The organism is Streptomyces sp. NPDC088733, assembly GCF_044751185.1.
Classification (GTDB): Bacteria; Actinomycetota; Actinomycetes; order Streptomycetales; family Streptomycetaceae; genus Actinacidiphila.
Map to the genome: position 1 here is coordinate 56,277 of NZ_JBIVLH010000007.1, position 54,677 is coordinate 110,953.

Genomic DNA, 54,677 nt, shown 5'->3' on the forward strand with positions numbered 1-54,677 from the left:
CGTCGGGCAGCGGGAAGCGCTCGGCCCCGGGGTAGAACTTCTCCTTCCGGGGGCGGTCCGCCCAGTCGGGCACGAAGTCGGCGGGCTCCATCGCGACCCGGCCGCGCCGCATCACCGCGGTCGCGTACTCATGGGTGTCCCCCATGTCCGTTCCTCTCTGTCCGTGGTCTGTCTGTGGCGGCGTCGGCCGCGCCGGGTGGGCGGCTGGTTCACGGGAAGGGGTGCGGGGCGAGGTTGAGTTCCTCGTCCCGCAGGACGTGGCCGGTGAGGCCTGCGGTGTGCGGGGCGGTGCGCAGCCGGGGCATGTGCAGTGCGCGCTGGCGGTGCCAGCCGAAGTCGATGGGGATCAGGCCGGGCACCAGGACGGCGGCCGTGTGCAGTCCGGCGTCGCGCTGCTCGGGCATCGTCTGGTCCACCACGACGACGTCGAAGCCGTGCGCGGTGACGGCCGCCACGGCGGCGTCGAGGTCCTCGCGCAGGTCGGCGGCGGGCGGGCGGCCGGTGGCCAGGGCGGCGACGGGGCGCGGCGGCGGTCCCGCGGGCCCGTCCCGCGGGTCCAGCAGGAAGTCCGCGTGCCGGGCCATGGAGGGCAGCCCGTACAGCAGCGGGTGGTCGTGCAGGACGTGGACGGAACCGAAGTCGGCGGCCATCGCCTCCAGCCGGTCCCGCTCGCGTTCGGTGCGCCGCTGGAGCTTGACGGCGTCGGTGGCGATCTCGGCGAGCCCCGCGGCCAGGGCCGCCTCGGGGTCCCAGGAGGCGCCCGCGCCGAAACACAAGGTGCCCGTGCCGCCGTCGGCGCGCTGGGCGACGGCGGTGACGACCGGGACCGGGAAGGTGATCCGGGTGTCGAAGAACCGGGCCCGGTAGCCGTACATCGCGAGCCGTTCGACCATGTGCCGGGTCGCAGGCCGGGTGCTGGTGGCGGGGTCGATCTCGGGCAGGGGGAGGCCGGCATACCAGGCGATGAGGAAGGCGTCGCGTTCGACGGCCTCCATGAGCCCGAACAGGACGGCCTCCTCCAGACTGCCGCCCGAGGCGCAGCCGTTGGAGCTCTCCTGGACAAAGCGGTTCTCCAGCCCTCCGGGTGCGTGGTAGTACGCGAGCACTTCCGGGACGAGCAGCGGCCGCCGGTCGCGGAGCGAGTACCCCCACACCCAGGGGTGGGGCCGGTCCGGGTCGAAGGGCCGGACCAGGTCCTGGTGCCGGTAGAAGGCGTCGGAGTACACGCCGCAGGTGCGCGGGTCCAGGGCGTCGTCGCCGAGTTCGGCCAGGGACGCGACGACGGTGGTGCGCTTGCCGCGGGCGCGCATGCCGGCGAAGCGTTCCATGCCCTCCAGCACGCCGACGCGGACGCTGCGTCCGTAACTGCCGGTGTGGCCGCCCCAGTAGGACTCGCGCAGGTAGCTGCCCGAGCGCAGGGTGAACGAGCCCACCGTGGAGGCGGTCGACGCGGAGGTGAGGTCCGGGGCGACGGAGGGGCCGAGCATGCCGGTGACGGGGTTGACGAAGGCCTCCAGCGGGAGGTCGTAGTCGTCGATGCGCCTGCCGCGGAAGCCGGCCGGGTCCGCCTTGGGGACGCTGGCCACGGTGACGGTGGCCGCCTCGGCGGTGTCGGGGACCCGGCGGTCGCAGTGCGGGCACTCCGCGTCGGGGACGAGGACGGCCCGGTTGACCTGGAGGCTCTCCAGGTCGAGGAGGTGGACGGCCCCGAACCGGCCCTGTTCCGGGGCGCGTTCACCGGCCGCCGCGGCCAGGGCGGCGACCGCGTCGACGGCGAAGGCGGTGGTGAAGGGCCACTCCCCCGTCGCCCGGGTGCCGGAGCCCAGTTCGAGGGCGTCGCGCAGGGTGCCGGGCCGCACGGCCTGCCAGCGGCGGGCCAGGCAGCGCGGGCACGGCGTCCGCGCCGCCCGCCGGTCCGCGGGAGCGGGGCCGACGAGGGCGTGGTGCCCGTAGAGATGGACGGCGGCGGCCCCCTCGGCGGGGGCTCCGTCGGCGGGGCCGGTGGCCGCGGCCTGCTCGTCGCGCAGGCCGAGCACCGCGACGCGCACCTTCGCGCCACCGCCGAGGTGGCGGCGCAGGCTGCGGGTGAACAGCGCCTCCACCGCCGGCGCGTCGGCGCCGGCGTCGGACGCTCCCCGCGGGGCGGCGGGCCGCGGCGCCGTGTCGTTACGCATCCACGGCCCCGTGCGCGAGCAGGACCCGGGCGACGTGCACGCCGCCGGCCCGCAGGTCGGCCGAACCGGTCTCCACGACAAAGGCGTCCAGGCCGTGACCGGCCAGTCGGGCGAGAACGCCCGTGCCCGGCTCCTGCTCGCGTACGGGCAGCCCGGCCTCCCCGGTGACGGCGAGGGTCATCGGGTCGAGGTCGCCCAGCAGCGGGTCGCCGGTGTCGGGGAGCGCGGCGGACGCGGACTCGCGGCCCAGCTGGACCAGTCCGAGCAGGTCGCGCAGCGCGGCGACGGCGGCCCCGCGGCGCAAGGGTCCGGCGCCGGTCGCCCAGAGCGTCCGCCCGGTGTGCGGGTCCTCCGCGCGGGCGAGCAGCACCGGCGCGGGCGCGTCGGCACCGCCGAGGTCCAGGAGTTCGGCGGCCAGGCCCAGGTTCACGGCCGACCGGCGAAGGAAGACCAGTTCGCGGTCCTCGCCCTCCCGGCCGGCCGGGAGCAGGGTGACGGCCGTGCGGCCGCGCAGCGCGAGGACCAGGGTGTGCAGCGTCAGCGCCGAGTACAGGCCGAGCGCGGCGGCCTCGGACGGGGACCCGGCGGCGGCCGAACCGGCGGACGTGGGCTGGAACATCCGGTCGTGGTTGTCGGGGCCGAAGGTGCGCACCGCGCCGGCCGGGACCAGGGCGGTGCGCCCCGAGGCCGGCGAGGTCGCGGGCAGCCAGGTGCGGACCTGCCCGGCACCGGCGCCGGTGCCCGAGGCCACGTCCAGAGTGGCGGGGGCGAGCAGCGGCCACTTCTCCCGCGCGGCCTCCAGGGCGGCGCCGCGTACAGCGCCCGCCGGCGGCACCACGTGCTCGGCGTAGGTCGCGGCGGCGAGGTGCAGGGCCCGCAGCCGGGCCCCGGCGACGTGGTGCACGTCGAAGGCGGTGATCTCGCGCGGCCCTCGGTGGCCTATGCCGAGCCGTACCGTGCCGACCTTGAGGGGCGTCTGCTCCCACGCGTCGTCGGCGAAGGCGGCGAGCACACCGGCGCGGGGGTGGGTGAGCACCGACCGGGCGTCCAAGGCGGCCATCGCCGCGTCGGCGTCGGCGTCGGGGGCGACCTCGCCGCCACCTTGACGTACCGTCAGATCGACGTCCATGTCGACGGGCGCGGGTTCCGGTCGGCCGTCCTCGTCGTCCCGGCAGAAGGGGCAGCGCGGATGCGGCAGCAGGGGCTCGGTGACGACGTCGAGGGAGTCGAGGTCCTGGAGGACGACGCGGCCCTCGGCCTCCGGCGCGAGCACACCGGTGACCTGCCGGAACACCTCGTACGCCAGGAGGTTGCCGAGCATGGCCGCGGGCGGCCCGGACACACCGGCGGTGGCGGACCGGCCGCTCTCGCCCAGGCTCGCGCCGCTCCAGAGGTCGGCCGCGGCACCGGCGTCGCCGTTGGCGCCCAGCCGCAGCGCCGCGCACGCCCAGCAGCCCGCCGTGGCCGAGGTCATGACGGGGCCGGCCACCGCCTGGCCGCCGAACGTCCAGGCGGGCAGCAGCCGTACGCCCTCGGGGACGCCCGCCTCCAGCAGACCGAGCACGGTGCGCGGGCCGCCCGTGGTGACGACCACGTCGTACCCGGCGAGGTCCGCCCACCCGGCTCCGGGCCCGAGGTCCTTGCGGGCGATCCCGACGGGGCACCCGTCGGCGGCCAGGGCGCCCGCCTCGTCGACGGCGGCGGCGAACGGGTCGTCACCCGTGGCCGCGGGTACGGCGATCGCTGCGCAGCCGTTGCGGACCAGGCTCAGCGCGCACCACTGCGCGACGTCGTCGTCGCCGAGCACCGCGACGCGGGTCTCACGGAAGCGGCGGAACCGGCCGCCCGCCTCCCCCGCATAGTGGTCGATGTAGTCGATCTGGGGGGCGAAGCGCCGCGCGACCTCGGGCGCCAGCTGGTCCAGGCCGTCGCTGCCGGGCGTGACGTCACGGGCGAAGCCCCGTCCGTACAGGGCGCCCACCAGCTCGCCGACCATGGCGCGCTGCTGGTCGCCCAGGCCGGCGCACATCTCCTCGACGCGGTGCGTGCCGTCGAGGTGGGGCACGATCAGCGACGCGAACCGGTAGGCCGATCTGCCCTGGAGATTGAAGCCTCCGTGGGCATTGTGGAATACCACCCCGGCGGGCGTCTCGGTGAAAAGAACATCACGACGGATACGGGGATACGAGTGCGCGACTTCCTCGTACGCAGCGGTCATGCCGTATTACTCCCTTGCAGGGGCGCGGTCATGGGGACACACGGATTCCCGGGCCGGTCGGGGAAACCGTCCGGAATCCGGTCAGGTCGTGCCGGGGGACATATCGGGGCCGGTGGCCTCGGAACGCATTTCGAGTGCGCCCCTGGCGAGGATGCGCAGTGAGTCGTGCATTCGGTACTGGCCTTCGGGGCCCTCTTCGAGCAGCCCCGCGCCGACGAGTGTTTCGAGGACCTGCGCCGCACCGCCGGCCAGAAAGGACTTTCCCGCGCCACCGGCCTTGGCACCGGATTCGGGACGAGCGGGGAAATGGTCTCGACCATTGGCGCGGGCCGCCGGGAGGGCGCGGCCGCCGGGCGCACCGGCCGTGAGGTCGTCGCCCCGCAGCACCGCGAGCTCCAGCCGTTGCAGCGCGGGGCCGGGGTCGACCCCGAGCTCCGTGCGCAGGTAGCGCTTGACCACCCCGTACTCGCGCAGCGCGTCCGCGCGGCGGCCCGTGCGGTGCAGGGCCGCCACCAGCTGCACCCAGAACGGCTCGTGGGCGGGGTGCGAGCGGGCCGCGGGCCACAGCTCGGCGAGCACCTGGCGGCTGCGCCCGAGGGCGACTTCGAGGTCGAAGACCCGCTCCATCGCGCGCAGCCGCTCCTCGGTGAGCCGCGGCACGACCTCGCGCTGCAGGATCTCGGAGTGGATGTTGGCCAGCAGCGGCCCCTGCCACAGGGCGAGCGCGGCCCGCAGGGTGCGCAGCTCCTGTTCCGGGTCGGCCGCGGCGTCGGCGCTGCGCAGCAGATCACGGAAGGCGATGAGGTCGAGCGTCGTGGCGTCCGCGGTGATGCGGTAGCCGCCGGGGACGGCCTCGATGAGCCGGCTCGCGACGCCGTAGCGGGCGAACAGCTGCCGCAGCCGCTGCACGCAGGTGTGCAGCGCGGACTTGGCGCCGCCGGATCGCTCCTCCCCCCACACCACGCGCTGGAGAAAGTCCGCGGACACCGTGGAATTGGGGTGTAAAAGAAGGGCGGCAAGGAGGTTGGCGGGTTTCGACGGCTGAAGTGCGATGACGTCGCCGCCGTCCGCTATCCGAACCGGCCCCAACATGAGAAACCTCGGACTGAATTCCCCGGAATCGAATGACGCACCCGGTCCGGGTCCGTCGGACGTTTCCTGCACCTGGTCGACAGATTGCCTTTTCTGCATTTCCGCCCACACTCCCCGCTGACGTCCGCGAACGTACCACCGCTCACAGACCGCTCACAAGAGGACCGCAACAGCGCCGATGGGGTTTCCGGGAAGCCGTATGCACCATTTGGCCTCATTCATCTACGCGTGTCGACCCGGATGTACGAAGTTTTAACAAAAGCGCACCCTCGACCGCACTCCAAGAAAGGACCCGTCAATAGCGCGATGACGCGAACCACCCCATGCGCTCTTGCGCCGGACATCTCGGAGCACCCCGGACACGAGTAATCACCGCGGACATCCGGTTCACCGCCCCGCCGCATGCCGAACCCGGCCCTGGACAGCGCCTCCCGCTGACGTCGTAGCAGGTCACGACCGCGATGCCGCCACGAAACCTCATCGGCGAACAGAAGTAACCGCGAGACCGATCAACCACGGTCAGGAACTCGCATATAGTGACCCGGAGTTCACGCGCCCCCGGCCCCGCCGGACGGGACGCGTGTTCTTTTGTGACATCACCTCCTTTACCCCCTTGCCCCCTTCACCTCCTTTACCTCCTTTCGCGTCCGATCCGCACCGTCCGTCCGCACGGCCCCGAGGTCACCGATCCATGACAGCGCACACCCCGCCCACCCGCCTGTGGTCCGGGCGTTCGCGCGACGCAGCAGCGCCAGAGCCGCCGCGTCCGCCGCTCCCCTACCTGGCCCGGACCGTCGCCGCCCCGGTGGTCGTCACCGGATCGGCGGGAGTCTGGCTGGTGTCCGCCGCCGACGGTGCGCGCGTGCCCGCCGCGGTCGGCGCCACGGCAGGAGTCGTCCTCCTCGCGGCGGCGGCCGTCGTGGCGGCGACGTCCTCCTGGCGCGCGCGACGTCTGGGCGAGCACCTCGCCCAAGAGGAAGCGGACACCGCCCGGTTCGCCGACGAGGTGCTGCCCGCCCTGATCGACCGGCTGACGCACGGCGACTCCGCCGCCTCCGCCCTCGCCGCGGTGGACGTGCCCCTGGACGAGGCCCGGCGCCGGACCCTGGCCCTGGTCGCCGAGGAACTGGCCACCAGCGAGTCGCGCCGCGCCGCGGCCATGTCCGCCGGATCCAACGCCGCGGGCCGCATGCAGGCACTGACCACCAGCATGCTGGCCGACCTGCGGGAGATGGAGCACCGGCACAGCGACCCGGCAGTCCTCGGCGACCTCCTCCACCTCGACCACCGCACGGCGCAGGCCGGCCGGCTCGCCGACAGCATCGCCGTGCTGGCGGGCGCGCGTTCGGGACGCCGGTGGGCCAAGCCGATCCGCATGGAGTCGATCCTGCGCGGCGCGATGGGCCGTATCAGCGGCTACCAGCGCGTGCGGCTGCACTCCAGCAGCGAGGTGGCGATCGTCGGGCACGCGGCCGAGGGCGTGATGCACGCCCTGGCCGAACTCATGGACAACGCCGCCAACTTCTCGCCGCCGACCGCCGAGGTCCACGTGTACGTCGAGGAGGTGCCCGCGGGCGCGGTCATCACCATCGAGGACAGCGGACTGGTCATGGGCGAGGTCGCGCTGCGCCGCGCCGAGGGCGCGGTCGCGGCGAACGGCTGGGACCACCTCACGGGCCTGTCCGGCACGCGCCTCGGGCTCGTGGTCGTCGGTCGGCTCGCCCGCAAGCACAGACTGAAGGTGTCGTTCCGGCCCTCGGCGCGCGGCGGCACCGGCGTCGTGGTGATGATCCCCCAGGAACTGATCACCCGTCCGCGCCCCGGCGGCACCGCGGACGCCGACTCCGCCGAGATCCTGCTCCCCGACCCGCTGCCCGTCGCGCCGCGCCCGGACCCCGAGGACCTGCCCTCGCGCGCGAATGCCGGTGAGGCAGCGCCGGAGCCCGCCACGGATACCGAAACGGCTGCCGACCCCACCGAGTTCGGGGAGAGCGGCCTGCCCAAGCGCCGCCGCGGCCGCACCCTGGCCGCCGCCCGTCACGCCGAACCGTCCGTCGTCACCCGCCGCTCCGCCCCCCGCGACGACGACACGCCGGCGGCCCGCGCCGCCCGCTTCAGCACCTTCCGGGGAGCCCTCAAGCGCAAGCCCTCCCCCGCATCAGCCCCCTCCGCGGCCCCCCACCAGCAGACCGCGACGGACCCAGAAAGCGATTCCTGATGACCGCAACCGCAGCCGGCAGCACCCACGGCAGCAGCACCAGCACCGACGAGAGACTCAACTGGCTGCTGGAGAACCTGCTCGAGCGGACACCCGGGGCCCGCCACGCCCTGGTCCTGTCCCGTGACGGACTCAAGCTGTGCCGCACCCCCGAACTCTCCGTGGACCAGGCGGACCAGCTCGCGGCGATCTCCGCCGGCATCCAAAGCCTGTCGCAGGGCGCGTCCGTCGAGTTCGGCGACGGCAGCGGCGGCGTCCGGCAGGCCATGGCCGAGTTCTACGGCGGCATCCTCTTCATCGTGGAGGCCGGGGACGGCGCCCACCTGGCCGTCGTCGCCCGCGAGGACTCCGACGTCGGCGTGATCGGCCACAACATGAGCGAACTGGTCGAGCAGCTCGGGGAGCACCTGAGCGCACCGCCCCGTGAGGCCGGCGCGGACGGCGACCTCGGATGACCCCTCGCCCGGGCCGGGACGACGATCCGGACCGGCTCTACACCCTCACCGGAGGACGCAGCCGTCCCGAGTCGGACGTGTTCGACCTGGTGACACTGGTGGTCGCCGAGTGCGATCCCGCGCCCGGGATGCAGTCGGAGCACCAGCTGATCCTGCGCGTCTGCCGGCAGCCGACGGCGGTGGTGGAACTCGCCGCCGACCTCGCGCTGCCGGTCGGCATCACCAAGGTCCTGCTCGGCGATCTGCTGGAGACCGGCAGGATCAGCGCCCGCCACCCCCGAACCGTCCGTACGGCGGCCCAACTGCCGGACCCCGAGATCCTGGAGCAGGTGCTCGTTGGACTACGCAACCTCTGACCACAGTCCGCCGTTCCGGCGGCCGCTCAGCGCCACCGCCGACAACGGGCTGAAGATCGTGATCACGGGCGGGTTCGGCGTGGGCAAGACGACCATGGTCCGCTCGGTCAGCGAGATCCGCCCGCTGAACACCGAGGAGACGATGACGCAGGCGGGCGAGGCCGTGGACGACCTCGCCGGTGTCCAGGCGAAGACCTCCACGACCGTGGCCTTCGACTTCGGGCGGATCAGCCTGGACCGCCGCAATGTGCTGTACCTGTTCGGCGCGCCCGGCCAGCAGCGCTTCTGGTTCCTGTGGGACCGGCTGTTCAGCGGCACCCTCGGGGCCGTCGTCCTGGTCGACACCCGCCGGCTGGACGACTCCTGGTACGCGATCGACCGCCTGGAGCACCACGGGACGCCCTTCGTGGTGGCCCGCAACGACTTCGGCGGCCCGCGGCACACCGAGGAGCAGGTACGGGACGCGCTGTCGCTCGCGGACGGCATCCCGCTGATCGAGTGCGACGCGCGCTCGCGCCAGTCCTCCAAGGACGTGCTGATCACGCTCGTCCGGCATCTGCACACCCTGTCCGCAGCCAGCCCGCGCGCCCGGGAGACGACCGCACCGTGACCACCGAGCCATCGACCACCGAGGACGCGTTCGCGGGCGCCGTGCCCTTCAGCGGACCGCGCTTCCACGTCGAACCCGCCCAGCTGTACCGGGAGATGCGGCGCGACCACGGCGCGGTCGCCCCCGTCCTGCTCGACGGCGACGTGCCCGCCTGGCTGGTGCTGGGCTACCGCGAGCTGCTGCACGTCACCAACGACGCGGTGCTGTTCAGCCGCGACTCGGACGTGTGGAACCAGTGGGACCGCATCCCGGACGACTGGCCGCTGCTGCCGATGATCGGCCGCAAGCAGCCGTCGATCCTCTACACGGTCGGCGAACGGCACCGGCAGCGCGCCGCGATGATGAGCCACGCCATGGAGGCGGTCGACCCGTTCGAACTGCGGCGCACCGCCGAGCGGTACGCGGACCGGCTCATCGACTCCTTCTGCGGCCGCGGCCGGGCGGACCTGCTGGGCGAGTTCGCCACGCTGCTGCCGGTGCGTGTGCTGGCCCGCCTCTACGGCTTCACCGACGAGCAGGGCCCGGCGCTGGTCAAGGCGATCAACGACCTGGTCGACAGCACCGAGGACGCCATCGCCGGGCAGACCCATGTCTTCACCGCCATGACCGGGCTGCTGGAGCTGAAGAAGGGGCGGCCCGGCCCCGACGTCGTCTCCCGCATGCTCGCCGACCGGTACGACTTCTCGGACGAGGAGATCGTGCAGGACATGATGGTGATGACCGTCGCGGGCCACCAGCCGACCGCGGACTGGATCGGCAACTCGCTGCGGCTGATGCTGACCGACGACCGCTTCGCCGCGTCGTTCTCCGGCGGCCGGCACAGCGTGGGCCAGGCGATGAACGAGGTGCTGTGGGAGGACACGCCCACGCAGAACATCGCCGGGCGGTGGGCCACGCGCGATACCCGGGTGGGCGGGCGCCAGATCCGCTCCGGCGACCTGCTGATCCTCGGCTTCGCGGCGGCCAACGCGGACCCCCAGGTGCATCTGGAGGCGGGCGGCCCGACCCACGGGAACAGCGCCTTCTTCTCCTTCGGGCACGGCGAGCACCGCTGCCCGTTCCCCGCCCAGGAGATCGCCGAGGTGATCGCCCGGACCGGGATCGAGGTGCTGCTCGACCGGCTGCCCGACATCGATCTCGCCGTCGCTCCGGAGACCCTGGTGCGGCGTGCGTCCCCCTGGCTGCGGGGAATGACCGAACTCCCCGTGCGCTTCACTCCCACTCCGGCTCTTGGAGAACGTCCATGAAATGCCCCGTCACCGGAGCGAGCGCCCTCGACGGCGCGCGCATCGTGCTCGACCCCCTGGTCCAGGATCTGGCCGCGGAGAGCGCGCTGCTGCGCGACGCGGGCCCGCTCGCGGCGGTCGAACTGCCCGGCGGCGTACCCGTGTGGGCCGTCACGCACCACGCGGAGGCGCGGGCGCTGCTCACCGACCCGCGGCTGGTGAAGGACATCGCCCACTGGGACGCGTTCACCCGCGGTGAGATACCGGCCGACTGGGCGCTGATCGGCCTGGCCAACCCGGGCCGCTCCATGCTGACGGTGGACGGCGCGGACCACCGCCGACTGCGCGCGCTGGTGGCCCAGGCGCTGACCCCCCGCCGGGTGGAGCTCATGCGCGAGCGCATCGAGGAGCTGACGGCGGGTCTGCTGGACCGGGTGGCGAAGGCCGCCGAGGACGCCGAAGTGATCGACCTCAAGGCCGAGTTCGCGTACCCGCTGCCGATGTACGTGGTGCAGGAGCTGATGGGCATCGACGAGGCGCACCTGCCGAGGCTGAAGGTGCTGTTCGAGAAGTTCTTCTCGACCCAGACCCCGCCCGAGGAGGTGCTCGCCACCCTGGGCGAGCTCGCGGAGATGATGGGCGGCACGGTCGCGGCCCGCCGCGCCGAGCCGGGCGACGACCTGACGAGCGCCCTGATCGCGGCCTCCGAGGACGGCGACCACCTCACCGACGCGGAGATCCAGAGCACCCTGCAGCTGATGATCGCCGCCGGTCACGAGACGACCATCTCGCTGATCGTGAACGCGGTGGTCAACCTGCTGACCCACCCGGACCAGCTCGCGCTCGTCCTGGCGGGCAAGGTGGCCTGGGAGGCCGTGGTGGAGGAAACGCTCCGGCACTCCACGCCGACCTCGCACGTGCTGATCCGCTTCGCCACCGAGGACGTCCCGGTCGGCGACAAGGTCATCGCCAAGGGCGAGGCACTGATCGTCTCGTACGCGGCCATCGGCGGCGACGAGGCCCAGCACGGGCCGACCGCGGGCGAGTTCGACATCACGCGGGAGCCGATCCGGCACATCGCCTTCGGCCACGGCCCGCACGTCTGCCCCGGCGCGGCTCTGTCCCGCCTGGAGGCGGGCGTGGCCCTCCCGGCCCTGTTCGCGCGCTTCCCCGGCCTGTCCCTGGCGGTCCCGGCCGCGGAGCTGCGCAACAAGCCGGTCGTGACCCAGAACGACCTGTACGAGCTGCCCGTCCGGATCGCCGGCTGACACGCCCGGCACGGCTCCCCCAGGTGCGGTGGATCGCACCTGGGGGAGAGTCGTCCCGTGGCCGGCGTGGCCGGCTCCCTCGCACGATGTGTCGACTCCCTCGTCCGAAGGCTGCGGGAGTCCCGTGCCTGGGCCACCTCCCAGCGGTGGCCGGGGCGGGGGCTTTCGGCACACATCCCGCCCGCCGGCCGGGGTCAGGCGTCCGGGGCCGCCGGGCGGCCGAGTTCGTACGGGGCGAGGATGTCGGCAACCGTCCGGTTGCGCGGCGTGGGCACGCCGAGCCGCTGTCCCAGGGAGACGACTCCGCCGCTGAGCCAGGGCACTTCGAGCCGGTTGCCGCGCTCCAGGTCGTGGGCCATGGACGAGGTCATGCCGGCCGGGAGGCTGTCGACGGCGGCCATCTGCGCGTCGGCGAACCCCTCGTCGAGGTCCACGCCCGCGGCACGTCCGACGGCGACGGCCTCGGCCATCACCTCGCGCAGCAGCTCGCGGGAGCCGGGGTTGCGGCGGATGACGCCGATCGGCTGCCGCACGGCGGTGGTCGTCGCGGACAGCCCGGTGAGGAACACGTACTTCTCCCAGACCGTCCGCGCGATGTCCGCGCCGATCTCGGCGTCGATGCCGGCCTTCACGCACGCCTGCTGGAACTCGGCCACGCCGTCCGCCGGCCGCCCTTCGTAGGCGCCGAGGACGATCCGCTGCAGCGTCCCGCGGTGCACGACGACGCCGGGCTCCTCGATGACCGCCGCGATGTAGCAGACACCGCCCCACACGGCGTCGTCCGGCAGGTGGCGGCGCAGCACCGTGTCCTTCTCCACGCCGTTCTGGAGGGAGAGCACACGGGCCCCGCGGTCGGTGAGATGGCGCAGCCCGGCCGCGACGTCCTCGGTGTCCCACAGCTTCACGGCGACCAGGACGACATCGGCCTCGTGCACGTCGGCCGGCGACTCGGCGAAGTGCCCGGCGTCGACCCGGACGTCCCCCAGCGGGCTGCGCACCAGCAGCGCCCCCCGTTCCCGTACGGCCGCCAGGTGCCGGCCGCGCGCCACGAAGGTGACCTCGTGGCCCGCCTCGGCCAACCGGGCGCCGAAGTAGCCTCCGACTCCGCCCGCTCCCACAACCACGATGCGCATGACGTGCTTTCCTTCCGGTTCAGCCGGTGTGACTCGGGTGCCCGGGCGATGCCCTGCGCAGCAGCGCGGTCGCCGGGATGAGGATTGCCGCCGTGGCGGCGGCGCAGACGAACAGGGGCGCGGGCGGCAGGACGCCGCGCAGCGCGGTCACGACGAGCGGCGTGACGAACCCGAGGTAGGCCAGGCAGTAGAACACCGCCGCGGCGCCCGCGAGGTCCCGCGGCGCGGCCCAGGCCTCCACCTGGCTGAGCCCGGCCACCAGGAGCAGCCCGTAGCAGGCCCCGAGGGCCATCGCCGCCGGGATCAGCAGGGCGGGTTCCGCCAGCCGGACGGCCGCCGCGGCGAGGAGGAACCCGAGGACGGCGGCGACGAGGCCCCAGTGCCGGGTCACATGGGACCCGCGACGGGACAGCCGGCGGGCCGGCGGCTGGACGAGCAGGCCGGTGAGGAGGGTGAGTCCGGCGATGCCGCCGCCCGCCGCGATCTCCGGGCCGTGCAGCGGCACGAGCGCGGGCAGCACGGCGAAACTCGTGGTGGGCGCGCCGAAGACGAGCGGTGCCGAGGGGGCGACTTCCCAGCGGAACTCCCGTTGCAGCAGGGCGGTCCGCAGCCGGGGGCGTGACTGCCGGGAACCGCCGGCGACGGTCGCCGCGGGACCGGGCACGGCGGGATCGGGCACGGCGGGATCGGGCGCCTTCCACACGAACGGTGTCACGGCCGCCGTCAGGCACAGGTGCACGAGATAGGGCAGTGCCTCGGGCGCCGCCAGCCACTGCGCGAGGATGCCCGCCACGAGCGGGCCGCCGCCGAATCCCGCCGACAGCGCGACGGCGGCGCGCCGCGCGCCCGCGCCGGGGCCCGCGTCCGCCGACAGGTCCTTGATCCATGCCGTGCCCGGCCCGAAGGCCGCCCCGGACGCGACACCGGCCACCAGCCGCCCGAGCATCAGCGCCCAGAAATGGTCTCCGCCCACCAGCAGGACCGCCGAGGCGACGGCGGACAGCACCAGGGCGGCGCACACCACCTGCCGCCGTCCGAAGCGCTGCGCGAAGCGCGCCGCCAGCAGGAGCGCCGGGATCAGCCCGGCGGCGTAGGCCGCGAACGCGGTGGTGACCACGCTCGCGGTCACCCCGCTGTCCGCGCGGTAGACCAGCAGCAGCGGCGAGAACTGGTTCGCGCCCCAGCCGACGACGAACATCGCCGAGGCCGCGCGCATCCAGGATCGCATCGTCCGTCCTTGGTAACCGTCTTTCCGGTTACTATTGTCGCATGAGCGTGGAAGTCCCGGCCACCCCGCGGACCCGGATCACCGCCAAGGCAAGGTCCCTGCGGTTCGACTCCGGCTCGCTGTCGCTCGACCTGGTCGCCACCGTCGGGCGCAGGCCCAGCACGCCCGTCGAACGCCTCGACGGTCCCGAGCGCCTGCGCGAATGGTGCGCGGGGGTCGGCCTCGCCCCGAGGGACGAGGAGGACCCGGCCGCACTCCTCGCCGCACTGCGCGAACTGCGCGGCGCCGCCCACGACGTCGTCACGGCCCACCTGGACGACCGCGCCCCGCGACCGGAATCCGTGGACCTGGTCAACGCGCTGGCCCGGGTCGCCCCGCCGGCGCCCCGGCTGCGGACCGACGCGCGGGGACGGCTCGCACACCCGCCCGCTCCGCGGCTGACGGCGGCGGAACTGCTGTCCGCCGTGGCCCGCGACCTGATCGCCGTGATGGCCGATCCGCGCACCCGGGCCCTGCTGCGGACCTGCGACGCGGAGATCTGCCGCATGATCTATCTCGACAACGGCGCCGGCAAGGGCAGGCCGCGCAAGTGGTGCTCCATGGACCGCTGCGGCAACAGCGCCAAGGCGGCACGCCACCGGCAGCGCACGGCGGCCCCCGGCCCGGCCGCCCGTTCCTGAGCCCGCCGCGGTCGCCGGTCCTCAGCACCCGCTGCGACGATGGGAAGGCGATGGCCGACCCTGAGCGGACGGGAGCGAACCATGGGAGAACTCACCGGCAGGACGGCGGTCGTCACCGGCGGCACGACGGGCATCGGCCTGGCGACGGCACGGCGGTTCGCGGAGGAGGGCGCCCTCGTCTTCGTCACCGGCCGGCGTCAGGAGGCCCTCGACGCCGCCGTCGCCGCGATCGGCGGCGACACCGTGGGCGTGCGCGGCGACGTGTCCGATCTCGCCGACATCGACCGCCTGTACGCCGCCGTCACCGAGCGCGGCCGGCAGGTGGACGTGATCTTCGCCAACGCGGGCACCGGCCGGACGCTGCTGCTGGAGGAGGTCACCGAGGAGTACTTCGACGCGACCTTCGCCGCCAACGTCAAGGGCGTGTTCTTCACCGTCCAGAAGGCACTGCCCCTCCTTCCCCGGGGTGCCTCGATCGTCATCAACGCCTCCACCGAGCGGACCGCGGCCAAGGAGGGCCTGAGCGTCTACTCCGCCACCAAGGGCGCGCTGCGCACCCTCACCCGCTCCCTCGCCAACGAACTGCGCCACCGCGGCGTCCGGGTCAACGCGGTCAGCCCCGGCCCGGTCGAGACCCCGGGCCTCGGAGGCCTGGCGCCCGACCCGAACGAGAAGGACGCCTTCCAGTCCGCCCTGGCCCAGGGCGTTCCCCTCGGCCGGCTCGGCCGGCCCGAGGAGGTGGCGGAGGCGGTGCTCTTCCTGGCGTCCGACCGCAGTTCCTTCACCACCGGCGGCGAGATCTACGTGGACGGCGGGATCAACCAGTTCCAGACCTGACACGGCGTCCCGGGGCTATTCGCCGGCCTCGTAGGTCGCGACCACCCGGCTGACCAGCAGGGGTGCGATCCGCCGCAGGACCAAGTCCTTGAAGTGGAGGGAGTCGCGGTGGGCCGCGAAGGCCCGCGGGGAGTCGTACCGCTCCAGGAGCACGACGTCCCGCGCGTCACCGAGCGCGTGGAAGACCTCGAAGGAGATGTTGCCCGGTTCCGCGCGGCTCGCCTCGGCCAGCGCGGGGAGCAGGGCGAACACCTCGTCCTCGTGACCCTCGGAGACGGTGTAGCGGGCGATGACCTGCAACTCGGGCATCGGGGCACCTTTGCGGTCGGGCGGCGGGGCAGCGGGGCGACAGGGTGCGGTGACCAGCGGAGCACCCGCCCCACTCATCATCACCGGGGACGGGTAACGGGGCAGTTCCGAGGGAATGTGGTTGTTACACCTATATAGCCCCGTCCCTCACCTCCCAGGTGCCGATGCCGCTCACCCACCGATCCGACCCGCCCGACCCGCCCGACCCGTCCGGCCGCCCCGGCGGCCGGCCCAGCGCCGGCCCGCGCGACCGGGCCGTGCCTGCGGCGGGGCAGGCCCCGTCCGGACGGCTCGTCCTGCTCCTGGCGACCGCGTGCGGGCTGACGGTCGCCAATCTCTACTACGCCCAGCCGCTGCTGGCCGTGCTGCGGCAGTCGCTGCACATCAGCGAGCTGACGGCCGGCACGCTGATCACCGTCGGCCAGGCGGGCTACGCGGCCGGCATGATCCTCCTGGTGCCGCTCGGCGACCGCGTCGAGAACCGGCGGCTGACCACGATCCTGCTGGCCGTCGCCACGGCGGCGTGCGTCGCCGCGGGGACGGCACCCGGGTTCGGGGTACTCGCCGGGGCGCTGCTGGTCGCCGGCGCGGTGTCCGTCGTCGCCCAGATCCTGGTGCCCTTCGCCGCCGGACTCGCCCCGGACCATCTGCGCGGGCGCGTCGTGGGCCGGGTGATGAGCGGGCTGCTGACCGGCATCCTGCTCTCCCGCACCCTGAGCAGCCTGATCACCGATGCCGCGGGGTGGCGTGCGGTCTACCTGCTCTCGGCGGGGCTGATGGCCGTCCTCGCGGTGACACTGCGCGGGGCGCTCCCCAGCCGGCCGCCGCCGGCCACCCTGCCGTACGGGCGCCTGCTGCGCTCCACCGCCGGGCTGCTGCGCCGGCACGGGGTCCTGCGCCGGCGGGCGCTGTACCAGTCACTGATGTTCGGCGGGTTCAGCGCGTTCTGGACGACGGTCTCGTACGTGCTCACCGGGCCGCCCTTCCACTACTCGCAGATCGGGGTGGCCCTGTTCGCGCTGGCCGGGGCGGGGGGCGCGGCCGTGGCACCCCTGGCCGGCCACTGGGCGGACCACGGACTGACCCGGCCGATGACGGCCGCCGCCTTCGCCACCGGCGCGCTCGCGTTCGTCCTGGCCGGTCTCGGCCGGCACGAGATCCTGCTGCTCGCACCAGCCGCCGTACTGATCGACATGGCCGTCCAGACCTCCCTTGTGCTCGGTCAGCACACGGTCTACCAGCTCGCCCCCACCGCCCGTGCCCGGCTGAACAGCGCGTACATCGCGGTGTTCTTCGTCGGCGGCGCGCTGGGGTCCCAACTCGGCTCCGTCGCCTACCACCTGGGCGGCTGGGACGCGCTGACCGGCTTCGGTGCCGGGCTGCTCGCCCTCGGGCTGCTGCTGCAGGCGCCGGCGCTGCTGCCGCGAGGCAAGCACGCCGAGAACCCCGAGAACGCCGAGAACACTGAGGACCCCGAGAACACCGCGGACGGCGTCAGTGCTCGCCGTCCCCGGCGGGACGCAAGGCGACCATGAGGTCGATGTTCCCCTCCTGGGCCACCTCGTCGCGCTGATTGAGCAGTGCGAACCTGCGGTTCAGGATGCCCGCGTCGCCCCGGCCGGTCAGGCGGGTGGCCAGGATCGCGACGCGGCAGCGCACGGTGTCGCCGACCAGCAGCGGCCTGCGGAAGCGCCAGTCGTCGATGCCGAGGAGGGCGATCGAGCTGCCCTCGAAGACGCCCAGCCGCGAGGCGAGCCCCATCGCCACGGAGACGCCGAGCAGCCCGTGGGCGATCCGCTCGCCGAAGCGCGTGCCCGCGGCGAAGGCGGCGTCGGTGTGGACGGGGTTGGTGTCCCAGCTCCACGCGGCGAAGGAGGCCACGTCGGACTCGGTGAGCGTACGGCCCTGGGTCGTGAACTCCTGGCCCGCGTGGAAGTCCTCGAAGTACAGCGGCATGTCGGCTCCCGGTGCCTGCAGCGGTCCAGTCCAGTGGCGGTGCGGGGTTCAGCGTAGGACGGGGACGGGGGCGCTACGCACCGCCGCCCCGGGTTCCGATGCCGGCCATCAGATTGGCGACCAGGGCGACCGCGAACTCCTCAGTGAGGGGCTCGTCGGGGATCAGCAGGCGGTGGTAGCAGGCTCCCCACAGCTGGTCGACGAGGACCTGCGGGTCGACCTCGGGGCGGATCTGGCCGCGCTGCTGCGCCCGGCCGATCGCCTCTGCGGCGAACGCGCGCCGGGGGCCCGAGTAGTGCTCCCGGAAGGCCGCCGACAGGTCAGGGTCGGTCTGCGCCTGCCCGACCAGTTCGACGACGATCCGCCCGGCGCGGGTGCCGGTCATCAGGCGCACGAAGGCACGCAGCTGGGCGGTGAGGTCCGCGGCGATGTCGCCGGTGTCGGGGAAGGCCAGCGTGCCGCGGACCGCGGCGAAGTAGCCGTCCAGCGCGAGCGCTCCCTTGGAGGGCCACCACTTGTAGATGGTCATCTTGCTGGCACCGGCGGCGTTGGCCACCCGCTCGATGGTGAACGCGGCCATGCCGTCGGCGAGCAGCAGCTTGCCCGCGGCCTCGAGGATGTCGGCGCGTACTTCGTCGGCCGGCCTGCGGCCGCGGCCGCGGCGGACGGGCTCTGATGCTGATGTCATGACGGTCCTCTTCCTCGGTCCAGGGTCTCGGGAACATTTTATATGGACGCAGCGTCTACATGTGTGCTTATATGGACCTCGCGTCCATAAAACGCTTCCGCAGCCGCCCGGCCACGGAAGTCCCACACCGGAAGGACCCCTTGCCATGAGCACCTCCGCCACCTCCGCCGCCGCCACCTCCACCACCGACCGGGTCGCGATCGTCACCGGTGGCTCCGGTGGTATCGGCCGGGCCGCGGCCGAGCGCCTCGCCGCCGACGGCATGAAGGTCGTCATCGGCTACGCGGGCGGCCCCGGCCGCGCCAAGGAGGCCGTCGAGGCCGTGGTCGCCGCCGGCGGCACCGCGATGGCCGTCCGGGCCGACGTGGCGGACGAGGACGAGGTCGCCGCCCTGTTCGACCAGGCCGAGCAGGCCTACGGCGGCGTCGACGTGGTGGTGAACACCGCCGGGGTCATGCTGCTGAGCCCGCTGGCGGAACTGGACTTCGCCGACTTCGACCGGATGCACCGCACCAATGTGCGCGGCACCTTCGTGGTCAGCCAGCAGGCCGCGCGGCGCGTGCGCGCCGGCGGTGCCATCATCAACTTCTCGACCAGCGTGACCAAGCTCGCGCTGCCGGGCTACACCGCCTACGCCGCCACCAAGGGCGCGGTGGACGCCATGACGCTGATCCTCGCCCGCGAATTGCGCGGCCGCGACATCACCGCCAACGCCGTCGCCCCCGGCCCGACCGCCAGCCCGCTGTTCCTGGAGGGCAAGGACCAGGCCACCATCGACCGCCTCTCCTCGGTCTCCGCCTTCGGGCGCCTGGGGACCCCTCAGGACGCCGCCGAGGTCGTCTCGTTCCTCGCCGGACCGGGCCGCTGGGTCAACGGCCAGGTCATCTACACCAACGGCGGAGCCATCTGACGGCCCCCGCACCGCCGGACCCGCTCCACCGGTCGCACCCCTCGATCCCTTCATCCCCTTCACCCCCTCGCCCACCGGCCCCGGCACACCGCCGCCGGGGCCGGGCCCCACCCGCTCCAAGGAGTCGTTCACATGTCCTCCACCATCCTCATCACCGGCGCCGGCTCCGGATTCGGCGCACTGACCGCCCACGCCCTGGCCGCCGCCGGCCACACCGTCTACGCGAGCATGCGCGACATCGAGGGCCGCAACGCCGCCCGCGCGGAGGCGGTCCGCGAGCGCGCCGCCCGCGAGGGCATCGACCTGCGCGTGGTCGAACTCGACGTGCTCGACCAGGGAAGCGCCGACCGTGCCGTGGCCCGCGTCGTGGCGGAGACCGGCCGGCTCGACGTGCTCGTGCACAACGCCGGGCACATGGTGCTCGGCCCCGCGGAGGCCTTCACCCCCCAGCAGTTGGCCGAGGTCTACGACACCAATGTGCTGGGCACCCAGCGCGTCAACCGGGCCGCCCTGCCCCTGCTGCGCGAGCAGGGCCACGGCCTGCTGCTGTGGGTCGGCTCCTCCAGCACCCGCGGCGGCACCCCGCCGTACCTCGCCCCGTACTTCGCGGCGAAGGCCGCCATGGACGCGCTGGCCGTGAGCTACGCCGCCGAACTCGCCCGTTTCGGCATCGAGTCGACGATCGTCGTCCCGGGTGCCTTCACCAGCGGCACCGACCACTTCGCCAACGCGGGGTACGCCGCCGACCGTGCCGTCGCGGAGGCGTACGAGGCGCGGTACGCGGGCATGACGGACCAGGTCGGCCGGGCGCTCGCGGCGATGACCCCCGAGGACGCCGATGTCGCCGACGTGGCACGGGAGATCGTCCGCGTGGTCGGCCTGCCCGCGGGCAGCCGCCCCTTCCGCACCCACATCGACCCCGCCGACGACGGGTCCGAGGTCGTGTCGGTCGTGGCGGACCACATCCGTGAGCGCTTCTACCACCGCCTCGGCCTGCCGGACCTGCTGGGCCCGGTCCTCGCCCCGGCGGCCGAGGAGCGCCCGCCGTCGGCGTGAGGCACCGTACGACCGCTGCCCCTGGTCCGGGTTCCCGCGCGAGCGGGGCCCGGACCAGGGGCTTTTAGTGCGTTCATATGTCTATTCGCCGGGCGGGACGGGTGTCGTCCTGGCACGCGTGTCCCACCCTTTCGTGTGTACGGTGCAGCCCTATGCTGACGAAAGCCGCAAAACGATCAAATCGGCGTGGATGGGAGCCAACGTGATCCGAGGTATCGACCGGCGCCGCTTTCTCGCCACAGGTGCGGCAGCGGTCATCGGGGCGGGGGTGGCGGCACGTGCCACGGCCCTGTCCCCCGCCGACGTGCCGCCAGGCGGCGTCCTGCGGAGCAAGGCCCCGCTTCCCCGCCCCTACCAGGTGCCGCTGCCGATCCCCGCGGCGCCGCCGCCGCTGCAGAGCGCGGGAGGCACCGACACGTTCCAGATCGTGCAACGCGAGGCGAAGCTGGAGATCCTGCCGGGCCTGCGCACGAGCTGCTGGACGTACAACGGCACCTTCCCCGGGCCCACGATCATGTCCCGCGCCGGGCGGCGCACCATCGTGCGGCACCGCAACGAGCTGCCGCAGCCGACCGTCGTCCATCTGCACGGCGGCCACACCCCGTCGGAGAGCGACGGGTACCCGATCGACCTGACGATGCCCGTCAACAGCCGCCTGTCCGTCGAGGACGCGATGGCGGGCATGGACGACATGGGCGAGACGCACGGCAACATCGCCTACGGCGAGCGCACGTACACGTATCCCATGCAGCAGCGCGCGTCCACCATGTGGTACCACGACCACCGCATGGGCTACACAGGATCGGCCGTCTGGCACGGCATGGCGGGCTTCCACCTGCTCGGCGACGACGAGGACGGCGCCCTCGCCCTCCCCCGCGGCGAGCGGGACATCCCCCTCATGATCACCGACCGGGCCTTCGAGGCGGACGGTTCGCTGATGTACCCGGGCGACCCGGGCATGCACGCCCCCGGCGTCTCGCGCAACCACACCGCCGGCGTCCAGGGCGACGTCATCCTGGTCAACGGGGCCCCCTGGCCCGTGCACCGGGTCCAACGCGGCCGCTACCGGCTCCGGTTGCTCAACGCCTCCAACGTCCGCTACTACAAGCTCGCGCTCGACCCGCCGCCGCCCGGCGGCAAGGGCCTGGTGCAGATCGGCAGCGACGGCGGCCTGCTGGAGCACTCCCTCGCCCACGACAACCTGCGGCTGGCACCCGGTGAGCGCTTCGACATCGTCGTGGACTTCTCCCGCTACCGGCCCGGCACCAAGGTCCGGGTGGTGAACCACTTCGGCAGCCGGACCACCGCCGACGTCATGCGCTTCGACGTCTCGCCGTCCACGCGGGCCGTCCACGACGACGCCCGCGTCCCCGACCGGCTGGCGATGCGGGCCGAGACCGTCCTCGACCCCGCGAAGGCCGTCGCCACCCGGACCTTCGAGTTCCGGCACTCGGGCCGCAAGGGCTGGACGATCAACGGCAAGCCCTATCTGCCGGGCCGCTCACTGACCCGCGCGAAGCTCGGGACCGTGGAGATCTGGCGCTTCAGATCGGTCTTCTTCCACTCGATCCATGTGCACCTCGACCCCTTCCGCGTGGTGTCCCGCAACGGCAAGGCACCCGGGCCGTTCGACCACGGCTGGAAGGACACGATCGCCATGGGGCCCGGGGAGACCGTCGACGTGGCCGTCCGCTTCACCGACTACACCGGCCACTTCATGCTCCACTGCCACAACCTGGAGCACGAGGACATGGCCATGATGGCCGACTTCTCGACCTACTAGGGCCGCCTGGTCACCGGTCCGCGAAAGAGAGGCGGGTGCCGCCGTGGCCCCTCGCATCAGTCCCGAGCGCCGGGCGTGCGCGGTCTGCGTCGTCGGCGGCCCCACCGTCGTCCTCGACATCGGGGGGCTGCGGCTGGTGACCGACCCCACCTTCGACGAGGCCGGGGAGCACGGACACCTCACCAAGACCGCCGGGCCGGCCGTCCACGAGGACGAACTCGGCCCCGTGGACGCCGTCCTGGTCAGCCACGACCTCCACCCCGACAACCTCGACGTGCGCGGCCGGGCCTTTGCCCTGGCGTCCTCGCTGGTGCTCACCGGGCCCGCGTCCGCGCGCCGGCTCGGGCACCCCGCCCGCGGTCTCGCGGTCTGGGAGAGCGTGGAGTTGCCCCGGCCCGGCGGGGACACCGTCACCGTTCACGCGGTGGCGGCGCAGCACGGTCCTGACGACGGCGAACGGGACGAGCAGGGCCAGGTGAACTGCGAGGTCACCGGCTTCGTCGTGAGCGGCACGGGACTGCCCACGGTGTACGTCAGCGGCGACAACGCCTCCGTCGGCGTCGTCGCCGAGATCGCCCGGCGCATGCCGCCCGTCGACATCGCCGTGCTCTTCATGGGCGGCGCGCGGGTGCCCGTACGCGGCCGCAACCGCCCGCTGACGCTGACCGCGGAGCGCGCGAGCGCGGCGGCCTCCGTCCTGGGCTCGCTCCTCGTGGTCCCCGCGCACTGCGACAGCTGGGCCCACTTCACCGAGGACCGCGCCGACATCGACCGGGCCTTCGACGACGCGGGGCTCGCCGCGCGGCTGCGCTCCGCGGAGAACGGCGTATGGATCGACCTCGGCTCGCCGGGGCTCTCCGGGGCGGACCGATGCGCCACGCGGTAGCGGCGGGCGGTTCATCGCGCGCTCCGCGTGCGGGCCCGGCGCGCGGCGCGCACGCGGGCAGCGAAGCGGCACATTGCCCGGCCACGTCCGGTCCGGGTCACGTCGCCCGGCAGGGGCCTGCGCCGTCCGGGGCTGCACGCTCACGCTCACGGACGTGGCCGCCCGCGCCCTCGACGTCGTCGCCGACCACCGGAGGGCGCGGCGCGCGCCGCGAGCCGCCGCCCGTGTGACACACGCCACCTCGCCAAGGACAGATCCGACCCAAGGGCGGAACAAACGGACACTCCGGGCGGTTGGCACCCCTGTCGGTCGTGGGACCGGCGACCACCCACCACTCGGAGGGGCGCTGTCACGACAGCGACGTCGGAAACGGAAAGGGCCCCCGCATGAACAGCTCGACTGCGGAGACGTTCAAACGAGCGACGCTCTACTTCAACGGCCAGCACTACAGGGCGGCCGCGAAGGAACTGAGCGGCATCGTGGAGGCGGCGCCCCGCAACCTGGCGGTTCGCATGCTCCTGGCGCGGTCCTACTACTACTCCGCCCAGTTCACCAAGGCGGAGAAGGAACTCCGGCACATTCTGCGCACCGAGCCGAACGACCCCCACGCGCACCTGCTGCTGGGCCGCTCGCTGGAGCGCCTGGGGCGCAGCGCGGAGGCGCGGCCCCATCTGCGGCTGGCGGACGCGATGACGGCCTGGGACCTCATCGTCGTCTGATGTCCTGGCGGCCGGCTTCAGCCGCCGCTCACGCGCAGTAGCGGATGAGCCAGTCCGTGTCCGGGTTCCGGCCGAAACCGGGATCGTTCGGGGCGGCGACGGGCCGGCTCTCGACGGTCTTCTCCAGCGGGACACGCTCGGGCAGCCTGCCGAAACGGGCCTCACGCAGAGCGGCGTCCACAGCGGCCTCGGCGTCGTCGTCGCGCGAGGGCCGCGGGACCTGGGAGTGGGGGTGTGCGCTCATCGTTCCCTCCCTGATCACGAAGTCCGGAGCCCTGCGGCCCGGAACCTCAGGGTACTGCCGCGCCGCTGCGTCCGGACAGGGCGGCCGAGCGCGTCAGGGGCTCCGGATCAGGACGGGGCGAGGACGCAGAACTCATGGCCCTCGGGGTCGGTCAGGCAGGTCCACGGGACGTCCCCCTGGCCGATGTCGAGGTCGCGGGCGCCGAGGGCCCGCAGCCGCTGCGCCTCCGCCGCCTTGTCGTCACCGGGGTACGGCAGCAGGTCGAGGTGGACGCGGTCCGGCACGGTCTTCGGTTCGGGCGTGCGGTAGAAGTCGAGGTACGGACCGCCGGCCGTGGCGGAGCGCAGCACCGCGTGGTCGTCGTTCACCTCGCGCAGGGTCCAGTCCACCGCCTCGCCCCAGAACCGGGCCATGGCCCGGGGATCCGCGCAGTCGACGACCAGGGCGGCGATCGGGCCGGTGTCCCGGTAGACCTCCCGGGGCTCCAGCACGCAGAACTCGTTGCCCTCCGGGTCGGCGAGTACCGCCCACGGGACGTCCCCCTGGCCCACGTCGACGCGTGTCGCGCCGAGCGTCAGAAGGCGGGCGACCAGCTCCTCCTGATGGGCGGCGGACGTGGTGGCGAGATCCAGGTGCAGCCGGTTCTTCGCCGGCGATTTGGGCTCGGGGACGGGGACGACGTCGATGCCGACGGCGACGGGGTCCGGCCAGGCGAAGCCCTCGGCGGGTCCGACGTAGGTGGTCGCGCCGGGCCGGAAGACGTTCCAGCCGAGCGCCTCCGCCCAGAACCGGCCGACCGCCAAGTGATCACGAGCCTTGATGTTCACCTGCACGGGTCGCAGTGCCATGGCCGGATCCTATGCGGCCGCCCGCCTGCCCGCCCCCGCACCGCTGCCCGGCGGTGCCGGCGCGCGGGGATCTTGCCGGGCACCGGAACGGGGGGATAGCCTCCGCGTGGTTCACGATTAAAACGTTTCAACACCCTCACGGGAGCCGCGCACCGATGCATGACGACACGAACCGTCCCGAAGGCGCCGGGGTCTCCCGGCGCACCCTGCTCATAGCGACCGCCGTCGCGGGCACGGCGGCCGCCCTCGCCCCCGCCGCCCCGGCGAACGCCGCACCGGCCGCCGGGGGCGAGGCCCCGGGCCGCGGCCACGGGACCGCCGCGGCCGGGTCGTTCGCGCGGCCCGGCGCGGCCGTCCGGCCGAAGTTCCGGTGGTGGTGGCCGGACGGGCTGGTGGACCCGGACGAGATCAGACGCGAGGTCGACCAGATCGCGGACGCCGGTTTCGGCGGGGCGGAGATCGCCGCCGTCCACCACAGCGTCAAGGACACCTCCGTCCTCGACACCGAGCACCACGGGTGGGGAAGCCCGGCGTGGACCGCGGGCGTGCGCGCGGCGCTGGACCAGGCCCGGCGCCGCGGCATCACCATCGACCTGACGATCGGCCCCAGTTGGCCCGCGGCCGTCCCCGGCATCACACCGGACAGCGAGGCCGCCGTCCAGGAACTCGCCCTCGGCGCCGTCACGGTGGCGGCCGGCGCCGCGTACGACGGCCCTGTCCCGCCGCCGGCCGCGGCACCCGCCTCCGGCGTCACGCGGCAGGAACTCGTGGCGCTGCTGGCCACCCGTGTCGATCCCGCCAACGCCACGCGCAAGGAGACCGGCCTGGACCGCGCGAGCGCCCAGGACCTGACGGCCTCCGCCGGCGGCGGCACCGTGAGCTGGACGGCGCCCGAAGGCGGCGACTGGGTGCTCACGGCCTTCTGGCGGCGCGGCACCGGCCAAACCCCGGAGGGCGGTCCGCACACCGCGCCGACCGCCTACGTCGTCGACCACTTCAGCGCGGCCGGCACGTCCGCCGTCACCGGTTTCTGGGAACGGAACGTGCTCACAAAGGAGTTCCGCGGACTGCTGCGGGCCGCCGGCGGGATGCTGTTCGAGGACTCCCTGGAGATCGAGACCAAGGCGCTGCCGTGGACCCCGGGACTGCCCGCGGCGTTCGAGAGGCGCACCGGCTACGCCCTGCTGCCCGTGCTGCCCGTCGTCGCGATGTCGGGCGGCAACCAGGTGTACGCGTACGACACCGTCGCCACCCGGCAGATCCGGCACGATTTCTGGGACACCGTCAGCGAGCTGTACACCACGCACCATCTGACCGCGCTGCGCGACTGGGCGCACCCGCTCGGCCTCGGGCTGCGCGCCCAGCCGTACGGACTGCAGACCGACGCCATCGCCTCGGCCGCGCTGCTGGACATCCCCGAGGGCGAGTCGCTGGGCTTCAAGAACCTGGACGACTTCCGCTGCCTGGCCGGCGGCCGCGACATGGCCGGGCACACGGTCCTGTCGTGCGAGGCGGGCGCCTACACCGGCTCCGCCTACAGCACGACCTGGGAGAAGTTCCTGCGCACGATGGGCGGCGCCTACGCCGCGGGCGTCAACCAGACCGTGGTGCACGGCTTCTCGTACGCCACGCTCCCCGGGGTGAAGTGGCCGGGCTACGCGGCCTTCACGCCGTACAACGGCACGGTCGGGTACGGCGAGTCGTGGGGGCCGCGCCATCCGACGTGGCGGCACGTCGGGGACGTCTCCGGCTATCTGTCGCGCGTGCACCACGTGACGCAGCGGGGCACCGCACGGGCGGACGTCGCGGTGTTCCGGCAGACCGGTTACACCGCCACCGGTATCGGGGCGTCCTGGTTCACCTCGACGGGGATTCCGCTGGGCTGGACGCACCAGTTCCTCAGCGGGCCGCTGCTCGACCTGCCCTCGGCCCGGGTGCGGGACGGGCGGCTGGCACCCGACGGGCCCGCGTACCGGGCGCTGTTCGTGGAGGCCGACTTCTTCTCGGGCTCCGCCGTCACCCTCACCCCCCGCGACGCGGAGCACCTGCTGCGGCTGACCCGGGCGGGGCTGCCGGTGGTCCTGCTCGGGGACTGGTCCGCGGTGACCACGCCGGGTGTCGCGGACGCCGCGGAACTGGCCGGGCTGCGCTCTGTGGTGGCCGAGTTGCTGGCGCAGCCGCGGGTCCGCCAGATCACTGACAAGACGGCCGTGGGCCAGGCGCTCGCGGACCTCGGCGTCGAGCCGGACGTCCGCTACGCGGCCTCCTCGACGCTGCTGACGATGCACCGGTACGAGGACGGCACCGACTGGTTCTACCTGTGCAACGGCAAGCACGCGGAGACCGTCAAGCCGCCGGTCGCCGCGATCGACCACGAGATCACGGTGCGCGCCACCCGCCCCGGCACCGTGCCGTACCTGCTGGATCCGTGGACAGGCGAGGCCCGGCCGCTCGCACTGTACGGCCGCGACGGCGAGCGGTTCACCTTCCGGGTGGCACTCCAGCCCGCCGAGTCCATGGTCGTCGCGTTCGCCCCGCCCGGGCGGCTCGGCGCCCGGCCCGGACGCGTCCACGCGACCGCCACGGACGCCGGCGACGCACGTTTCGACGGCGGGCGGCTGGTGCTGCGCGCCCGTACGGCCGGCACCTACGCCACGACGCTCTCCGGCGGGGACACCGTGCGGACCGTCGTCGCCGAGGTGCCCGCGGAACGCGAGCTCACCGCGTGGACACTGGACGCGGAGGACTGGCGGCCGGGCGCCGACCCGGACCGCACCGTCGTCGTCCGCCACCGGGTCGAGCTGGAAGCGCTGGCCCCGTGGAACGCGATCCCCGAACTCGCCGACGCCTCCGGCATCGGGCGCTACCGCGCCACCGTCGACCTCGACGGGCCCTGGAGCGGCGGGTACGGCGCCCTCCTCGACCTCGGGGAGGTCACCGACACCTTCCGCGTCACCGTCAACGGCCGCCCCGCACCGGTCACCAGCCTGATCGACCCGGTCGTCGACCTCGGCCCGCTGCTGCGCCGGGGCCGCAACACCGTCGAGGTCGAGGTCGCCACGACGCTCCTCAACCGGCTGCGCGTCAGCGATCCGTCGGTGTACGGGGGCGCCGCCTCGCAGCGCACCGGCCTCGTGGGCCCGGTCCGGCTGATCCCGTACGGGGAGGCGGCGGTACGGAAGTGACGGACGACCGCTGACCCCAGGGGTCACGATGCTGCTTCAATGGCCCGCGGAGGTGAGGACATTGGTGTCCACCGACCGGCTGCTCGCGTTCGCGGCCATGTCCCTGATCGTCATCGTGATCCCGGGTCCCAGCGTGCTCTTCGTGATCGGCAGGGCGCTCGCGCACGGCCGGCGCACCGCGATGGCCTCGGTCCTGGGGAACTTCCTGGGGTCGTACCTGCTCGTGGTGGCCGTCGCGCTCGGCCTCGGCTCGCTGTTCGAGCGTTCCCTGCCGCTCTTCCTGGCCGTCAAACTGGCGGGCGCCGCCTACCTGGTGCATCTCGGCGTGCGTGCCTTCCGGCACCGCGGGGAGATGACGGTCGGCGCGGCGGAGCCCGCGGCCGGGGCCCCGGCGGCGCGCGGGGACCTGCGGACGGTGGCCGACGGCTTCACCGTCGGCGCCACCAACCCCAAGGGCATCGTCTTCTTCGCGGCCGTGCTCCCGCAGTTCGTCGATCCCGCGGCCGGCCATCTCCCTGCCCAGATGCTGCTCCTCGGCGTCATCCCCATCGGGATCGGCCTGGTCACCGACACCTGCTGGGGCCTCACCGCCTCCGCCGCCCGCGCCTGGCTCGGCCGCTCCGAGCGCCGCCTGTCGCTGCTGGGCGGCGCGGGCGGCATCGCCATGATCGGCCTCGGGGTCACGGTCGCGGCCACCGGCCGGTCGGACTGACGCGGCCGGCCGGGCCCGGGCCGGCGGTCCCCCGTTGCGGAAGCCCGGCACGGGCGGCGAGACTCGGCGCATGACCTCCGCGATCCGCCATGTGACGATCGACTGCGCCGATGCCCACCGGCTGGCGAGCTTCTGGTCCCTGGTCCTGGACCGTCCGCTGCACGAGGAGGACGAACCGGGGGACCCGATGGCGCTGGTGCGGACCGACGGGGCCGGGCTGCTCTTCATCACGGTGCCGGAGCCGAAGACCGTCAAGAACCGGGTGCACCTGGACGTGCAGCCGCAGGACCGCACCCGGGACGAGGAGGTCGAGCGGCTGCTCGCCCTCGGCGCCGCGCTGGTCGACGACCGCAGGAACCCGGACGGCACGGGCTGGGTGGTCCTCGCCGACCCCGAGGGCAACGAGTTCTGCGTCGAGCGCAGCGCGGCGGAGCGCGAGGACTGACGGGGCGTCAGCTCTTGCGTCAGTAGCGGACGTCGCTCTGGAGCAGGGGCGGATACACCGTGGAGGACTCGCCGTCCACGGTGGTGCCGCCGAACTGCAGCATCGCCCGCAGCGCGCCGTTCAGCGGTGCCGGGTAGCCGAGGACGGGGGCCGACACCTCGTCCAGCCGCCGCAGGTGGCCGGGGGTGAGGGCGACCTCCAGACCGGCGAGGTTGCTCTCCAGGTGCTCCAGGCGGCGGGCGCCGACGATGGGCACGACCGTGCCCTCGCGGGCGCGCAGCCAGGCGAGCGAGACGGCCGCGGCGGTGGTCCCGAGCTCGTCGGCGATCCCGGTGACCGCGTCGATGACCGTGAAGTCCTCCTCGGTGGGCTCGCCGACGAAGGAGGTACGGGCCGAGTCGGCGGTGCGCGTGCCGCGCCGGTACTTGCCCGACAGGAAGCCGTTCTTCAGCGGGCTCCAGGGCACCAGCGCCATGCCCTGGTCGCGTGCGAGCGGCGCGAGTTCGCCCTCGACGGTGCGGGCCAGCAGCGAGTACTCGACCTGGAGCGCGATCAGCGGGGTCCAGCCCTTGAGCAGGGCGGTCGTCTGGGCCTGGGCGGTCACCCAGGCGGGGGTGTTGGAGAAGCCGATGTAGCGGATCTTGCCGGCCCGGACGAGGTCGTCGAGGGTGCGCATCGTCTCCTCGATCGGCGTGTTCCGGTCCCAATTGTGCAGCCAGTACAGGTCGATCCAGTCGGTCCGCAGCCGGCGCAGGGTCTCGTCGAGCTGGGCGATGACCGATCGGCGGCCCGCACCGCCGCCGTTGGGGTCGCCGGGGTGGAGGTTGGTGAAGAACTTCGAGGCCAGCACGGTGCGTTCGCGCCGTCCGGGCCGCGCGGCGAAGAAGTCGCCGAGAATGCTCTCCGCGTGGCCGTTGGTGTAGAAGTTCGCGGTGTCGATGAAGTTCCCGCCCAGGTCGAGATAGGTCGCGAGGATCTTCTCGGACTCCTCGACGCTGCACCCGGCGCCGCCGGGATCCTCCCCGAAGGTCATCGCGCCGAGGGCGAACGGGCTGACCCGCAGCCCGGAGCGGCCGAGGGTGACGTACTGGTCGAGCGGCATGGACATGCTCCCGTGGAGGTCGGAACGGTCTGCGTAGCGGTCCCGACCATCGAAGCGCGCGGCGCGTCCCGGCCGGTAGGCCGATCGACGCGGACTCTTGCCCGATCCTGCCGAGTTCGCGCGGATCGGACCGGACAGCGGCATCCGCGACCCGCCGTGCACGTCCACCTTGCCAGAGCTATCGAATCTCGATAGCTTTCCATCGTTGTTCGATGGATGGAGGGGTGATGGGAAAGCTGACGGTGGTCGCGCTGCGCGCGGTGCTCCTGGTGCTGCTCGCGGGTTCGGTGTTCGTGCAGACCGTGATGGTGCCGCTGGTGGCGATCGACATGAGGCAGCTCGACGCGGACCTCGCGTACCTGCGCGTCCCGTTCCTCGTGATCACGGTGCTGGGCGCCGTGACGGCCCAGGTCGTCCTGGTCTGCGTGTGGCGACTGGTGACGATGGTGGGCCACGGGACGGTGTTCTCCCCCGCCGCCTTCCGGTACGTGCACGTCGTCATCGGGGCGATGGTGGCCGCCGGCCTCCTGGTCGTCGCGCTCGGGGCGCTCCTGGCGCCGGGCGAGGCCGTCCCCCCGGGCCTGGTCCTCCTGATCGGCGGATGTGCCGTGGCCGTCATGGGTGTCGCGCTCGTCGTGCTCGTCCTGCGGATGCTGCTCGGTCAGGCCGTCGCGCGCGACGTCGAGGCGGCGTGGCTGCGGGGCGAGCTGGCAGAGGTGATCTGACGCGGATCGCGGTGGCCGTCGACGTCATGCCTGGCGCTGCTCCGGAACGGCCGCGCCGACAGGGTCGCCGCCCGCCTCAGGCGTGCCGGTCGTGGTCGTCCAGCACCTCCCGGATCACCCGCTGTTCGGCGGCGGCGCGCACCGGATCACCGTCGATGACACCGGTGAGCACCAGCAGCGCCTTCCACAGTGCCCACCCTCGCGCCCGGGCCCAGGTCGCGTCGTCCATGGCGACGTCACGGCGGAACGCCTCGCGGCCGGCGCCGGAGAAGTACGTCCAGGTGATGACGAGGTCGCAGGCCGGGTCCCCGACGCCCGAGGTGCCGAAGTCGATGACGGCCGCGAGGTCGCCCTCGTCCACCAAAAGGTTTCCGGCGGCGATGTCGCCGTGGAACCAGACGGGTTCGCCCCGCCATCGCGCGGCGAGGGCGGCGTCCCAGACGGCGGTGGCACGGGCGGTGTCCACGCGGCCGTCGAGGAGGGCGAGGCAGCGGCGGGTCTGGTCGTCGTAGTGGGCGGGTGACGCGCCCCGGTACCAGCTGTGCTCGCCGGCGACGGGCCCGCCGGACGCGTCGCAGCGCTGGAGGGCCCGCAGGAACACGGCCAGGGAGGCGGCGAACCGCGCCGGGTCGTCGACGCGTCCGCGCTCGGCGGTCTCCCCCGGCAGCCAGCGGCGTACGGACCACGGGAAGGGATAGCCCTCGCCGGGAACGCCCGTCGCCAGGACCCGCGGAACGGGGACCGGCAGGCCGGGTGCGAGCCGGTGCAGCCACTGGTCTTCCTTGGCCACGGCGGGAACGTATCCGGGGGCGGTCGGCAGCCGCACCGTCATGGCGTCGCCGAGGCGGTAGGTGCGGTTGTCCCAGCCGTCCTTCTCGACGGGCGTCACGGGCAGGTCGCGCCACTGGGGGAACTGCGCGCTCACGAGCCGCCGTACGAGGTCGGCGTCGATCCCGGCGCGGCCGTCGGGCGGAGAGGTGGTCGGCACCCGGGGATGGTGGCCCCCCATGCGGCCCGGCCGCAACGGGATTTCGGCGAACGACCGCGAGGGAGGAGATGCGGACCGGCCGGCGGACCGGGCCAGGGAGGCCCGGCCCGCCGGCGGTCGTACGGGGACCGGCCCGGTGCCGCCGGGCCGGCCGGACGCCGAGCCGGTCAGGTCGCCGTGGCGGCCGCCGCCGCTCGGCCCGCCTGGCGGCCGGAGAAGAGGCAGCCGCCGAGGAACGTGCCCTCCAGGGAGCGGTAGCCGTGGACCCCTCCGCCGCCGAAGCCGGAGACCTCACCGGCGGCGTAGAGACCGGGGACGGGGGTGCCTCCGGCGTCCAGCACCCGGCCGGACAGATCGGTCTGGAGGCCGCCGAGGGTCTTGCGGGTCAGGATGTTGAGGCGCACGGCGATCAGCGGGCCCGCGCCCGGGTCGAGGATGCGGTGCACCTGGGCGGTGCGGCTGAGGAAGTCCCCCGTGTAGGCCAGGGCGTTGCGGATCCCCATGACCTGCGCGTCCTTGCTGTAGGGGTGGTCGGTCTCCCGGTCCCGGGCCCGGATCTGCCGTTCCAGGTCGGCGAGGTCGATCAGCCCTTCCCCGGTCAGCCGGTTCATGCCCGCGACGAGGTCGGGCAGGTTGGTCGCCACAACGAAGTCGGCGCCGTTCTTCTTGAACCGCTCGATGGGCTCCGGGGTCTGCCACAGCCGGGAGAGGGTGAGCGGGATGTCCTTGTTGGTGAGGTCGGGGTTCTGCTCGGAGCCGGAGAGCGCGAACTCCTTGGCGAGGATCTTCTGCGTCGTGACGAACCACGAGTAGTCGTGGCCGCTGCCGGTGATCGCCTGGAGGGTGCTCAGTGTGTCGTAACCCGGCAGATTCGGCGCGGAGAAGCGCATGCCGGTGGCGTCGAACCACATCGACGAGGGGCCGGGCAGGATGCGGATGCCGTGCTTGGCCCAGATCGGGGCGTAGTTCTGGAGCCCCTCGGTGTAGTGCCACATGCGGTCGGGGTTGACGATGCGTCCGCCCGCCGCCTCCGTGATGGCGAGCATGCGGCCGTCGACGTGCTTCGGGACCCCGGAGATCATGTTCCTCGGCGGGGCGCCGAGGCGGGCCGGCCAGTTCTGCCGGACGAGGTCGTGGTTGGCGCCGATACCGCCGGAGGTGACGACGACCACCGGGGCGCGGAACTCGAACTCGCCGACGACCGTGCGCGAACTGCGCGTGCCCCGGGGCGCGTTGCTCGGCTCCAGCACCGCCCCGCGCACACCCGTGACCACCCCGCCGGTCCGTACGACCTCGTCGACGCGGTGCCGGAACCTGAACGCCGCCTTGCCGCGCGCCACGGCGGCGCGGACCTTCTTCTCGAAGGGCTCGACAACGGCCGGCCCGGTCCCCCACGTGACATGGAAGCGCGGCACCGAATTGCCGTGGCCGTCCGCGAGGCCGCCGCCGCGCTCGGCCCAGCCGACGATCGGGAACCACCGCACGCCCAGCCCGTAGAGCCAGGACCGCTTCTCCCCCGCGGCGAAGTCCACGTACGCCTGGGCCCACTTGTAGGCCCAGTGGTCGTGCCCCGCGGGGTCGTCGACGCCCCGGTCGAAGCCGGCCGCGCCCTGCCAGTCCTGCCAGGCCAGATCGTGGGAGTCCCTGACCCCCATGAGGCGCTGCTCGGCGGAGTCGACCAGGAAGAGGCCGCCGAACGACCAGAAGGCCTGCCCGCCGAGGTTGGTCTCCGGCTCCTGGTCGAGCAGCAGCACCTTGCGCCCGGCTTCCGCGAGTTCGGCCGTCGCGACCAGACCGGCCAGGCCGTGGCCGATGACGATCGCGTCGGCGTCCTGCGCCGCCGTCGCGCCGAAGGCGGGTGCGGCCTGCGAGAAGGCGGCCGCGCCGGCGAGGACTCCGCCGGCCACCGTCAGCAGGTGGCGGCGGCTGGGCAGGGGTGACTGCGGCGATCTGTCCGTGCTCGCTGTGCTTTCCGTACTGTCCATGCTGTTCACGGGTGCCTTCCGGACGCGGTGGGGGGCGGAACGCACGAAGGCTCTGTTGTCCCGGTGACCTTGCTGTTACCTTCGGTAGCTCACAGGTAACCAGGAGGTCGCGCCGGTGCGGTAGTCGCCCGGCGTCAACGCGTCCGCACCGGCGTTGTGTCCCGCGCACAGCGCACGGACGAAGAGGGGCGAGGCTCTTGACCGTCACCGATCAGCGCGAGCCCGTCGCCGGGATCCTGCGCGCCATGGCCGCCGACGCGGACGTACGGGGCGAACTCGTGCACGCCGCACGGACGCACTCCCCCGACGTGGCGCGACTCGGCGAGGACGACACCCGCCGGCACGTCACCGCCATGGTCCGCGCCGCCGGAGGCTGGCTCGGCACCCTCGACCGGGTGGACGACCAGGACTTCGCCGCCGCGCTGGGACTCGGCACGGACCGGGCGGTGCAGGGCGTCCCCATGACCTCCGTACTGCGCGGCGTGCAGGCCGGCCTCACCCGCGCGGTGGAGATCACCGTCGACCGCAGCCGCTCGGCCGGGGTGCCCGACGGGATGCTGCTGACGGCCGTCCTGCGGCTGAAGGAGTACGGCGACGCGGTCGAGCGCCATGTCGTCAACGGCTACCGCGCGGCGGAGCGCGGCATGCCGGCGACGGCGGAGGGGGCGGCCGGGGCACGGCTGCTGCGCCGGCTGCTCGTGCACGGTGTGCCGCCGGCCCCGGGGGACCTGGCCGGGGCATGCCTGCGGCCGGACGGCGCGTACCACTGCCTCGTCGCGGAGACCCGTGACCCCGGTGCCGTACGACTGCCGGCGCGCGGGATCGCCGCCGTGGTGGAGGGGCGGCTCGTCGGTCTGCTGCCGTGCCGTCCGGCGGATGCGGCCGGGGGCGCGGGACCGGCGGCCGTGGTCTCCCCCGCCGTCCCGCCGGCCGGGGCGGCCGCGGCGTACCGGCTCTGCCTGCGGGCACTGCGCGTCGCCGTACGCGGCGGACGGCGCGGTCTGCTCGACCTGACCGACCTCGCGGGGGAGACGGCTCTGGCGGAGCAGCCGCTGCTGGGCGCCTACCTGAGCGGGCGGCTGCTCGGCGGCCTCGACCCGGCGGACGACTTCCACCGGCAACTCGTCCTGACCGCACGGGCGTTCCTCGACCACGGCCGGCGGCTGGACCAGACCGCGGCGGCCCTGTTCACGCACCCCAACACCGTCCGCTACCGGCTCGCGCGGCTGCGGCAGATCACGGGCGGCTCCCCCGCGGATCCCGCCCCGGAGGGCGCCGCCGGCCCGATGGCCGCGCTGCACTGGTGGTGGGCGCTGTCGACCTGGCTGGGGCCCGGTCCCGAGTCGTCGTTCAGTTCGTCGGCGGAGTCGTCGTAGTCGTCGTGGTCGCCGTGCTGGTAGGGGGCGGGCCGCCCCGCCGCCGGTCCAGCAGCGTCCGCACGGCGTACTCGCCGACCAGGATGCCCAGCAGGCCGGCGAGGGAGATCCACGGCGGGGCGGGCGACCGCACGCCCATCAGCCAGTAGAGCGCGCCCGCGAGGAATCCGGCGGAGAAGGACACGGCGCAGCGCTTGAGCAGGGCCCTCATGCGAACGATTCCAGCACTCCGTAGCCGATGAGCATGCCGGCCAGGCCCACGAGGCAGACGAACGGCGGTGCGGGCGTCCGGACCCGCAGGAGTCCGTACATGACACCCACGGCCAGGCCCGCGCCGACAGAGAGGGCGTACTCCACGCGGGACCTCGCTCCCATGCGCACGGCGTGGACGTTTTGTCCCTTTGTAGCAGCACGTGCGGCGGCTTCCGCGTCCCGACGCGACGTGCGGGGGAAGCGCGACGGCGGCGCGACGGAGTGCGTCGCGCCGCCGTGGACGCCCGGGGGACGGGGGTGTCAGGCCGCGGTGGCGGCCGTGGAGCCGAGGCGCTCCAGCACCTCGGTCAGGCCCGCGACCACCTCGGCGTCCTCGATGGGGTGCGTGTCGGCGAAGCGGACGACCGAGCCGGGGATGGAGAGCTTGACGTCCTCCAGCACCGCGGCACCGGCGATGCGCGCCGCCTTGCGGGCCTCGTCCTGCGCCCACAGGCCGCCGTACTGGCCGTAGGAGGTGCCGACGACGGCGAGCGTCTTGCCGGTCACCGCACCCTGGCCGTGCGGACGGGACAGCCAGTCGATCGCGTTCTTCAGCACTGCCGGGATGGTGCCGTTGTACTCCGGCGAGAAGAGAAGGAGGGCGTCGACCTCGCGGACGGCGGCGCGCAGGCGGGCCGCGGACTCCGGCAGCGTGCCCTCGACGTCGAGGTCCTCGTTGTAGAAGGGGATCTCGGCAAGGCCCTCGTAGAGCTCGATCTCGACGCCCGCGGGGGCGTGCTTGAGGGCGACCTCGGCGAGCTGGCGGTTGTGGGAGCCGGCGCGGAGGCTGCCGACGAGCGCGAGGATGCGGACGGACATGTGAGGAACTCCCGGTGAGCGGTGGGGTAAGCGGACCGTGGTCCGGTTCTCCTTTGTAGCACCTTAAGCGGACCGCGGTCCACTTTCATTCCCGCCGCTACGCTATGGCCATGACCGACCCACCCCCGGCCATCCGTTCCGCCTTCGACGCCGCCTCGGAGATCACGCTGACCCCGGCGGGCGACCAGCCGCCCCTGCGGGCCGACGCCGCGCGCAACCGGCAGCGCCTGCTCGAGGTGGCCGCCGAGCTCTCGACCGAGCACGGGGCCGCCAACGTGACCATGGAGGCGGTGGCCACCGCCGCGGGGGTCGGCAAAGGGACGGTCTTCCGGAGGTTCGGCGACCGCGCCGGGCTGATGGTGGCGCTCCTGGACCACCACGAGCAGCAGATCCAAGGGGCCTTCCTCATGGGCCCCCCGCCGCTGGGCCCGGGTGCCCCGGCGCTGGACCGCCTCCGCGCCTTCGGGCCGGCGGTGATCCGCCACGAGCACGCGTTCCGCGACCTCTACGTGGCGGTGGCGGCGCACCCGCGCCGCCGTTTCAACCCGTCGTACCACGTCAAACACACCCACATCACCCTGCTCCTGCGGGAGTCGGGGGCGGCGGGCGACATCGAACTCGTCGCGCACACGCTGCTGGGCTACCTCAACACCACGCTCGACGACTACCTGATCAGCAGCCGGGGGATGTCGGTGGAGCGCCTGACCGCGGGCTGGCACGACCTCGTCACGCGCCTGGCCGACGGGGAGTAGCCCGGTGGCCCGGCAGGCGGGACGGATGCGGGCCGCCGCGCGGGCCATGGCACGGATCCTGGCCAACCTCGCCCTCGGGGTGCCGGCCGCCGTGCCGCTCTCGTGCGCCTGGTGGCTGCTGACCGCGTACCTGCCGATGGACTGCCGCAGCATCGCCGACGCCACCGCGCCCGGCTTCTCCGGCACCTGCGACTACCACGTGCACGACCACGCCGGTCCCGTGATGTTCCTGCTCGTGCTCTCCGGGCTCCTCGCGGCGGCCCTGGTCCTCCTGGTCGACGTGGCGCTCCCCCGCCCCAAGGGGCGCCCCGTCCGCCCGTGGGCCGTCGCCGGGCTGCTGGTCCCCGTGCCGTTCCTGGCACTTCTGCTCGCCCTGCACGCGTGACGGGATCCGGACAGCCGTCATAAAGTCGCCGCTGGTCAACCTCGGGTTTCCCTACGATTGAATCGTTCAAGTCAATAGCATGCGGCGGACATTGGACGGATCTAGCGTGAAGGACCCATGTGAGACCGCTCTTCCGCGGCCGCTCAGGCCTCCAGATCATCGCGGGTGTCGCGGGTGTCGCGGCCGTGCTGACGGCGATCCCGCCGGCATCGGCCAGTGACCACGCCACCGCTGCCGCTTCCCTCTCCGCGCACCGCACCACGACCAACGGCGAAGCCCAGGGCGGCTCGCCCTCACGGACCGTCACCCTGCTGACCGGCGACCGGGTGACGCTCACCGCCGGCGGCTCCGGTCCGGACTCCCTCACCGTGCAGGGCCCGGACGGCGGACGCGCCGACGCCCGCATCACCACCCGGGACGGCGACACCTACGTCTACCCGGCCGCGGCCGAGCGCTACGTGGCCGCGGGGCTCCTCGACACCGATCTGTTCAACGTCACGCGGCTGATAGCCGACGGCTACGACGACGCCCACGCGCAGGGCCTGCCCGTCATCCTCACCTACGCCTCGAACGCCCGCCGCAGGCTCGCGGCCCCGGCACTCCCCGAGGGCGCCACCGGAGCACGGGCGCTGACCAGCATCGGCGGCACGGCCCTCACCGCGGAGCACGACCGCGCCGCGGACTTCTGGGCGGACCTCACGCACCAGGCGCCCGCACTATCGGCAAAGGCCGCGAAGGCCGCCGGCGCCGCAACGGCCCGCCCGACGCTGACCGGCGACGTCCGCAAGGTGTGGCTGGACGGCAAGGTCGACGCCGACCTCGCGGACAGCGTCGCGCAGATCGGCGCCCCGCAGGTGTGGGCCGGCGGCAACACCGGGCAGGGCGTGGACGTGGCCGTCCTCGATACCGGTTACGACACCGGCCACCCCGACCTCGACGGCGTGGTCGCCTCCTCCCAGAGCTTCGTCCCCGGCGAGGACATCACCGACCACCACGGCCACGGCACCCATGTGGCCTCGACCATCGCCGGCAACGGCGCGGCCTCCGGCGGCAAGGAGAAGGGCGTCGCCCCCGGCGTGCGGCTGCACGTGGGCAAGGTCCTCAACAACGCCGGCAGCGGCTCCGACTCGTGGATCATCAGCGGCATGGAGTGGGCCGCCCGCGACGCCAAGGCCCGCGTGGTCAGCCTGAGCCTCGGCAGCGACCGCCCGTCCGACGGCACCGACCCGATGAGCCAGGCGGTGAACGAACTCAGCGCCGAAACGGGCGCGTTGTTCACCATCGCGGCGGGCAACTCCGGGCCGGGCGAGGCCACCGTCGCCGCCCCCGGCGCGGCGGACGCGGCGCTCACGGTCGGCGCCGTGGACGCCTCCGACACCGTCGCCGACTTCTCCAGCCGCGGTCCCCGCTTCCGGGACGACGCGCTCAAGCCGGAGGTCACCGCCCCCGGGGTGGACATCCTGGCCGCCCGCTCGCAGTACGCGCCCTTCGGTTCCGGCCCGTACGCCACGCTGAGCGGCACCTCCATGGCCACCCCGCACGTGGCGGGCGTCGCGGCCCTCGTCGCCGCCCAGCATCCCGACTGGTCCGGCGCCATGATCAAGAACGCTCTGGTCAGCACGGCCGAGCCGACGCCCGCCAACCCGGCGGACGCGGGCGGCAACGGCCGGGTCGACGCGGTCGCCGCCACCGGGAGCGCCCTGGTGGCCACCGGAGTCGCCGACGCCGGCATCCACTCCCTCGGCGGCGCGCCCGGCGAGACCGTGACCCGTACCGTCGAGTGGACGAACGCGGGCGACACCCCGCTCACCCTCACCGCACGCGTCGACGCGCCGGACGCCCCGGAGGGGCTCTTCGTCCTGACGGATCGTCAACTGACGGTGCCCGCGCACGGCTCGGCCTCCACCACCGTGACCACCGTGCTGGACCGCGCCCCGGCCGGGGGCCGGTACACCGGCCACGTCGAGGCGACCGTGGACGGCAGGGTCGCCACCCGCACGCTGCTCGCCGTCAGCACCCGCGAGGAGATGCACCACCTGCGGGTCCACGTCACCGACCGCGGCGGCGCCCCCGTCTCGGACCTCGTGATGTACCAGCGCAAGGGCGACGAGTACGCCCAGGCCGCCTACAGCGACCTCGACGGCACCCTCGACGCGGTCGTGCCGTCCGGCACGTACACGGTCTGGACCTGGATCGCCGTCCGCGGAACGCACGGCGAGTCGTCGTTCGGCCGTGCCCTGATGGCCAGGACCGGCGTCGAGATGCGCGGCGCCGACACCGACGCCGTACTCGACGGCACGAAGGTGCGCCGGACCGAGGTCGTCACCCCGCGGACGTCCACGGACAGCGACATCCGCATGGACCTCACCCAGTCCTTCAAGGACGGCACCCCCGCCATCACCGACACGGTGACCGTCGGCGACGGCTTCGACAGCGTGTGGGCGCTGCCGACCGCCAAGCCGTCCTCCGGCGACCTGGCGTACACCGTCCGCTGGCGGATGCAGCAGCCGCTGCTGGCCCTCTCCTCCGGTTCGCAGGAGTTCGACGACCTGTGGCTGCAGCCCGGCTCCGGCCGGCCCGCGGAGGCCACCCGCACCCTGCCCGCCGTGTTCGCGGGCAACGGCACCCCGGCGGAGTACGCGGCCGCGGGCGCCAAGGGCAAGGTCGCGGTGGTGCGGTACGTGCCGCCCGCCGACGACGAGGACGACGACGAGGAAGAGGACCGGTCCGCCGCGACCGACGACCAGTACACCGCCGCGCAGAAGGCCGGCGTCGCCCTGCTGGTGGTGGTCAACGACCTCGGCGGCCGGCTGCGCGAACCGGTGCGCCGGACCGACCTCGTCATCGCCGGCATCTCGCACACCGAGGGCGAGACCCTGATCGGCCGCATCCAGGACAGCCGCTCGGGCTCCGTGCCGATGCGGGTCACCGGGCACGCCGAAACCAGCTACCTCTACGACCTGGTGCACACCTGGCACGGCGGCATCCCGGCGACCCAGCGCTACGCGCCCGCCGAACGCGCCCTCGCCCGGGTCGACGTCGGCTTCCGGAACGAACCCGGCACCGAGGTCGACGAGTTCCGCTACGACATCCAGCCGTACCTGGGGGTCAAGGTGGGCGGCCAGCGGCTGTCGACCGCCGGAGCGGAGCGCACGGACTGGGTCACGCCGGCCGGCGAGGCCACCTGGATGGAGGAGGCCTCCAACGGCATCCGGTCCATCCAGCTCTCCGGGCAGGTCGGTTACCCGGCGGGCCGCACCACGGACGTCCAGTGGTTCGGTCCCGTCGAGCACCCGCGGATCAACGAGAGCCAGCAGCTGCCGCAGCGCACCGGCGACCGGCTGGACGTGACCGTACCGGGCTGGGGCGACGGCGGCCGCGACCACACGGGTGTGGTGGGCCCCGGCACGACGTCCGAGGTCAACGAGTTGTTCCGGAACGGCAGTTCGGTCACCCGGACCGACGGCACCTGGCTGGGCGCCGACCTGCCGGCCGGCTCCGCGCGCTACCGCCTGGTGACCACCACCGAACGGACGGAGGGCTACCCGTACTCGACGGCCACCCGCACCGAGTGGGGCTTCACCTCGGCCACGCCGCACGGGGACGCCGCGCAGACGCTCCCGCTGCTGCAACTCGACTACGGGATCGCGACCCGGGCGGACGGCACGGCGCGCCGTGACGCCGAACTCCTTGTCACACCGGCGCAGTTGCCGGGCGTGTCCCGGGCGTCGCTGCGCACGGACTCCGTCGAGGTGTCCTACGACGACGGACGCACCTGGCGCCGGACCGCACCGCGGGACGCCGGCTCCGGTGCCGCCCGCGTCCGGCTCGACGCCCCGCGCGGCGCCGCGTTCCTGTCCCTGCGGGTCCGGGCCTCGGACTCGCGCGGCAACACCGTGACGCAGACGGTCGTCCGGGCCACCGGGCTCGGCTGAGCGGCTGCCGTACGGCACGGAGGTGCCGGTCCCCGCGACGGGGGCCGGCACCTCCGGCGTTCCGGGGTCGCGACCGGCCGCGCGTCAGGTGCCGGGCACGCGTTCGCCGAGGGCGGCGAGCAGTTGCAGCTTCTCGTGGCTCTCCGACCCGGGCGCCGCGGTGTAGAACAGCAGCGACTGGGCCTGGTCGGCGTCGTACAGCACCTGGCACTCCAGTTCCAGCAGCCCCAGTTCCGGGTGGACGATGCGTTTGACCTCGCCGCAGCGCACGCCGATCTCGTGCGCCTGCCACAGGTCGCGGAATTCCGGGCTGTTCGCGATCAGTGCCTCGACGAGGGCGCCGGCCCGGGATTCCGTGCCGAGCCGGGAGTAGACCGCGCGCAGGTCCGCGACGAAGCGGCGGCTCAGCCCGGGGCGGTCGTCCTCGTGGTGGGCCAGCCTGCCGGCGGGGTCGGTGAACCAGCGGTAGACCAGGCTGCGGGCCGGTCCGGTGAAGCGTGTCTCGTCCCCGAGCAGCGCCACCGACAGCGGGGTCTGCAGCAGCGTCTCCCCCAGGGCGGTGACCACCTGGGCCGGGGTGTCGGCGAGCCGGTCCAGGATACGCATCATCCCCGGGCTGACCTGGTCGCCGCGCAGGGCACGGCTGGGGGTGTTGTGCCCGGCCAGCCGGAAGAGGTGGTCCCGCTCGTCCGTGGACAGCCGCAGGCCCCGGGCGATGGCCGCGAGCATCGGCTCGGACGGCTGCGGGCCGCGCCCCTGCTCCAGCCGGGCGAAGTAGTCCGTGGACATGCCGCACACCGCGGCCGCCTCCTCGCGGCGCAGGCCCCGGGTGCGCCGCCTGGGGCCGCGCGGCAGGCCCACGTCCTCGGGTTGGAGGGCTTCCCTGCGGGTGTGCAGGAAGTCCGCCAGTTGTGGTCGGTCCATGTCGGGATGCTTCCAGTTCGCTGCGGTGGCGGCCGGGGTGGCCGGGGCCGCTCCGTCCGAAGGGTACGCCCGGGCCGGGCACGGGTGACGGGGACAGGGGCCGGTCCCCGTCCCCCGCCCCCGCGTCCCGGTCTACAGGCGCGTGCCGCCGGAGGCCTCGACGCGCTGGCCGGTGATCCAGCCGGTCCCGGGTGCCAGCAGCGCGGCGACCGCCGCCCCGACGTCCTGCGGCTCCCCGATGCGGCCCAGCGCCGCGTGGGAGGCCATCACCGTGCGCAGCTCCTCGTTGTCACGGACCACCCCGCCCGCGAAGTCGGTGGCGATCGGCCCCGGCGCGATCGTGTTCACACTGATGCCCCGCGGGCCGAGCTCCTGCGCCAGGTACCGGCTGTAGGTCTCGACCGCCGACTTGGCCGCCGCGTAGACCGACCAGCCCTCGCCCACGAAGCGGGTCAGCCCGGTCGAGGTGTTCACGATCCGGCCACCGTCCGCGAGCAGCGGCAGCAGCTCCTGGGTCAGGAAGAACACCCCCTTGAAGTGCACGTCGACCAGACGGTCGAAGACCTCGGCGCCGGTGGCGCCGAGCGGGGTCAGCGCCCCCGTGCCCGCGTTGTTGACCAGGAAGTCGAACGAGTCGCGCCCCCACGTGGCACGCAGGGTGTCGCCCAGCGTCCGCGCGAATCCGGGGAACTCCTCGAACGCGGTGGTGTCCAGCCGCAGCGCGGCGGCCCGGCGCCCCATCGTGGTCAGCACGTCCACCACCTCCGCGGCCTGCTTCTCGTTGCTCCGGTACGTCAGGACGACGTCCGTTCCCGCCTCGCCCAGCGCGAGGGCGGTGGCCCGGCCCAGTCCCCGGTTGCCCCCGGTGATCACCGCGACCGTGTTCGTGCTCATCTTCGGTACTCCTGCCCCATCGGTTCGCGGCCGGGGCCGGACGGGCCCCGGAACCGCTCACCACCAGACTCGGCGCCGCCGCCGTGCCGATGAAGGCATCACCTGTCCAGGGAGCGGCGGTCCCCCCTTCGGGCCGCCGACCGGTCGCCGCCCGCCCGCTTGGGTATACACCGCATGTATAACTGGCATGTATAGTCGCGGCCGTGACAGCGATCCCCGCCCTTCGCTCCCGCCCCGCCGTCGCCGCGCCGGCGGCGAGCGCCCTGTTCGGGCTGGTGCTCGGTGCCGCGACGTACCTGCTCCACGGGGTGTCCCCGGTGTTCGAGCGGGCGACGAACTCCTCGTCGTCCTGGATCGTGTGGACGGCACTGGCCGGAGCCCTCGTCCCCCGCGTCCGGACAGCGGCGGCGTGCGGGGCGCTGATGATGATCATGACGTGCGCGGGGTACTACGCGACGTCGTCCCTGAACGGGACGTTCGGCAGCGGGGGCATCCCGACGGCGTTGGTGTGGGCGGCCGCGGGGACCGTCGGGGGGCCGCTGGTGGGCGCGGCGGGCTGGGCGGTGCGGAGGGAGACGGGGATCCGCCGGCACCTGGGGGTCGCACTGATCGGCGCGGTGGTGGCGGGCGAAGGACTGTACCTGGGGCTGGAGTTGGACGACTGGGGCGAGGCGGCCGCCTTCCTCGGCCTCGGGGCCGTGCTGACGGCCGCGCTCACCTGGTACCGCGCGCGGGAGACCGGACCGCGCCCGTGGCTGCCGGTCCCGCTCATGCCGGCGGTCGCGGCCGCGTACTTCGGCCTGGAGGCCGGCGTCCTCAACGCGCTGCTGGGCTGAGCGCGAGCCACCAGGACGGCGGCGAGGCAGGCGATGTTCGGCCACGTCGTGCAGTCCCAGCGAGCGCCGCTCGTGGGGACATGGGGATGCGCATCATCCACGGGCCGACATGGTCGCCGCGCAGGTCACGGCCGGGGGTTTTGCGCTCGGCCAGGCGGAACAGGCGGTCGCGGTCGTCCAGGGACGGCCGCGAGCATCGGCTCGCACGGCTGCGGCCATGGCGGCCTGGAGGCCCGCGTCCTCGACGGGCTGCCGCGCTGAACGCCGCAACCGCCGCGTCACCCGTGCGTGCGACCGCAACCCTGCTCGTGGGCCCCGGGCGGCGCACCGCCCATCATGCGCAGCATGCCGCGGCCGCCGGTGGCCGGGAAACAGGCCGGCAGGACGGCGGCAAGGGCAAGGCCGGCGATGTTCAGCCAGGTCGTGCAGGCCCAGCGGACCGCCCGTGGGGACGTGCGCCCGCAAAGGATCGGGGATCAGACCGAGAGCCCCGAAGCCGACCTCGACCACGCACCCGGCGCCCCGGCGGCCCGCGTCCTCGACGCGCTGCCGGGCTGAACGCCCGCCGACCGCCGCGTCACCCGTGCGTGCGACCGCAACCCTGCTCGTGGGCCCCGGGCGGCGCACCGCCCATCATGCGCAGCATGCCGCGGCCCCCGGTGGCCAGGAAACGTGCCAGCAGGACGGCGGCAAGAGCGAGGAAGGCGATGTTCAGCCAGGTCGTGTAGTCCCAGCGGACGCCGCCCGTGGGGACACGGGCCCGCGAGGGGTCGGGGATCAGACCGAGGGCACCGAAGACGATCTCGACCACGTACCCGGCGACGACCATGGCGACGTAGAACGTACCGAGGAGGAACAGCGCCATCCGGGTGCCGTAGTACTTCCGGTAGATGTTCAGGATCGGCAGGATCAGCAGGTCGGCGAAGATGAAGGAGACCACGCCGCCGAAGCTGATGCCCCCGGTCCACAGGACCACCGCGAGCGGCACGTTGCCGACGGAGCAGACGAACGAGGCCATGGCCACGAGGGGGCCGACGAGCGGTCCCCAGATCTTGGCGGCGAGCGGGTGGTCCTCGAAGAAGAAGGCCTGCCAGAAGGAGTCGGGCACCCAGGCGGCGACGGCGCCCGCGATGAGCAGGCCCACCACGAGGTCCCGGAGGATCGCGGCCCACTCCATCACGAACACGTGCGAGGTGGCGGTGAAGCCCTCGGCCGAGAACAGCCGGCGCCGGAACGACCCCTCGCGCCGTACGGTCATGTCCATCGCCGCGTGCCCCTCCATCGACCCGGCGACACCCCGCTCGGCCTGCTCGCGGGCCTGCCGCAGCAGGCCGGGGCGGAGCAGCCGGCGGAAGAGCACGGCCAGCACCACGATCATGACGGGCCCGCCGACGAACTCGGCCGCCGTGAACTGCCACCCCATCAGCAGGGCGAGGATGACGCCCAGTTCGATCACGAGGTTGGTCGACGCGATCTCGAGGGTCATCGCCGCCGTGAACCCCGCTCCTTTGCGGAACAGCGACCGCGCCAGGGCGACGGCGGCGTAGGAGCACGAGGAGGAGGCCGCGCCGAGTCCGGCGGCGATCGCCAGCGTCCGCGGCCGGTCGTCGCCGAGCAGGGCGCCGACACCCTCCTTGCGCGCCACGGCCTGGACGACCGCGGACAGGGCGAAGCCGAGGATCAGCGCCCAGGTGATGTCCCAGGTCATCGATCCGGCGATCGACAGCGCGTGCAGTACGGCGTCCATGCCCGCATCCTCCCTGGGCGCCGCCGCCCGGGCGCGGCACGACACCACCGGCCGTGCCGCGCCGGTCCCGGTTCAGCCCAGGCCCGCCGCCCGCACCACCGCCGAGGCGACCGCCGCGTCCAGGGCGCCGACACCGGTCAGGTCGGCGACCGTCACGTCCCGCGCACCGCGGGCGGCACCGTCCCGCAGCAGCAGTCCGGCAGGTGTGTCGGCATCGGGCGCGACCTGGCCGGCTCGCACCGCGTGGCCGAAGTCGCCGTGGTGGAGGCACTGTTCGTGGTCGTCGGTGGCGACGATCGCGGCGCGGGCGAAGAGCGCCGGGGGCAGTTCGTTCTTGTGCGGCATGTCGGTGCCGATGCCCGTCACATGGGCGCCGTCGTTGACGGCGGCGGCGTCGAGGACGGGCACCGCGGACGGGGTGGCGGTCAGCACGATGTCCGCGCCGGCCGCCTCCGCCGCCGTGGCGGGCACGGCGGGCAGCCCGTGCTCCCGCAGCCGGTCGCACAGGCCGCGCGCCCGGCCGGGGTCGCGGCCGTGGACCAGGACGGCGGCGACCGGGCGCAGCCGGGCGAGCCAGGTGACCTGCAGCAGCGCCTGCTCCCCGGTGCCGAAGACCCCGACACTGCCGGCGTCCGGGCGCGCCATGGCGTGGGTGATCAGCGCTCCGGCGGCCGCGGTGCGCCGGGCGGTGAGCACTCCGCGGTCGTCGAGGAGTGCCCGTACCTCACCGGTGCGGGCGCTGAGCACGCAGACCAGTCCGTTGTTGACGGGCAGGCCGCGTTCCGGGTTGCCGTAGAAGCCGGTGGCCACCTTGACGGTGAACTCGTCCGCGCCGCTGATCCAGCCGGCCTTGACGTGGCAGTCGCCGCGCTCGGCGGCGAAGTCCAGGTGGATGGGGGGCGGGACGGTGGTGCGGTGTTCGGCGTGCGCGACCAGGGCGTCCCGCACGGCGGCCAGGACGGTCGCCGGGCCGGCCGCGGCGGCTGTCGCCTCCGGGCCGAGCACCGGGATCGCCGTGGTCACCGGCGCTCCCGGAGCCAGCGGCCGAAGGCGTCCAGGGCGGGCGCCGGGTCGCTGCGGCCGACGCCGATCCGGAAGCGGTCGGTGGGGCCGGGGGTGAGCTCGGAACGGAACACGGACGCCGGGAGCAGCAGGACCCCGGCCTCCTCGACCAGCCGGGTGCAGAACTCCTCGACGCCCTCCGGCCCGAGGTAGCGGGGGTAGGCGACGCAGCCGCCGTCGGGGGCCCGCCACGCGAACAGGTCGGGGAAGCCGGCGAAGAAGACGTCGAAGAGCGGGAGGTTGGCGTCGATGATCGCCCGGTTGCGCGCCAGCACGGCCGGACGTGCCTTGAGCGCGATCCTCGCGAGGATCTCGCTGGGCGCGGAGTTGCAGATCGTCGTGTAGTGCTTGGCCCGCTCCAGCCGGGACAGCAGTTCGCGGTCGCGGCAGGTGATCCAGCCGATCCGCAGCCCGGGCAGGCCCAGCGACTTGGAGGTGACGTTGAGGGACAGCGCGCGCTCGGACAGATCGGCGGCCTGCGGGAGCGTACGGGCCGGATCGCGTTCCAGGCCGCGGTAGACCTCGTCGCTGAACAGGCGGATGCCGCGCTCGTCGCAGAGCGCCGCGAGCCGGGCGAGGTCCGCGGCGTCGATCACCTTCCCGGTGGGGTTGTGGGGGAAGTTGACGGACACGACACGGGTGTTGGGGCGCAGGGCGGCAGCCACCGCGTCCAGGTCCAGGGCCCAGTCGTTCCCCGGGTCCAGTGCCACGCCGGTGACGGCGCACAGGGAGAGCGGCACCGTCTCGGCCGCCTGGTAGTTGGGCGTCACCACCACCGCGTGGTCGTCGGGACCCAGCAGCACCTGCATGGCGAGGTAGAGGGCCTCCTCGGCGCCGCCGAAGCACAGTACGTCGTCGGCGCCGGCGCGGTCGTACGTGGACGCGACGGCCTCGCGCAGCAGCGGGTCGCCGTAGGTCTCGGTGTAGCCGAGCGACAGGGTGTCCCAGGCCTCCCGGTCGGCGGGATCGGCCAGTTCCAGCAGCTCGGCGACGGTCATGGTCTGGGCGTCGGAGGCGGTGAGGTGGTGGCGGGCGGTGAACTCCCAGCGGGAGAAGTACGTCTCCAGCCGGAAGTCGGGCAGTCGGGTCACGAGGCGTCCCTTGGTCGTGCCTTGAGTTCGGCGAGCAGCGAATAGACCGTGGAGCGCGAGGTCTTGAGGGCCCCGGCGACGAACGGCACCGCGCGCCGCACGGCGAACACCCCGGCGCGGTCGAGCTCGCCGAGCAGGGCGAGCCGGTCCTCGCGCCCGAGGCGCTCCACGGACCGGCCGCGCTCGCGGACGTACGCCCCGACGACCTGGTTGACGCGTTCGGTCCAGTCCTCGGCGAACAGTGCCTCGGGGCGGGGCGCGGTGGGCGCGGCGAAGCCCGCGAGCAGCGCCGCGACGCCGTCGAGGGGGGTCCGGTCGAAGTTGACGCAGAGCACCGCGGAGGGCGCTCCCGCCGCGTCGCGGAGGACGGCGCTGACCGAGGTCAGCCGCCTCCCGTCGGGCAGCAGTTTCTCGTACGGGCCGTACACGTCGCGTCCGGCGGGGTCCAGCCCGTCGAGCTCGCCGAGGAGCGAGGGGTCGCCGGGGGCGCGGACCGACATCGGGTTCCAGATGCCGATCACCCGGTCGGTGGCGGCGTCGTGCAGGACGACCTCCGCGTGCGGGGCGAGCAGCAGCGCCACCGCCTGGCACACCGGCGACCACGCCGTGACGTGGGGATGGTCCGGGTCCGTTCGCGTCTCCATGCGCTGGACCATACGTCCGGTCTGGACACTCTGTCCAGACCCGCAGGTGGCGGCGGACCCGTGCTCAGCCCGCGGTCGAAGCCTCCAGCAGCGCGCGCACCTCCTCGGCGCTGGTCTCCCGCAGGTCCTCCCCGACGAACACCCAGCGGGTCGTCCCGATCGCCTCCAGGAACGCGAGGTCGTGCCCGGCCACCACCAGCGCCCCCTCGAAGGAGGCCAGTGCGCCGGTCAACTGCCGCACGCCGGACGCGTCCAGATTGTTGGTGGGCTCGTCCAGCATCAGCAGCTGCGGAGCCGGTGCCGCGAACATCGCCGCGGCCAGCGCGGCCCGGAAGCGCTCGCCCCCGGAGAGCGTGCCCGCGGGCAGGTCGGCGCGGGCACCCCTGAACAGGAAGTGCGCGAGCCGGGCCCGGATCTCGTTGTCCCCGGCGCCGGGTGCCGCGGCGGCCACGTTCGCCGCCACGCTCAGACCGTCGTCCAGCACGTCCAGCCGCTGCGGCAGGAAGCGCAGCGGCACGAACGTCCTGGCCTCGCCCGACAGCGGTGCCAGCTGCCCGGCGAGCGTGCGCAGCAGCGTGGTCTTGCCGGCCCCGTTGCGGCCCACGAGCGCGACGCGCTCGGGACCGTGCACTTGGAGGTCGCCCGAACGCAGCCTGCCGTGCGCGGGGCGCAGCCCCCGTACTTCCAGCACCGTGCGGCCCGCGGGCACGGCGGTGCCCGGCAGGCTGACGCGGATCTCCGCGTCGTCCCGGACGGCGTCCGCCGCCTCCTCGCGGCGTTCGCGTGCCGCGCGCAGCCGTTCCTCGTGCAGTCCGCGCAGGGCGGCGCCCGACTCCTGGGCGGACCGCTTGCGCGCACCGGCGACGATGCGCGGGGCCCGCCGCTGCTCGTCCATCTTCCTGGTGTGCCGCTGCCTGCGGGCGACCTTGATCTGCGTCTCCTCCAACTCGCGCTTCTGGCGCCTGACATCGGCCTCGGCGGCCCGGAGCATCCGTCCTGCCGCCTCCTGCTGCCCGGCCACGGCCTCCTCGTACGCCGACCAGCCGCCGCCGTACCAGCTCACCGCGCCGGAACGCAGCTCCGCGACGCGGTCGACACGGTCGAGGAGTTCGCGGTCGTGGCTGACCACGACCAGCACACCCGAGCGCCATGAGCCGACGGCCTCGTGCAGCCGGCGGCGGGCGAACAGGTCGAGGTTGTTGGTGGGTTCGTCGAGCAGCAGGACATCGGGACGGTCCAGCAGCAGCGCGGCCAGCCGCAGCAGGACCGTCTCGCCGCCGGACAACTCGCCGACGGTGCGGTCGAGTCCCACGCCGCCCAGGCCGAGCGAGCCCAGGGTGGCCATGGCGCGCTCCTCGACGTCCCAGTCGTCGCCGACGGTCTCGAAGTGGTGCTCCGCGACGTCGCCGGCCTCGATCGCGCGCAGCGCGGCCCGCCGCCCGGCGATGCCGAGCGCCTGGTCGACCCGCAGGCCGGTCTCCAGGGTCAGGTTCTGCGGCAGGTACCCGAGGCGGCCGTCGACCGTCACCGATCCCCGGGTGGGGCGCAGCCGCCCGGCGAGCAGCCGCAGCAGCGTGGACTTGCCCGTGCCGTTGGCGCCGACCAGGCCCGTCCGGCCGGGGCCCGCGGTCAGCGAGATCCCGTCGAGGACGGGCGTGCCGTCCGGCCACTGAAAGGACAGCGCGGAACAGGTCACGGCGGGCCCCGAGGGGCCGGGGATTCCGGAAAGGGACATGGGGGGGTTCTCGCATTCGCGGTCGCGTGGGATGAGGGCGTGGCGTGCGAGCACCGCGCGGCCGAGGGCGAGAAGGGGGAGCCCGGTCCCGGGAAGGTGAGGGACGGCTCTGACGCCGAGGTCGCGGAGGGGGCGCGGGTCACGGGCGGCGGAATGCCGACAGCGTGACGGGCGTACGGCCCAGGGCCGTACCGCGCGATGATCGCGGACCTCAGACGAGCAACGTCCACCTCTATCGGAGACAACAGGACCTCCGCACTGTACCCCGGCCCCCCGGGGAGCGGCCAAGGACTTTCTTCCCGGTCTCCGATGCCCGCCGGCCCAGCCGTGCGGCCACATTCCGTGCTGCTACGGTCGCACCGCGCCCGCCGGCCGGGGCGGGTCGAGGCCGAGGGGGGCCGCACTGTGATGGACGCCGCGACGAAGCACCCTGACATGTCGCGCGGTGCGCGCATGACCGCGTACAGCGCCGTCTCCACAGCCCTGGCCCTGTGCAGCGATCGCGCCCTGCGCGATCTTGTCGACGCGGCCGTGCCGCTCGGATCCGGCATCGGCGGTACGTCGGCCCGGCTGGAGGTCGCGGGCACCCCGGTCTTCGTGAAGCGGGTGCCCCTCACCGACCTGGAGAGGCTTCCGGAGCACGTGCGCTCCACGGCGAATCTGTTCGAGGTGCCCGCCTTCTGCCAGTACGGCGTCGGCACGATCGGCGCACCGGGCTTCGGGGCCTGGCGAGAGCTCGCCGTGCAGACCATGACCACGAACTGGGTGCTCTCGGCGGAGTACGAGGGCTTTCCCCTGATGTACCACTGGAGGGTGCTGCCCGACTCGGCACCGCTGCCCGGGGAACTGGCCGACGTGGACCGAGCGGTGGCCTACTGGGACGGCAGTCCGCAGGTGCGGCGCCGGATCGAGGCGCTCGAGCAGTCCTCGGCATCCATCGCCCTGTTCATGGAGTTCATCCCGCAGAACCTGCACCAGTGGCTGGGCGCCCGGGTCACGGCGGGCGACGACGCCCTCGACCGGGCCTGCGCGATGGTGGAGAGGGAACTCGCAGCCGGCGTCTCGTTCATGAACAGCCGCGGGCTCCTGCACTTCGACGCGCACTTCGAGAACATCCTGACCGACGGCCGACGCCTCTACTTCGGGGACTTCGGCCTCGCGATCTCCTCCGGCTTCGAACTGTCCCGGGCCGAGGCCGACTTCTTCGACCGGAACCGGGCCTACGACCGCTGCTACACCGTCACCTACTTCGTGAACTGGCTGGTCACCGCTCTGCAGGGGATCCGCAGGGAGGACCGGGACGGCCGCTACGAGCTGGTGCGCGCCTACGCGGAGGGCAAGCGCCCCACGGGCCTGCCGAAGGAGGCCGCGGCGGTCATCGCCCGGCACGCGCCGATCGCCGCGGTGGTGTCCGACTTCAACCGCACGTTCCAGCGGAGGAGCAGGCAGACCCCCTTCCCGCTGGAGGAGATCTGCCGGCTGGGCGGGATGCCCGCCCCCGCCGCCCGCTGACGGACGGACACCCGCGGTCGCCTACCCCGCGGCCTCGACGGGGCTGCTCTCGTAGGCGGAGCGGGCCGTGCTGAGCAGGTCGCGCCAGGACGTGACGGCCGGGCGGCGGCGCAGGAGGGCGCGGCGCTCGCGCTCGGTCATGCCGCCCCAGATGCCGAATTCGATCTTGTTGTCCAGCGCGTCGGCGAGGCACTCGGTCCGGACCGGGCAGCCGGCGCACAGGGCCTTGGCCCTGTTCTGCGCGGAACCCTGGACGAACAGCTCGTCCGGGTCGGACACGCGGCAAACGGCCTGGGCGCCCCAGTTCTCCACCCACGCCCGCACTGCCACATCAAGCTTCATCCGTGCCTCTCTTCCGCTCAATCCCCGCGGTTGACGTCGCCGTCTGATACGGGTTCCCGGGCGGAAGCGTTCAACTCCGGTCACGAGAGGCCAATTTATTTCAGCAATTGTCGGGGTCGGAGTGTGACATGACGGCACATCACGCAGCGGAACGCCCCCGCGAAGCGCCCGGCCCCGGCCGCACGGGCGGTCGGGGCCGGGCGCGCGCGGGCGCCGGTCATCCGGCCGAGGGGGCGAAGTCCGTGGACAGGGCCACCTCGCGCCAGGTGTCGATGTCGCGCGCGACCTCGGCGAGCTTGTTCTCGACGTCGGCGACGCTGGCCTTGCCCAGCGGCACACGGGTTGGCATCCGCTCCGCACCGGCGATGGTGATGATGGCAGCCGCCGCCTTCACCGGGTCGCCGTCCTGGGCGTGGTTGCTGTCGTCGGCCCAGGCGCGCATGCCGCCCGAGCTCTCCTCGTAGTCGCCGATGACCCGCTCGGTGCGGTGCAGCGAGGAGGAGTCGAGGAAGTCGGTGCGGAACGGGCCCGGCTCGACGGAGGTCGCCTGGATGCCCAGCGGGGCGAGCTCCAGTCGCAGGGCCTCGGTGACGGCCTCGACGGAGAACTTGGTCGCGCAGTACAGGCCCCAGCCCGCCCAGCCCACGAACCCGCCGACCGAGCTCAGGTTGATGATGCGTCCGGCGCGCCGCGCCCGCATGACCGGCAGCACGGCACGGGTCACCGTCAGCAGGCCGAAGACGTTGGTGTCGAAGACCGCCCGCGCCTCGGCGTCGCTGGTCTCCTCCACCGCGCCCAGCAGGCCGCGGCCCGCATTGTTGACCAGGACGTCGATGCCGCCGAACCGCTCGACGGCCGCGTCGACGGCGGCCTTCGCCTGCCCTTCGTCGTTGACGTCCAGCGGCACGGTCAGCAGGCGGTCGCCGTGCCCGGCCAGGGCGTCCCGCGGGGGGCGCGGATCGCGGGCCGTGGCCACGACGTTGTCGCCCCGGTCGAGGGCCTGCCGCGCGATCTCCAGACCGAAACCGCGGGACGTGCCGGTGATGAACCACGTGGTCATGTGAAGTGCTCCTCTGGGTACGGGGATCGGCCGGTTCACCGATCCGCACCCAGCGTGCGGCGGCCGCCGACGGGGGGCCAGAGACGCTTCGACCGTAGGAGACGCCTGCCTGGGACCGGCGTTACCAGGCAGCCGGGGAGCGTGCGCCGGGGCCGCGGGCGTGCGTCAGCGCCGCGCGGCCGCCGGGGCCGAGGACCACGTGGCCAGGAAGCGCAGCGCCTCGGCGGACGGCGTGTCCGGCTGCGCGGTGTAGACGAAGACCGTCCGGTCGGGCTCGTCCCCCAGTACAAGGCTCTGGAAGTCGAGCGTCATCGCGCCCGCGACCGGGTGCCGGAAGCTCTTGGTGCCCACCGCCCGCGTGCGCACCCGGTGGTCCGACCACCAGCGGCGGAAGTCGCGATCGGCGGCGGACAGCTCCGCGACGAGTGCGAGCAGCCGCGGGTCCCCGGGGTCGTGGGCCGTGCCCATGCGCAGATATCCCACGCACTCGCGCGCCACGTGCCGCCAGTCCGCGTACAGCTCACGGTACGAGGGGTCCAGGAACGCCAGCCGCACGAGATTGCGCTCGTCCTCCGGGAGGGCGCCGAAATCGGTCCCCAGGAGAGCCGCGCCGAGCGCGTTCCACGCCAGTACGTCCAGCCGGGGCCCCAGGAGCAGCGCGGGGAAGGCCCAGCCGTCGAGCAGGGTCCGGGTCTGCGGCCGCACGGCGGACGCGGCCGGCTGCGGCGCCGGCGCGTGGGACGCCGCGCCCGCCTCGGCGACCCGCAGCAGGTAGTCCCGCTCGTCGGGGCGCAGCCGCAGTGCCCGCGCGAGCGACTCCAGCACCGTCGTCGACACGTTGGCCGTGCGGCCCTGCTCCAGGCGCACCACGTAGTCGACACTGACGTTCGCCAGTTGCGCCAGCTCCTCGCGCCGCAGCCCCGGCACCCTGCGGTGCCGCCCGTCGTCGGGCAGACCCGCCTCGACGGGGTGCACCCGCGCGCGGCAGGCCCGCAGGAAGTCGCCCAGGGTCGGGTTCGAGGCATTGCGCTGACTCATACCTCGATTATCGGCGCTCGGCCGCGCTGCCGGAACGGGCCGCCGGGCCGGACGCCCGGCGGCCCGGCCTCAGAAGGCCGCGTCCGCGAGCCGGGCGACCTGGTCCGGATCAGGCGACCAGCAGTAGAGCATCACCTCGTCGGCGCCGAGGGCGGCGAACGCGGCGACGGCCTCGCGGACCGCCCGCTCCGTGGTCAGCAGGCCGGCGGCGATCCCGGCGGCGTGGCCCGTAAACGC

53 protein-coding genes (2 of these 53 cut by a window edge) are annotated in these 54,677 nt (G+C 73.7%); 25 read left to right on the top strand and 28 right to left on the bottom strand.

The features are described from left to right. The 4 genes from ACIP64_RS14745 to ACIP64_RS14760 all read right to left on the bottom strand — a co-directional run. Window positions 1-145 carry the 5' end (the start) of a nitroreductase family protein gene (locus tag ACIP64_RS14745; RefSeq protein ID WP_401585774.1) on the bottom strand. 1,499 nt of this gene lie to the left of the window's left edge, so 145 of the gene's 1,644 nt are visible here — the first part of the coding sequence; it begins with the start codon at window positions 143-145; its stop codon lies beyond the left edge, outside the window. A 64-nt stretch (window positions 146-209) separates the two neighbouring features. Beyond that, entirely contained in the window at window positions 210-2,174 is a 1,965-nt protein-coding gene (locus tag ACIP64_RS14750) for a TOMM precursor leader peptide-binding protein (protein ID WP_401585777.1), read from the bottom strand. Next, on the bottom strand, window positions 2,167-4,392 hold the full coding sequence (locus ACIP64_RS14755; protein WP_401585779.1) for a TOMM precursor leader peptide-binding protein: 2,226 nt from the start codon (window positions 4,390-4,392) through the stop codon (window positions 2,167-2,169). The genes ACIP64_RS14750 and ACIP64_RS14755 overlap by 8 nt, the downstream gene beginning before the upstream one ends. Window positions 4,393-4,473: 81 nt before the next feature. Further along, on the bottom strand, window positions 4,474-5,379 hold the full coding sequence (locus ACIP64_RS14760) for a BTAD domain-containing putative transcriptional regulator (protein ID WP_401585782.1): 906 nt from the start codon (window positions 5,377-5,379) through the stop codon (window positions 4,474-4,476). Between the two features lie 796 nt (window positions 5,380-6,175). Here ACIP64_RS14760 and ACIP64_RS14765 point away from each other — a divergent pair. The 6 genes from ACIP64_RS14765 to ACIP64_RS14790 are packed head-to-tail and all read left to right on the top strand — an operon-like array spanning window position 6,176 to window position 11,617. Continuing rightward, entirely contained in the window at window positions 6,176-7,702 is a 1,527-nt protein-coding gene (locus tag ACIP64_RS14765) for a sensor histidine kinase (RefSeq protein WP_401585784.1), read from the top strand. Next, window positions 7,702-8,157, top strand: coding sequence for a roadblock/LC7 domain-containing protein (locus ACIP64_RS14770; protein ID WP_360908525.1), 456 nt, complete (start codon window positions 7,702-7,704; stop codon window positions 8,155-8,157). The genes ACIP64_RS14765 and ACIP64_RS14770 overlap by 1 nt, the downstream gene beginning before the upstream one ends. Then, window positions 8,154-8,513, top strand: coding sequence for a DUF742 domain-containing protein (locus ACIP64_RS14775; RefSeq protein WP_360908523.1), 360 nt, complete (start codon window positions 8,154-8,156; stop codon window positions 8,511-8,513). Before ACIP64_RS14770 ends, ACIP64_RS14775 begins: the two co-directional genes overlap by 4 nt. After that, complete coding sequence (locus ACIP64_RS14780; protein ID WP_401585787.1) at window positions 8,494-9,123, top strand: GTP-binding protein; 630 nt, start codon at window positions 8,494-8,496, stop codon at window positions 9,121-9,123. Before ACIP64_RS14775 ends, ACIP64_RS14780 begins: the two co-directional genes overlap by 20 nt. Further along, on the top strand, window positions 9,120-10,370 hold the full coding sequence (locus ACIP64_RS14785) for a cytochrome P450 (protein ID WP_401585790.1): 1,251 nt from the start codon (window positions 9,120-9,122) through the stop codon (window positions 10,368-10,370). Before ACIP64_RS14780 ends, ACIP64_RS14785 begins: the two co-directional genes overlap by 4 nt. Next, window positions 10,367-11,617 carry a cytochrome P450 gene (locus tag ACIP64_RS14790; RefSeq protein ID WP_401585793.1) on the top strand — a complete coding sequence of 417 codons (1,251 nt, stop codon included), beginning with the start codon at window positions 10,367-10,369 and terminating at the stop codon, window positions 11,615-11,617. Before ACIP64_RS14785 ends, ACIP64_RS14790 begins: the two co-directional genes overlap by 4 nt. A 194-nt stretch (window positions 11,618-11,811) precedes the next feature. Here the strand turns inward: ACIP64_RS14790 and ACIP64_RS14795 are convergent, their stop codons facing one another. Together ACIP64_RS14795 and ACIP64_RS14800 are read right to left on the bottom strand one after the other, a co-directional pair. After that, window positions 11,812-12,750, bottom strand: coding sequence for a ketopantoate reductase family protein (locus tag ACIP64_RS14795; protein WP_401585796.1), 939 nt, complete (start codon window positions 12,748-12,750; stop codon window positions 11,812-11,814). A 19-nt stretch (window positions 12,751-12,769) separates the two neighbouring features. Next, the gene (locus ACIP64_RS14800) at window positions 12,770-13,978 is read right to left on the bottom strand and encodes an MFS transporter (protein WP_401585798.1); all 1,209 of its coding nucleotides are present in this window, start codon (window positions 13,976-13,978) and stop codon (window positions 12,770-12,772) included. A 41-nt stretch (window positions 13,979-14,019) separates the two neighbouring features. Between ACIP64_RS14800 and ACIP64_RS14805 the strand changes: the two genes are divergently transcribed. Next, window positions 14,020-14,658, top strand: a complete 639-nt coding sequence (locus tag ACIP64_RS14805; protein ID WP_401585800.1) for a CGNR zinc finger domain-containing protein — start codon at window positions 14,020-14,022, stop codon at window positions 14,656-14,658. Window positions 14,659-14,739: 81 nt separating this feature from the next. Beyond that, complete coding sequence (locus ACIP64_RS14810) at window positions 14,740-15,495, top strand: glucose 1-dehydrogenase (protein WP_401585802.1); 756 nt, start codon at window positions 14,740-14,742, stop codon at window positions 15,493-15,495. A 15-nt stretch (window positions 15,496-15,510) separates the two neighbouring features. On the opposite strand, the gene ACIP64_RS14815 is transcribed toward ACIP64_RS14810, so the two are convergent. After that, window positions 15,511-15,804 (bottom strand): putative quinol monooxygenase, encoded by a 294-nt coding sequence (locus tag ACIP64_RS14815; RefSeq protein WP_401585804.1) that lies wholly within the window; start codon window positions 15,802-15,804, stop codon window positions 15,511-15,513. 164 nt (window positions 15,805-15,968) lie between these two features. Here ACIP64_RS14815 and ACIP64_RS14820 point away from each other — a divergent pair, with 164 nt between their 5' ends. Next, entirely contained in the window at window positions 15,969-17,339 is a 1,371-nt protein-coding gene (locus ACIP64_RS14820; RefSeq protein ID WP_401585807.1) for an MFS transporter, read from the top strand. Here the strand turns inward: ACIP64_RS14820 and ACIP64_RS14825 are convergent. Both ACIP64_RS14825 and ACIP64_RS14830 read right to left on the bottom strand, forming a co-directional pair. Then, window positions 17,299-17,760, bottom strand: a complete 462-nt coding sequence (locus tag ACIP64_RS14825) for a MaoC/PaaZ C-terminal domain-containing protein (protein WP_401585810.1) — start codon at window positions 17,758-17,760, stop codon at window positions 17,299-17,301. The genes ACIP64_RS14820 and ACIP64_RS14825 overlap by 41 nt on opposite strands. A 73-nt stretch (window positions 17,761-17,833) precedes the next feature. Beyond that, complete coding sequence (locus tag ACIP64_RS14830; RefSeq protein ID WP_401585812.1) at window positions 17,834-18,448, bottom strand: TetR/AcrR family transcriptional regulator; 615 nt, start codon at window positions 18,446-18,448, stop codon at window positions 17,834-17,836. Between the two features lie 145 nt (window positions 18,449-18,593). Between ACIP64_RS14830 and ACIP64_RS14835 the strand changes: the two genes are divergently transcribed. The 5 genes from ACIP64_RS14835 to ACIP64_RS14855 all read left to right on the top strand — a co-directional run bounded on the left by ACIP64_RS14835 (window position 18,594) and on the right by ACIP64_RS14855 (window position 23,802). Continuing rightward, window positions 18,594-19,358, top strand: a complete 765-nt coding sequence (locus ACIP64_RS14835) for an SDR family oxidoreductase (protein WP_401585814.1) — start codon at window positions 18,594-18,596, stop codon at window positions 19,356-19,358. Between the two features lie 132 nt (window positions 19,359-19,490). Beyond that, entirely contained in the window at window positions 19,491-20,414 is a 924-nt protein-coding gene (locus tag ACIP64_RS14840) for an SDR family NAD(P)-dependent oxidoreductase (RefSeq protein ID WP_401585816.1), read from the top strand. Window positions 20,415-20,616: 202 nt separating this feature from the next. Then, window positions 20,617-22,197, top strand: a complete 1,581-nt coding sequence (locus tag ACIP64_RS14845; RefSeq protein ID WP_401585819.1) for a multicopper oxidase family protein — start codon at window positions 20,617-20,619, stop codon at window positions 22,195-22,197. Between the two features lie 43 nt (window positions 22,198-22,240). Further along, complete coding sequence (locus tag ACIP64_RS14850; protein ID WP_401585822.1) at window positions 22,241-23,083, top strand: MBL fold metallo-hydrolase; 843 nt, start codon at window positions 22,241-22,243, stop codon at window positions 23,081-23,083. Between the two features lie 386 nt (window positions 23,084-23,469). After that, window positions 23,470-23,802 carry a tetratricopeptide repeat protein gene (locus ACIP64_RS14855; protein ID WP_401585825.1) on the top strand — a complete coding sequence of 111 codons (333 nt, stop codon included), beginning with the start codon at window positions 23,470-23,472 and terminating at the stop codon, window positions 23,800-23,802. Window positions 23,803-23,830: 28 nt separating this feature from the next. On the opposite strand, the gene ACIP64_RS14860 is transcribed toward ACIP64_RS14855, so the two are convergent. Together ACIP64_RS14860 and ACIP64_RS14865 are read right to left on the bottom strand one after the other, a co-directional pair. Further along, on the bottom strand, window positions 23,831-24,046 hold the full coding sequence (locus ACIP64_RS14860; RefSeq protein ID WP_401585828.1) for a hypothetical protein: 216 nt from the start codon (window positions 24,044-24,046) through the stop codon (window positions 23,831-23,833). A 107-nt stretch (window positions 24,047-24,153) separates the two neighbouring features. After that, complete coding sequence (locus tag ACIP64_RS14865) at window positions 24,154-24,894, bottom strand: VOC family protein (protein WP_401585831.1); 741 nt, start codon at window positions 24,892-24,894, stop codon at window positions 24,154-24,156. Between the two features lie 155 nt (window positions 24,895-25,049). Here ACIP64_RS14865 and ACIP64_RS14870 point away from each other — a divergent pair, with 155 nt between their 5' ends. The 3 genes from ACIP64_RS14870 (at window position 25,050) to ACIP64_RS14880 (ending at window position 29,236) form a co-directional block, all read left to right on the top strand. Continuing rightward, the gene (locus ACIP64_RS14870) at window positions 25,050-28,079 is read left to right on the top strand and encodes a glycosyl hydrolase (RefSeq protein WP_401585833.1); all 3,030 of its coding nucleotides are present in this window, start codon (window positions 25,050-25,052) and stop codon (window positions 28,077-28,079) included. A 61-nt stretch (window positions 28,080-28,140) separates the two neighbouring features. Next, the gene (locus ACIP64_RS14875) at window positions 28,141-28,791 is read left to right on the top strand and encodes a LysE family translocator (RefSeq protein ID WP_401586503.1); all 651 of its coding nucleotides are present in this window, start codon (window positions 28,141-28,143) and stop codon (window positions 28,789-28,791) included. 70 nt (window positions 28,792-28,861) lie between these two features. After that, the gene (locus ACIP64_RS14880) at window positions 28,862-29,236 is read left to right on the top strand and encodes a VOC family protein (protein WP_401585835.1); all 375 of its coding nucleotides are present in this window, start codon (window positions 28,862-28,864) and stop codon (window positions 29,234-29,236) included. A 19-nt stretch (window positions 29,237-29,255) separates the two neighbouring features. Here ACIP64_RS14880 and ACIP64_RS14885 read toward each other — a convergent pair whose 3' ends face one another. After that, entirely contained in the window at window positions 29,256-30,338 is a 1,083-nt protein-coding gene (locus ACIP64_RS14885; protein WP_401585838.1) for an aldo/keto reductase, read from the bottom strand. A gap of 227 nt (window positions 30,339-30,565) precedes the next feature. Here ACIP64_RS14885 and ACIP64_RS14890 point away from each other — a divergent pair, with 227 nt between their 5' ends. Then, window positions 30,566-31,063: a DUF2975 domain-containing protein gene (locus ACIP64_RS14890; protein ID WP_401585841.1), complete on the top strand. Its 498-nt coding sequence runs from the start codon at window positions 30,566-30,568 to the stop codon at window positions 31,061-31,063. Window positions 31,064-31,139: 76 nt separating this feature from the next. Here the strand turns inward: ACIP64_RS14890 and ACIP64_RS14895 are convergent, their stop codons facing one another. Beyond that, window positions 31,140-32,072 (bottom strand): aminoglycoside phosphotransferase family protein, encoded by a 933-nt coding sequence (locus ACIP64_RS14895; protein ID WP_401585844.1) that lies wholly within the window; start codon window positions 32,070-32,072, stop codon window positions 31,140-31,142. A 146-nt stretch (window positions 32,073-32,218) separates the two neighbouring features. Beyond that, window positions 32,219-34,036, bottom strand: coding sequence for an FAD-binding dehydrogenase (locus tag ACIP64_RS14900; RefSeq protein ID WP_401585846.1), 1,818 nt, complete (start codon window positions 34,034-34,036; stop codon window positions 32,219-32,221). A 197-nt stretch (window positions 34,037-34,233) separates the two neighbouring features. On the opposite strand from ACIP64_RS14900, the gene ACIP64_RS14905 reads away from it, so the two are divergent. Next, window positions 34,234-35,412 carry a PucR family transcriptional regulator gene (locus ACIP64_RS14905; RefSeq protein ID WP_401585849.1) on the top strand — a complete coding sequence of 393 codons (1,179 nt, stop codon included), beginning with the start codon at window positions 34,234-34,236 and terminating at the stop codon, window positions 35,410-35,412. Here the strand turns inward: ACIP64_RS14905 and ACIP64_RS14910 are convergent. From ACIP64_RS14910 to ACIP64_RS14920, 3 genes are all read right to left on the bottom strand, one after another. After that, on the bottom strand, window positions 35,387-35,623 hold the full coding sequence (locus tag ACIP64_RS14910) for a DUF1427 family protein (RefSeq protein ID WP_401585851.1): 237 nt from the start codon (window positions 35,621-35,623) through the stop codon (window positions 35,387-35,389). The two genes, ACIP64_RS14905 and ACIP64_RS14910, sit on opposite strands and share 26 nt — an antisense overlap. Then, window positions 35,620-35,787 carry a DUF1427 family protein gene (locus ACIP64_RS14915; RefSeq protein WP_401585854.1) on the bottom strand — a complete coding sequence of 56 codons (168 nt, stop codon included), beginning with the start codon at window positions 35,785-35,787 and terminating at the stop codon, window positions 35,620-35,622. The genes ACIP64_RS14910 and ACIP64_RS14915 overlap by 4 nt, the downstream gene beginning before the upstream one ends. A gap of 138 nt (window positions 35,788-35,925) precedes the next feature. Continuing rightward, the gene (locus ACIP64_RS14920; protein ID WP_401585856.1) at window positions 35,926-36,483 is read right to left on the bottom strand and encodes an NADPH-dependent FMN reductase; all 558 of its coding nucleotides are present in this window, start codon (window positions 36,481-36,483) and stop codon (window positions 35,926-35,928) included. A 110-nt stretch (window positions 36,484-36,593) separates the two neighbouring features. Here ACIP64_RS14920 and ACIP64_RS14925 point away from each other — a divergent pair, with 110 nt between their 5' ends. The 3 genes from ACIP64_RS14925 to ACIP64_RS14935 all read left to right on the top strand — a co-directional run bounded on the left by ACIP64_RS14925 (window position 36,594) and on the right by ACIP64_RS14935 (window position 41,555). Next, on the top strand, window positions 36,594-37,235 hold the full coding sequence (locus tag ACIP64_RS14925; RefSeq protein ID WP_401585858.1) for a TetR/AcrR family transcriptional regulator: 642 nt from the start codon (window positions 36,594-36,596) through the stop codon (window positions 37,233-37,235). Between the two features lie 4 nt (window positions 37,236-37,239). Then, window positions 37,240-37,620, top strand: coding sequence for a hypothetical protein (locus tag ACIP64_RS14930; protein WP_401585861.1), 381 nt, complete (start codon window positions 37,240-37,242; stop codon window positions 37,618-37,620). Between the two features lie 119 nt (window positions 37,621-37,739). Then, window positions 37,740-41,555: a S8 family serine peptidase gene (locus ACIP64_RS14935; RefSeq protein WP_401585864.1), complete on the top strand. Its 3,816-nt coding sequence runs from the start codon at window positions 37,740-37,742 to the stop codon at window positions 41,553-41,555. A gap of 84 nt (window positions 41,556-41,639) precedes the next feature. On the opposite strand, the gene ACIP64_RS14940 is transcribed toward ACIP64_RS14935, so the two are convergent. Continuing rightward, the gene (locus ACIP64_RS14940; protein ID WP_401585866.1) at window positions 41,640-42,479 is read right to left on the bottom strand and encodes a helix-turn-helix transcriptional regulator; all 840 of its coding nucleotides are present in this window, start codon (window positions 42,477-42,479) and stop codon (window positions 41,640-41,642) included. 132 nt (window positions 42,480-42,611) lie between these two features. Beyond that, on the bottom strand, window positions 42,612-43,373 hold the full coding sequence (locus tag ACIP64_RS14945; RefSeq protein WP_401585868.1) for an SDR family NAD(P)-dependent oxidoreductase: 762 nt from the start codon (window positions 43,371-43,373) through the stop codon (window positions 42,612-42,614). A gap of 203 nt (window positions 43,374-43,576) precedes the next feature. Here ACIP64_RS14945 and ACIP64_RS14950 point away from each other — a divergent pair, with 203 nt between their 5' ends. Together ACIP64_RS14950 and ACIP64_RS14955 are read left to right on the top strand one after the other, a co-directional pair. Next, window positions 43,577-44,209: a DUF6518 family protein gene (locus ACIP64_RS14950; RefSeq protein ID WP_401585870.1), complete on the top strand. Its 633-nt coding sequence runs from the start codon at window positions 43,577-43,579 to the stop codon at window positions 44,207-44,209. A 345-nt stretch (window positions 44,210-44,554) separates the two neighbouring features. Further along, window positions 44,555-44,767 (top strand): hypothetical protein, encoded by a 213-nt coding sequence (locus ACIP64_RS14955; protein ID WP_401585873.1) that lies wholly within the window; start codon window positions 44,555-44,557, stop codon window positions 44,765-44,767. 19 nt (window positions 44,768-44,786) lie between these two features. Here the strand turns inward: ACIP64_RS14955 and ACIP64_RS14960 are convergent, their stop codons facing one another. From ACIP64_RS14960 to ACIP64_RS14980, 5 genes are all read right to left on the bottom strand, one after another. Beyond that, window positions 44,787-45,956, bottom strand: coding sequence for a permease (locus tag ACIP64_RS14960; RefSeq protein ID WP_401585875.1), 1,170 nt, complete (start codon window positions 45,954-45,956; stop codon window positions 44,787-44,789). Between the two features lie 72 nt (window positions 45,957-46,028). Then, window positions 46,029-46,979, bottom strand: coding sequence for an ornithine cyclodeaminase family protein (locus ACIP64_RS14965; protein WP_401585877.1), 951 nt, complete (start codon window positions 46,977-46,979; stop codon window positions 46,029-46,031). Then, on the bottom strand, window positions 46,976-48,109 hold the full coding sequence (locus tag ACIP64_RS14970; RefSeq protein ID WP_401585880.1) for an aminotransferase class I/II-fold pyridoxal phosphate-dependent enzyme: 1,134 nt from the start codon (window positions 48,107-48,109) through the stop codon (window positions 46,976-46,978). Before ACIP64_RS14970 ends, ACIP64_RS14965 begins: the two co-directional genes overlap by 4 nt. Then, complete coding sequence (locus ACIP64_RS14975) at window positions 48,106-48,753, bottom strand: transcriptional regulator (protein WP_401585882.1); 648 nt, start codon at window positions 48,751-48,753, stop codon at window positions 48,106-48,108. Before ACIP64_RS14975 ends, ACIP64_RS14970 begins: the two co-directional genes overlap by 4 nt. Before the next feature lie 64 nt (window positions 48,754-48,817). Further along, window positions 48,818-50,488, bottom strand: coding sequence for an ATP-binding cassette domain-containing protein (locus ACIP64_RS14980; RefSeq protein WP_401585885.1), 1,671 nt, complete (start codon window positions 50,486-50,488; stop codon window positions 48,818-48,820). Between the two features lie 435 nt (window positions 50,489-50,923). Here ACIP64_RS14980 and ACIP64_RS14985 point away from each other — a divergent pair, with 435 nt between their 5' ends. After that, window positions 50,924-52,000 carry a protein kinase family protein gene (locus ACIP64_RS14985; protein ID WP_401585888.1) on the top strand — a complete coding sequence of 359 codons (1,077 nt, stop codon included), beginning with the start codon at window positions 50,924-50,926 and terminating at the stop codon, window positions 51,998-52,000. Between the two features lie 21 nt (window positions 52,001-52,021). On the opposite strand, the gene ACIP64_RS14990 is transcribed toward ACIP64_RS14985, so the two are convergent. From ACIP64_RS14990 to ACIP64_RS15005, 4 genes are all read right to left on the bottom strand, one after another. Beyond that, window positions 52,022-52,342: a WhiB family transcriptional regulator gene (locus ACIP64_RS14990; protein ID WP_401585890.1), complete on the bottom strand. Its 321-nt coding sequence runs from the start codon at window positions 52,340-52,342 to the stop codon at window positions 52,022-52,024. A gap of 217 nt (window positions 52,343-52,559) precedes the next feature. Continuing rightward, complete coding sequence (locus tag ACIP64_RS14995; RefSeq protein WP_401585892.1) at window positions 52,560-53,402, bottom strand: oxidoreductase; 843 nt, start codon at window positions 53,400-53,402, stop codon at window positions 52,560-52,562. Between the two features lie 165 nt (window positions 53,403-53,567). Further along, the gene (locus ACIP64_RS15000; RefSeq protein ID WP_401585894.1) at window positions 53,568-54,440 is read right to left on the bottom strand and encodes a helix-turn-helix domain-containing protein; all 873 of its coding nucleotides are present in this window, start codon (window positions 54,438-54,440) and stop codon (window positions 53,568-53,570) included. Window positions 54,441-54,509: 69 nt separating this feature from the next. Further along, window positions 54,510-54,677, bottom strand: the 3' end of a protein-coding gene (locus ACIP64_RS15005; RefSeq protein ID WP_401586505.1) for an LLM class flavin-dependent oxidoreductase. Its footprint extends 684 nt past the window's final position; 168 of the gene's 852 nt are visible here — the last part of the coding sequence; the start codon falls outside the window, past its right edge — the gene reads right to left on this strand; the stop codon is at window positions 54,510-54,512.

What these genes read in the sequence shown, in the direction of transcription:
- ACIP64_RS14750 (WP_401585777.1), bottom strand. Translation starts at nt 2,174, where the DNA reads ATGCGTAACGACACGGCGCCGCGGCCCGCCGCCCCGCGGGGAGCGTCC.
- ACIP64_RS14755 (WP_401585779.1), bottom strand. Translation starts at nt 4,392, where the DNA reads ATGACCGCTGCGTACGAGGAAGTCGCGCACTCGTATCCCCGTATCCGT.
- ACIP64_RS14765 (WP_401585784.1), top strand. Translation starts at nt 6,176, where the DNA reads ATGACAGCGCACACCCCGCCCACCCGCCTGTGGTCCGGGCGTTCGCGC.
- ACIP64_RS14770 (WP_360908525.1), top strand. Translation starts at nt 7,702, where the DNA reads ATGACCGCAACCGCAGCCGGCAGCACCCACGGCAGCAGCACCAGCACC.
- ACIP64_RS14775 (WP_360908523.1), top strand. Translation starts at nt 8,154, where the DNA reads ATGACCCCTCGCCCGGGCCGGGACGACGATCCGGACCGGCTCTACACC.
- ACIP64_RS14790 (WP_401585793.1), top strand. Translation starts at nt 10,367, where the DNA reads ATGAAATGCCCCGTCACCGGAGCGAGCGCCCTCGACGGCGCGCGCATC.
- ACIP64_RS14795 (WP_401585796.1), bottom strand. Translation starts at nt 12,750, where the DNA reads ATGCGCATCGTGGTTGTGGGAGCGGGCGGAGTCGGAGGCTACTTCGGC.
- ACIP64_RS14800 (WP_401585798.1), bottom strand. Translation starts at nt 13,978, where the DNA reads ATGCGATCCTGGATGCGCGCGGCCTCGGCGATGTTCGTCGTCGGCTGG.
- ACIP64_RS14805 (WP_401585800.1), top strand. Translation starts at nt 14,020, where the DNA reads ATGAGCGTGGAAGTCCCGGCCACCCCGCGGACCCGGATCACCGCCAAG.
- ACIP64_RS14810 (WP_401585802.1), top strand. Translation starts at nt 14,740, where the DNA reads ATGGGAGAACTCACCGGCAGGACGGCGGTCGTCACCGGCGGCACGACG.
- ACIP64_RS14815 (WP_401585804.1), bottom strand. Translation starts at nt 15,804, where the DNA reads ATGCCCGAGTTGCAGGTCATCGCCCGCTACACCGTCTCCGAGGGTCAC.
- ACIP64_RS14820 (WP_401585807.1), top strand. Translation starts at nt 15,969, where the DNA reads ATGCCGCTCACCCACCGATCCGACCCGCCCGACCCGCCCGACCCGTCC.
- ACIP64_RS14825 (WP_401585810.1), bottom strand. Translation starts at nt 17,760, where the DNA reads ATGCCGCTGTACTTCGAGGACTTCCACGCGGGCCAGGAGTTCACGACC.
- ACIP64_RS14830 (WP_401585812.1), bottom strand. Translation starts at nt 18,448, where the DNA reads ATGACATCAGCATCAGAGCCCGTCCGCCGCGGCCGCGGCCGCAGGCCG.
- ACIP64_RS14835 (WP_401585814.1), top strand. Translation starts at nt 18,594, where the DNA reads ATGAGCACCTCCGCCACCTCCGCCGCCGCCACCTCCACCACCGACCGG.
- ACIP64_RS14840 (WP_401585816.1), top strand. Translation starts at nt 19,491, where the DNA reads ATGTCCTCCACCATCCTCATCACCGGCGCCGGCTCCGGATTCGGCGCA.
- ACIP64_RS14855 (WP_401585825.1), top strand. Translation starts at nt 23,470, where the DNA reads ATGAACAGCTCGACTGCGGAGACGTTCAAACGAGCGACGCTCTACTTC.
- ACIP64_RS14860 (WP_401585828.1), bottom strand. Translation starts at nt 24,046, where the DNA reads ATGAGCGCACACCCCCACTCCCAGGTCCCGCGGCCCTCGCGCGACGAC.
- ACIP64_RS14865 (WP_401585831.1), bottom strand. Translation starts at nt 24,894, where the DNA reads ATGGCACTGCGACCCGTGCAGGTGAACATCAAGGCTCGTGATCACTTG.
- ACIP64_RS14870 (WP_401585833.1), top strand. Translation starts at nt 25,050, where the DNA reads ATGCATGACGACACGAACCGTCCCGAAGGCGCCGGGGTCTCCCGGCGC.
- ACIP64_RS14880 (WP_401585835.1), top strand. Translation starts at nt 28,862, where the DNA reads ATGACCTCCGCGATCCGCCATGTGACGATCGACTGCGCCGATGCCCAC.
- ACIP64_RS14885 (WP_401585838.1), bottom strand. Translation starts at nt 30,338, where the DNA reads ATGCCGCTCGACCAGTACGTCACCCTCGGCCGCTCCGGGCTGCGGGTC.
- ACIP64_RS14890 (WP_401585841.1), top strand. Translation starts at nt 30,566, where the DNA reads ATGGGAAAGCTGACGGTGGTCGCGCTGCGCGCGGTGCTCCTGGTGCTG.
- ACIP64_RS14895 (WP_401585844.1), bottom strand. Translation starts at nt 32,072, where the DNA reads ATGGGGGGCCACCATCCCCGGGTGCCGACCACCTCTCCGCCCGACGGC.
- ACIP64_RS14900 (WP_401585846.1), bottom strand. Translation starts at nt 34,036, where the DNA reads ATGGACAGTACGGAAAGCACAGCGAGCACGGACAGATCGCCGCAGTCA.
- ACIP64_RS14910 (WP_401585851.1), bottom strand. Translation starts at nt 35,623, where the DNA reads ATGAGGGCCCTGCTCAAGCGCTGCGCCGTGTCCTTCTCCGCCGGATTC.
- ACIP64_RS14915 (WP_401585854.1), bottom strand. Translation starts at nt 35,787, where the DNA reads ATGGGAGCGAGGTCCCGCGTGGAGTACGCCCTCTCTGTCGGCGCGGGC.
- ACIP64_RS14920 (WP_401585856.1), bottom strand. Translation starts at nt 36,483, where the DNA reads ATGTCCGTCCGCATCCTCGCGCTCGTCGGCAGCCTCCGCGCCGGCTCC.
- ACIP64_RS14925 (WP_401585858.1), top strand. Translation starts at nt 36,594, where the DNA reads ATGACCGACCCACCCCCGGCCATCCGTTCCGCCTTCGACGCCGCCTCG.
- ACIP64_RS14940 (WP_401585866.1), bottom strand. Translation starts at nt 42,479, where the DNA reads ATGGACCGACCACAACTGGCGGACTTCCTGCACACCCGCAGGGAAGCC.
- ACIP64_RS14945 (WP_401585868.1), bottom strand. Translation starts at nt 43,373, where the DNA reads ATGAGCACGAACACGGTCGCGGTGATCACCGGGGGCAACCGGGGACTG.
- ACIP64_RS14955 (WP_401585873.1), top strand. Translation starts at nt 44,555, where the DNA reads ATGCCGCGGCCGCCGGTGGCCGGGAAACAGGCCGGCAGGACGGCGGCA.
- ACIP64_RS14960 (WP_401585875.1), bottom strand. Translation starts at nt 45,956, where the DNA reads ATGGACGCCGTACTGCACGCGCTGTCGATCGCCGGATCGATGACCTGG.
- ACIP64_RS14975 (WP_401585882.1), bottom strand. Translation starts at nt 48,753, where the DNA reads ATGGAGACGCGAACGGACCCGGACCATCCCCACGTCACGGCGTGGTCG.
- ACIP64_RS14980 (WP_401585885.1), bottom strand. Translation starts at nt 50,488, where the DNA reads ATGTCCCTTTCCGGAATCCCCGGCCCCTCGGGGCCCGCCGTGACCTGT.
- ACIP64_RS14985 (WP_401585888.1), top strand. Translation starts at nt 50,924, where the DNA reads ATGTCGCGCGGTGCGCGCATGACCGCGTACAGCGCCGTCTCCACAGCC.
- ACIP64_RS14990 (WP_401585890.1), bottom strand. Translation starts at nt 52,342, where the DNA reads ATGAAGCTTGATGTGGCAGTGCGGGCGTGGGTGGAGAACTGGGGCGCC.
- ACIP64_RS14995 (WP_401585892.1), bottom strand. Translation starts at nt 53,402, where the DNA reads ATGACCACGTGGTTCATCACCGGCACGTCCCGCGGTTTCGGTCTGGAG.
- ACIP64_RS15000 (WP_401585894.1), bottom strand. Translation starts at nt 54,440, where the DNA reads ATGAGTCAGCGCAATGCCTCGAACCCGACCCTGGGCGACTTCCTGCGG.